The following is a 56525-nucleotide window of genomic DNA, read 5'->3' on the forward strand; positions in this document are numbered from 1 at the left end:
CTAACAAAAAGGAATCCATCAACCGACAAACGTCGATCAACGGGGTTGTGCATCATGCACTGGCTTTTAACACACTGTTGAGTTCTCAAGAAACGGACGCGTGCTTCCTCGCCTTGATTCTCTCGAATCGAAACTCGGAGGCGTCTTTTTGCTTGCTTCACTTTATCAGGCGGCCTATTTCTCCGTCAAACCCGGAGGTTTGAAGAAAATCGGCCAACCTTCTTAGGATGGTGCACTCCGCTTCCGCGGAGACCCCCGCAACTTACCGTGCCATCCGAGGCGTGTCGAAACAACCGGTTTTTCGGCGATCGCGACGCACCCGCAGACGGCTCGGGCTTGAGCACGCCGAAGCGACTCCGCCGATTGGCTCGTCTCTATCAAGGGGCTTGCCCTGGGGCCCGTCCACCTGACCGGCGTCCGGCTCACACCCGGGGCGAACTGAAAGACTAGGTCGTGATCCGCAACACGTCAAATCGTCCCGCCCGACCGGCGTGGCGGCCGGTCACGATTCGGGCGTCACGCGGGCGATGGCCTCCACGCAGCGGGCCAGCAGGGCCCGCAACGCCGCGCGCTCCTCGGCGCTGAACTCGCCCGCGATCGCGCGTTCGATCAGCACCGCCCGCTCGTCCGCCGCCTCCAGCGCCGCGAGCCCGGCGGGCGTGAGCCGGGTCTCCAGGACGTTGCGGTGCCAGGGGTGCGGCGACCGTTCGACCAGTCCGCGTTCCTCCAGGTTCTTGAGCACCACGGTCATGGCCTGCGGAGTGACGAGACACGCTCTCGCCAGCGCCGCGCCCGAGATGCCGGGGTTGTCGGACAAGGCGAACAGCGCGGCGTACTGCGGGACGGTCAGCCCGGCCGGCCGAACGGCCGCCTGTTTCGCGGCGATCAGAGCCTGCTCGGCGCGCTTGATGTCCAGTCCGAGCCGTTCGTCAGCAGGCATGCCCATAGCGGGGAGCGTACAACCACATACGATCATTCCAGTCTTGATATACATCAAAGCTTTGATATTGTGCCCACGTCCGATGCCCTGAGAAGCGAGGAGAACGCGGATGATTCCCGCGAGCCACCTGGACCTGCTCAGCCGACCGCTGTTCGCCCACCTGGCGACACTCGGCCCCGACGGAGCCGTCAACGTCAACCCGGTATGGACGGTCTGGGACGGTGAGGTCCTGCGCTTCACCACCACGACGGACCGCAGGAAGTGCAGAAACGTCATGGAGAACCCGCAGGTGGCGGTCTCCGTCAACGACCCCGACGCGCCGTACCGTTATCTGGAGATCCGTGGGGTGGTCGAGCGGGTGGAGCCCGACCCGTCGGGCGACTTCTTCGACACTCTGGCCGAGCGCTACGGCCTGGAGTACGAGCGGCCGGTCGCCGATGCCGAGCGGCGGGTCGTGATCGTGATGAGGCCGACGCACACCACCCGGCAGTGAGGCGCTCAGGGGAGGATCGTGATCGTCTCGGCGAGGGCCCGCACCTGCCGCGGCGACTCGTACAGCTCCGCCGCCATGCCCGCCTCGCGCGCCGCGACGACGTTCACCAGGTTGTCGTCGAAGAACAGGATGTCCCGCGGCGTCGCCCCGATCCGCTCCGCACAGATCTCGTACGCCCGACGCTCCGGCTTGGCCGCCCCGATCCGGCACGAGAACGTCAGCGAGGCGAACCGTCCCAGCCAGTCACCATGACGCGATTCCCAGAAGGGCACCAGGTCCTCGATGATGTTCGACAGCAGGCCCAGCCGGTGCCCCTGGTCCGCGAGTTCGTGCACGACCTCCACCATCGACTCGTCCACGTCGCTCCAGCTGGCCAGGTCGGCTCCGATGAGCGCGGGCACGTCCGGGAAGCGGGTCCCCAGCCGGTCCGCCACCGCGTCCCAGTACGCGACACCGCTCTGGCCCTCGTCATAGAGCGGCCGGCAGGCCCAGTACGCCTCCCAGAACCGCTCCTCCGGTACACCCGCCAGCTCGACGAGCCGCCGCCGGCTCTCCGGACTCTGGGTCCGGGCAATCACGCCATAAAGGTCGAACACCATCACATTGGCCATACGCCCGACCCTACGGCGCGTATCCTGCCCCGGTGACCACTGCCGCCACGCTTGCTCCCCCTGCTCGTCCCGCCGCGCGTGTCCGCACGTCAGCGCCCTGGTGGATGGCGTCCCTCGCCGGAATCGCGGCGTTGTCCGGCACGGGCTCCGCCACCCTGAACGGCGACGAGCTGGCCACCGTCAGCGCCGCCTCCCGGTCGTTGTCCGGCCTGTGGGAGCTGGGCCAGCACATCGACGGCCATTTCCTGCCCTACTACCTGTTCATGCACTTCTGGGTGAAGGCGGGCACGGCGGAGCTGTGGCTGCGGTTCCCGTCGGCGGTGGCGATCGCCGTGGCGGCCTGGTTCCTGGCGGACCTGGGCCGGCGCCTGCACAGCGTCCGGGCCGGCGTGGCCGGTGCGGCCGTTTTCGCGATCCTGCCGACGGTCTCCTACTACGGGGCCTTCGCCAGGTCGTACGCCTTCGCCGCCGCCGCGGTGGTGCTCTCGTTCTGGGCGCTGCACCGGGCGCTCCGGCGGCCGGCCGCCCGGCGGTGGGTGCTCTACGGCGTGGCGGTCGCGCTCGTGTGCTCCACGCACCTGTTCGCGGTGCTGGTGCTGCCCGCTCAGCTGTGCCTGGCCCGCCGCGACGTGCTGGCGCGGATGGCCGCGGCGCTGGCCGCCGGGTGTGTTCCCGCCGTGGTGCTGGGGCTCATCGGGTACGGCGAGCGGCACGCCATCAGCTGGATCCCGCAGCGGGGGCCGGAGGTATGGCTGAAGTTCCCGAAGATGGCGGCGGGGACGACCGGGCTCGGCGTGATGTTGTTCGTGCTGGCCGTGGCCGGGGCGGTGCTGCTGTGGGCGGCGGCGCGCAGGCGGGTCCCGGGCGTGGCCGCAGGCCCGTGGGCGTTCGCGCTGGCGGGGTGGCTCGTGCTGCCGCCCGTGCTGCTGCTCGCGGTGTCCCACCTGGTGACGCCGGTCTACGTCGACCGCTACCTGTTCGTGACCGCTCCCGCACTGGCGCTGCTGGCCGGGATGGCCGTGGCCGCTCTCCCCCGGTTCCACGTGGTGGCCGCCGTGGCGGTCGTGCTCCTCGGGTGCGTGCTGTCGGTCCAGCAGCATGTGGACGTACGCGAAGAGAACGGGCGCTTCGAGAACATCCCGTGGGCGCTGCGCGTGATCAAGGCCGAGCCCGACGACGCCATCGTGTACGGGCAGAGCCAGTTGCGCGCGGGCTTCGACTACTACGCCGACTCCTTGATGCCGGTCGACGTGCTCAGGACGGGCGACGCCCCCGATCCCGGCGGGTTCGGCCATCCGGAGCGCTCCGATGTCTCGGCGGCCCTGGAGCGGCACGACCGGGTGTGGGTCGTCTGGCGCGGGACGAAGAAGTCAGGGCTGGAGGGCGACGGCATCGACCGGGTCGGGGAGGTGCGGGAGGCGGGCTTCGAGCTCGGCCTCGCCAAGCACTCCGGCGATCTGCCCGGGCTTACGGTGACGCTCTTCACCCGCCCGTGAACGCCGTACAAGGAGAAGGCGGGCCTGCCCGAACGGGAAGGGCCCGCCTCGCGCCCGGTCAGCCGACCTCGACGCCGCCGATCGACTTCTTGCCGCGACGCAGGACCAGGTAGCGCCCCGCCAGCAGGTCATCGGAGGTCGGCACGTAGGACTCGTCGGTGATCTTCACGTTGTTGAGGTACGCCCCGCCCTCCTTGACCGCCCGCCTGGCCGCCGACTTCGACTCCACCAGGCCGCTGTCGGACAGCAGGTCGACGAACGCCGCTCCGAGCGAGCCGACCTTGGCCTTCGGCACCTCGGCGAGCGCGGCCCCGAGCGTGGCGGCGGGCAGCTCCTCCAGCGTGCCCTGGCCGAACAGCGCCTTGGAGGCGGCCACGACCGCGTCGAGTTCGTGCTTGCCGTGGAGGAGCTCCGTGAGGTCCTCGGCCAGGGCGCGCTGGGCCTGGCGGGCGAAGGGGCGCTCGGCGACGGCCTTCTCCAGTTCCTCGATCTCCTCGCGGCTCTTGAAGGTGAACACCTTGAGGTAGTGGACGACGTCACGGTCGTCGGAGTTGAGGAAGTACTGGTAGAAGGCGTAGGGCGAGGTCATCTCGGGGTCGAGCCAGAGGGCGCCGCCCGCCGTCTTGCCGAACTTCGTGCCGTCGGCCTTGGTGATGAGCGGCAGGGTGAGCGCGTGCACGTGGGCGCCCTCGATGCGGCGGACCAGGTCGGCGCCGGCGGTGATGTTGCCCCACTGGTCGCTGCCGCCGATCTGCAGCGTGCAACCGTAGCGGCGGAACAGTTCCAGGTAGTCGTTGGACTGCAGGATCTGGTAGCTGAACTCGGTGTAGCTCAGGCCCTCACCCGACAGCCGCGCGGACACGGCCTCCCTGGCCAGCATGCGGTTGACCGGGAAGTGCTTGCCGATGTCGCGCAGGAAGTCGATCGCGGTCAGCTCGCCGGTCCAGTCGAGGTTGCTCACCATGAGCGCCGCGTTCGGCTGCGCGTCGAAGTCGAGGAACCGGCCGACCTGGCCGCGCAGACGTTCCACCCATTCGGCGACGATGTCGCTGGAATTGAGCGCGCGCTCGGTGTTGCGCCCGCTGGGGTCGCCGATGAGGCCGGTCGCGCCGCCGACCAGGCCGATCGGGCGGTGCCCCGCGAGCTGGAAGCGGCGCAACGTCAGCAGCGGCACGAAGTGGCCGACGTGCAGCGAAGGAGCGGTGGGGTCAAAACCGGAATAGACCGTGATCGGTCCCTTGGCCATGGACGCGCGCAGGGCGTCGAGGTCGGTGGACTGCGCGATCAGGCCTCGCCACGCGAGGTCATCGAGAATGTCGGTCACGGTGCCGGCTTTCCAGTAGACGGGTTGAGGTTGATTCGATACAAGCGTGCCTGATCGCTCGGGCAGGCCGCCACTTGGATACGCTTCGTGTCCATGTGGAGGGTCCGTCGCGAGCTGGCCGTTTTGAAGATCTTAGGGGCTCTGGCATGCGCCGGACTCGCCCTTTACTGGTGGGCGGGAGCCGACGTGGGCGGCGTGATCCTGGCCGTTCCCGCGGCCGTGCTGATCGGCGCGATGGGCCTGCGTGACCTGCTCGTTCCCGTACGGCTGGCGGCCGACGAGAGCGGGATCACCGTGGTGCACGGGTTCGCGGGCAGGCGGCACGTGCCGTGGGAGGCGATCAGCGACATCAAGGTCGACGTCCGCAGGCGGTGGGGTGTGCGCAGCGAGATGCTGGAGATCGACACCGGCGACTTCCTGCACATCTTCAGCCCTCACGAGCTGGGCGCCTCGCCCACGGAGGTGGCCGCGGCGTTGCGGCGCCGGGGCACGTGAGCGCGGTACGGCGAGACGGCCGGGTCGCCGTCGATCCAGAACCGCCACGGCGTCTCCTTGGCCGTCGAGACGCCCGTGCGAGGGCCCGACCTGATCGCGGACGGGTCCGCGGGGCGGCCCTCCAGCATGACCACCGCGCCGTGCGGGACACCGGTGAGCCGGTGATCCCGCGTTAACAGCGTCTCCGTCTCGCCGGGCGCGCCCGGCCAGATCGCGTCGATCCCGTTGTGCTCGCGGAGCAGGCCGAGGGCGACCGCCAGCCTGGCCGGCCCGCGGGCGAGATCACGATCGGCGACCCGCCGGCCGCCGCCACCGGAGGCCGCGCTGCCCGAACGGCGGGCGCGGGCGACGTCCGCGCCCGCCACCACCTCGCCCGCCCGCAGCAGCACGGCCGAGCCCGAGCCCTCCGGCAGGCACACGAGGTTCGCGCAGAAGTGCATGCCGTAGGTGAAGTACACGTAGACGTGGCCGGGCGGGCCGAACATCACGGCGTTGCGCGGTGTTCTGCCGCGATAGGTGTGGGCCGCCGGATCCTCTCCCGGGCCGCCGTACGCCTCGACCTCGGTCAGGCGCACGGCGACGGGACCGTGCACGAGGACGCGCCCGAGCAGATCGGGCGCCACCTCGGGCGACGGCCGGTCGAAGAAGCTCCGCGGCAGCGGGCCGGAGCTCAGCTGCCCGCCGCCCATGCCGCCTGCGCGTCGACGGACTCGCGCAGGGCGACGAGCTGGTCGCGTACGCGGTCGGGTGCGGTGCCGCCGTGTGCCTTGCGCGCGGCCAGCGCGCCGGGCACGCTGAGCACGTCGCGGACGTCCGGAGTCAGGTGCGGCGACACCTTGACCAGCTCGTCGTCGGTCAGCTCGCCGAGGTCCTTGTCGTTGACCTGGCACCACACCACGAGATGGCCGACCGCCTCGTGCGCCTCGCGGAAGGCCACCCCGCGGCGCACGAGCAGCTCGGCCAGGTCGGTGGCCAGCGCGAAACCGTCGGGGGCCGAAGCCTCCATGCGGGCGGTGTTGACGCGCATCGTCGCCACCAGGCCAGCCATCGCGGGCAGGACCAGCAGCAGCGTGTCGACCGCGTCGAACACCGGCTCCTTGTCCTCCTGCAGGTCACGGTTGTAGGTCAGCGGCAGGCCCTTGAGGGTGGTCAGCAGCGCCGTCAGGTCGCCGATGAGCCGCCCCGACTTGCCGCGGGCCAGCTCGGCCACGTCGGGGTTCTTCTTCTGCGGCATGATCGACGAGCCGGTGGAGTAGGCGTCGTCCATCTCGATCCAGCGGAACTCCTGCGAGGCCCACAGGACGATCTCCTCGCCGAGCCGCGACAGGTGAATGCCGATCATGGCCGCGTCGAACAGGAACTCCGCCGCGAAGTCGCGGTCGGCGACGGCGTCCATCGAGTTGGGCGCGGCGGAGGAGAAGCCCAGCTCCTCGGCCACGGCCTGCGGGTCGAGCGGCAACGACGAGCCCGCCAGCGCGCCGGCCCCGAGCGGGGAGACCGCGGCGCGTTTGTCCCAGTCGGCGATGCGGTCGATGTCGCGCGCGAAGGCGTGCACGTGGGCCAGGAGCTGGTGGCCGAACGAGACCGGCTGCGCGTGCTGCAGGTGCGTCATGCCGGGCGCGGCCGTGTCGGCGTGCTGCTCGGCCTGCGCCATCAGCGCCGTCTCCAGCTCGACCAGGCGGGAGACGATCGTGCGGGCGTGATCGCGAAGGTAGAGGCGCAGGTCGGTGGCGATCTGATCGTTGCGCGAGCGCCCGGCGCGCAGCTTGCCGCCGAGCGAGCCGAGCCGCTCGAGCAGGCCGCGCTCCAGCGCGGTGTGCACGTCCTCGTCGGCGACCGTCGGCCGGAACTCGCCCGCCTTGCAGGCGCGCTCCAGGTCGTCGAGCGCGCCGATCATGCGCTCGAGCTCCTCCTCGCTGAGCAGCCCCGCCCTGTGCAACACCCGGGCGTGCGCCCTGGAAGCCGCCAGGTCGTACGGGACGAGCCGCCAGTCGAAGTGCACGCTCACCGACAGCCGGGTCAGCGCGTCGGACGGACCTCCTTCGAAGCGTCCGCCCCACAGCCGCATCGGCTTGCCATCACTCACCGTCATCTCCTCCGTGCCGTGTTCAATGATCGCGCCCGCTTCGTGGTCGTCGGCATCGTGTCTCGCGCTCCCCCGAGCTCCTGCGCTCCGGCCGCGACCTTAGTGCAACTCAACGCCTTTTCGCGTCGCGCGCGGCCGCGATCTTAGCCGGGAGGGAGAAGAGCTGGACGAAGCCCTTGGCCAGCGACTGGTCGAACGAGTCGCCGGTGTCGTAGGTGGCGAGCGAGAAATCGTACAGGGAGTCGTCGGAGCGGCGGCCGGTCACGGTGGCGTTGCCGCCGTGCAGGGTCATCCTGATCTCCCCGTTGACGTGCTTCTGGACGTCGGCGATGAGGGCGTCGAGCGCGTTCTTGAGCGGCGAGAACCACAGGCCGTCGTAGACGAGCTCGCTCCACCTCTGGTCGACGCCCCGCTTGAAGCGGGCCAGGTCCCGCTCGACGGTGACGCTCTCCAGCTCCTTGTGGGCGGCGATGAGCGCGATCGCGCCGGGCGCTTCGTACACCTCGCGCGACTTGATGCCGACCAGCCGGTCCTCGACCATGTCGATGCGGCCGACGCCCTGCGCGCCGGCACGCTTGTTGAGCTCGTCGACCACCTGGAAGGGCGTGAGCGCCCGGCCGTCGACCTTGACCGGGACACCCTGCTCGAACGTGACGACGACCTCGTCGGCCGGGCGCGGCTGCCTGGGGTCGGCGGTGTAGGAGTAGACCTCCTCGGTCGGGCCGTTCCAGATGTCCTCGAGGAAGCCGGTCTCGACGGCGCGGCCCCAGAGGTTCTGGTCGATGGAGAACGGGTTCTTCTTCGACGTCTCGATGGGCAGGCCCTTGGCCTCGGCGTACTCGATGGCCTTGTCGCGGGTCCAGGCGAAGTCTCTCGCGGGTGCGATGATCTCGAGGTCGGGGGCCAGCGCGGCCAGGCCGGCCTCGAAGCGGACCTGGTCGTTGCCCTTGCCGGTGCAACCGTGGGAGACGATGGTGCCGCCGAAGCGCTTGGCCGCCGACACCAGGTGCTTGACGATGAGCGGTCGCGACAGCGACGACACCAGCGGGTAGCGGTCCATGTAGAGGGCGTTGGCCTGGAGCGCGGGCACGCAGAAGTCGGCGGCGAACTCCTCCTTCGCGTCGACGACGACCGACTCGACCGCGCCGCAGTCCATGGCCCGCTTCTGGATGAGCTCCATGTCCTCGCCGCCCTGGCCGAGGTCCACGGCGACGCAGACGACCTCGGCGTTCATCTTCTCGGCGAGGTAGGGGATGGCGACCGAGGTGTCGAGACCGCCGGAATATGCGAGAACCACTCTGTCGGGCATTGTGCTTCGTCTCCAGTGCTGAATGTCAGGATGTCCCGTACGGCGGAGCCCACTCACGCGGAGTGGGCTAACTACGTCGGTCGGCCACCTTCAGCAGCGCGTCGGCGACCGCCTCGCCGCCCATCGGGTCGCGGCTGATGACGAGGATCGTGTCGTCGCCCGCCACGGTCCCGAGAATGGACTCCCAGTCGGCGTGGTCGATGGCGGAGGCCAGGAACTGGGCCGCGCCCGGAGGAGTGCGCACGATGACCAGGTTGGCCGAGGCCTCGGCCGCGACCAGCAGCTCCTCCGCGATGCGGTGCAGCCGCGCCGCCGGGGTCTCGCCGGTGCCGAGCCTGGCCAGCGGGATGCGGCCGCCGCCCTCGCCGGGCAGCGCGTACACCAGCGAGCCGTCCTCGGCGCGCAGCTTGAGCGCGCCGAGCTCGTCGAGGTCGCGCGAGAGCGTGGCCTGGGTGACCTCGACGCCGCTCTCGGCGAGCAGCTTGGCCAGCTCGGGCTGGGAGCGCACGGCCTGCCGCTGCAGCAGGTCGGTGATCTTCGCCTGCCGCGCCGCCTTGGTCATCGGGATGATCACGCGCCCTCCGGCACCCTGGTCGGGTCGGCGTGCGTGGCCAGCCAGTGCAGCAGCGCCTTCTGGGCGTGCAGGCGGTTCTCCGCCTGGTCCCACACGACGCTCTGCGGGCCTTCGAGGACCTCCTCGGTGATCTCGTTGCCGCGGTAGGCGGGCAGGCAGTGCAGCACGATCGCGTCGGCCGCGGCGTGGCGGAGCAGCTCGGCGTTCACCTGGTACGGCATGAGCGCGGCGACCCGCTCCTCCTTCCCCTCCTGCCCCATGGACACCCACGTGTCGGTGGCGACCACGTGCGCGCCGTGGACGGCGGCCTCCGGGTCGGTCAGCGCGACGACGGAGCCGCCGGTCTTGGCCGCGATGGCGGCGGCCTGGCCGAGGATGACCGGGTCGGGCTGGTAGCCGGCCGGGGCGGCGATCCGTACGTGCAGTCCGGCCGTGGCGCCGCCGAGCAGGTAGGAGTGGGCCATGTTGTTGGCGCCGTCGCCCAGGTAGGTCAGCGTGCACCCGGCCGTGCGGCCCAGCCGCTCGTGGACGGTCTGCAGGTCGGCGAGGATCTGGCAGGGGTGGAACTCGTCGGTGAGCGCGTTGACCACCGGCACCCGGGAGTGGGCGGCCATCTCGTCGATGAGCTCCTGCCCGGAGGTGCGCCAGACGATGGCGGCGACCTGCCGGTCCAGCACCCTGGCCAGGTCGGCGGTGGGCTCGCCGCGGCCCATCAGCACCGAGACGTTGTCGACGACCAGCGGCAGGCCGCCGAGCTCGCCGATGCCGGTGTGGAAGGAGATGCGGGTCCTGGCGGACGGCTTGTCGAACAGCACCGCGACGGTGCGCGGCCCCTCGAACGGCCGGTAGCCGAACCGGTCCTTCTTCATCGCGGCGGCGAGCTCCAGCACCTCCGCCTGCTCGCCGGGCGACAGGTCGTCGTCTCTGAGGAAGTGACGGATGGTCATGCAGCCGCCTCCGTGAGGATCCGCGGGAACGACGCCACCAGGGCGCCCACCTCGTCCGCCGTCACGACGAGCGGCGGCGCCAGGCGCACCGCGTCCGGCTGGAGCGCGTTGACCAGGAAGCCGGCCGCCGCGGCGGCCTCCTGCACCTGGGCCGAGCGCGGCTCGCGCAGCACCGTGGCCAGCCACAGGCCGCGGCCGCGCACGCCCTCCAGCAGCGGATGGTCGATGGCCTCCAGCCCTTCGCGCAGCCGTGCGGCCACCGACCTGACGTGGCCGAGGTCGAGATTGTCGAGGACGGCCAGCGCCGCGGCGCAGGAGACCGGGTTGCCGCCGAACGTCGAGCCGTGGTCGCCCTTCTCGAACAACCTGCCCACGTCGCCGAAGCCTACGCAGGCGCCGATCGGCAGGCCGCCGCCCAGGCCCTTGGCCAGGGTCAGGATGTCGGGGGTGACACCGTCGGCCTGGTGGGCGAACCAGTGGCCGGTGCGGCCGATGGCGGACTGGATCTCGTCGGCGACCAGCAGCGCGCCGGTCGAGTCGCAGATCTCGCGGGCCGCCTCGAGGTAACCGCCGGGTGGCGGCACCACGCCCGCCTCGCCCTGGGTGGGCTCCAGGAAGAGCGCGATGCAGTCGCCGGTCATGGTCTCCTTGAGCGCGTCGGCGTCGCCGTACGGGACGAAACGCACCTCCACCGGGAACGGGCCGAACTGGTCGCGGATCGCCTTCTTGCCGGTCAGGGAGAGCGCGCCGATCGTGCGGCCGTGGAAACCGTTCTCGGCGGCGACGAAGTAGGAGCGGCCCTCGCGCCGGCCGTGTTTGAGCGCGAGCTTGTAGGCGGCCTCGTTCGCCTCGGTGCCGGAGTTGGCGAAGAAGACCCTGGCCGGGGCGTCGAGCATGCCGAGGAGTTTCTCGGCGAGCAGGACCTCGGGCTCGTGCAGGAACAGGTTGCTGGTGTGGGCGAGCGTGGCGACCTGCCGGGAGACGGCCTCGACCAGGGCGGGATGGGCGTGGCCGAGCGAGCTGACCGCGATGCCGCCGATAAAGTCGAGATATTCCCTGCCGTCGACGTCCCATACGCGGGTGCCCTCGCCTCGGGCCAATGCCACAGGGGGGACCCCGTAGTTGCCCATGAAGGCTTTCTCGAACCGTTGGAACAGGTTCATCAGGGCATCACCATCGTTCCGATCCCTTCGTTGGTGAAGATCTCCAGCAGCATCGAGTGGGGGACGCGGCCGTCGAGCACGTGGGCCCGGGGCACGCCCCCCTGCACGGCCGTCAGGCAGGCCTCCATCTTGGGTACCATGCCGCTGGACAGCGTGGGCATCATGGTCGCGAGCTCGTCGGCGCTCAGCTCGTCGATCACGTCGGTGTCGTCGGGCCAGTTGGCGTACAGGCCCTCCACGTCGGTGAGCACGATCAGTTTGCGGGCCTGCAGGGCCACGGCGAGCGCGGCGGCCGCGGTGTCGGCGTTGACGTTGTAGATCTCTCCGTCGTCTCCCCGCGCCACGCTGGAGACGATCGGGATGCGGCCGTCGTCGAGCAGGGCGGCGACCGCGCCGGGCTCGACCTTGATGATCTCGCCGACCTGGCCGATGTCGACCGGCTGGCCGTCGACGACCGCGTGTTTGCGCACCGCGGTGAACAGGTGGGCGTCCTCGCCGGACATGCCGACGGCGAACGGGCCGTGCCGGTTGACCAGGCCCACGATGTCGCGGTTGACCTGGCCGACCAGCACCATCCTGACGACCTGCATGGCCTCGGGCGTGGTGACCCGCAGCCCGGCGGTGAACGTGGACTCGATGCCCAGCCGGTCGAGCGCGCTGCTGATCTGCGGGCCGCCGCCGTGCACGACGACCGGGCGCAGGCCGGCGTGGCGCAGGAAGACGACGTCCTCGGCGAAGCCGGACTTGAGCGCCTCGTCGGTCATCGCGTTGCCGCCGTACTTGATGACGACGGTCGCGCCGTGGAAGCGGGTCAGCCACGGCAGGGCCTCGATCAGCGCCCCGGCCTTGGTGTGCGCGGTGGTCAGCCTCATGAGGAGTACGCCGAGTTCTCGTGGACGTAGGCGGCCGTCAGGTCGGTGGTGTGGACGGTCGCGGTGTGCGGGCCGGCCGACAGGTCGATGGTGATCGTCACGTCCCTGGCACTCATGTCCACCTTGTCGCGGTCGTCGCCCACCGCGCCGCCCCGGCAGATCCAGATGCCGTTGATGGCGACGTTGAGGCGGTCGGGCTCGAACTCGGCGTCGGTGGTGCCGACGGCGGCCAGCACGCGGCCCCAGTTGGGGTCCTCGCCGTGGATGGCGCACTTGAGCAGGCTGGACCGGGCGACCGCGCGGCCCACTTTCACGGCGTCGTCCTCGTCCGCCGCGCCGACCACCTCGATGGCGATGGCCTTGGAGGCTCCCTCGGCGTCGACGAGCAGCTGCCTGGCCAGGTCGGCGCAGACCTCGGTGACCTTCTGCTCGAACTCGTCGAGGTCGGGCCTGACCCCGGACGCGCCGCTGGACAGCAGGAGCACGGTGTCGTTGGTCGACATGCAGCCGTCGGTGTCGAGCCGGTCGAACGTGACGGCCGTGGCCCTGCGCAGCACGGTGTCGAGCTCGTCGCCGGTCAGGTCGGCGTCGGTGGTGATCACGCAGAGCATGGTGGCCAGGGCGGGGGCGAGCATGCCGGCTCCTTTGGCCATCCCGCCGACCATGTATCCCCGGGCCCCCGAGGACCCCCCGGACTGCAGGGAAGAGGCTTCCTCCCCCGCAGCGGCTTCGCCGCCGCGCTTGAACGAGATCTTGGAGACGGTGTCGGTGGTGCGGATGGCGTCGGCCGCGGCCAGGCCGCCGTCGCGGGCGAGCTGGGCGGCGGCGGTCTCGACGCCCGCCAGCAACTCGTCCATCGGCAGCCGCTCGCCGATGAGGCCGGTCGAGCAGACCGCGACCTCACCCGCGGAGTCCTCCAGGAGCGCGGCCACCTTCTCGGCGGTGGCGTGCGTGTCCTGGAAGCCCTCTGGGCCGGTGCAGGCGTTGGCCCCGCCGGAGTTGAGGACGACCGCGCGCAGCCGCCCGCCCGCCAGGACCTGCTGCGACCAGAGCACGGGGGCGGCCTTGACGCGGTTGGCGGTGAAGACGCCCGCGGCGGCGCGGCTGGGGCCGTCGTTGACGACGAGAGCGAGATCGCGGGCGCCGCCGGGCTTGATCCCTGCGGCGACTCCCGCGGCCCTGAAACCCAGGGGTGCCGTGACGCTCATGACACCGCCTTCCACGGGGACGGGAGCGATGAGCTCCCGTGCTCGTCGGTTGATGCGCTGCGCTTGCTCAAGGTGCAACTCCTGTCAGGGGAAGGCCGAGCTCTTCCGGCAGGCCGAGGGCGATGTTGACGCTCTGGACGGCGCCCCCGGCCGTGCCCTTGGTGAGGTTGTCGATGGCGATGACGGCGACCACGCGGCCCGCGCGCTCGTCGAGCGTCACCTGCAGGGCCGCGGTGTTGGCGCCGTAGGTCATGGCGGTGGCCGGCCAGACGCCCTCCGGCAGCAGCCTGACGAACGGCTCGCTCTTGAGCGCGACCTCGTACGCCGTGCGCAGCGACTCTTTGGTGACGCCTGGCGCGGCCGGGGCGGAGCAGGTGGCGAGGATGCCGCGGCTCATGGGGGCCAGCGTCGGGGTGAACGAGACACGCACGGGAGCGCCGGCGACCGCCGACAGCCCCTGCTCCATCTCGGGCGTGTGCCGGTGGACGCCGCCCACGGCGTAAGCGCCGGCCGAGCCCATGACCTCGCTGCCGAGCAGGTGGGGCTTGGGCGACCTGCCCGCCCCGCTGGTGCCGGAGGCGGCGACGACGACCACGTCGGGCCCGGCCAGCCCGGCGGCGAGCGCGGGCGACAGGGCGAGCAGGACGGAGGTCGGGTAGCACCCGGGGACGGCGATCCTGGTCGCCTGCCTGAGCACCTCGCGCTGTCCCGGCAGCTCGGGCAGGCCGTAGGGCCAGGTGCCGGCGTGCTCGCCGCCGTAGAACTCCTGCCAGGCGGCGGGGTCGGCGAGCCGGTGGTCGGCGCCGCAGTCGACGACCAGCGTCTCCTCGCCGAGCGCGGCGGCGACGGCGGCGGAGTGGCCGTGCGGCAGCGCGAGGAAGACCACGTCGTGCCCGGCGAGCGTGCCGGCGGTGGTGTCGTCGAGGACGCGGTCGGCCAGCTGGGGCAGGTGTGGCTGGTGGGCGCCGAGACGGCTGCCCGCGCTCGAGGCCGCGGTGAGCGCCCCGATTTCGAACTCCGGATGGCCCAGCAGGAGGCGGAGCAGCTCACCGCCCGCGTAACCGCTGGCTCCCGCGATCGCCGCTCTCATCCTGCCGCCTCCTGCATATTCATGCATCCTAGCTCATGACCTTGCTGGTGAAAATGATGCACTGGTGAGGATGAATATGCAAGCCGCGATGAGCCCGGGCGACCACATCGTGAGACCCGGCGGTCTCCGGGCACGGCGTCCAGCGCTACCGCCCCGCAGCGGTCATGACGTGGCCGGACGCGTGGACGCCGGGGAGGACGGCCGGAGCGCGCCGCCCGGCTTTCCCGCGGGCGGGCCCGGCGGCGGGGGCATGGGACGGCCCGGGCGGGGCGGACCCGGCACGTGGCTGCCGGCATGAGGGGCGCCGGGCGGCTCGTTGCATGCCTTCACCTATGACCCGGCGACCGCGATGTTAATCCTGGGTGTCGCAGATTCCCAGCAGGGGACGTACCGGGCGGGCCCGTTCCGGGGCCCGCCGGGTCCGTGTCAGCGGAGGAAGGCGGCCGCCACGCCCGCGTCCACCGGGACGTGCAGTCCCGTGGTGTGGGTCAGGTCGCCGCCGGTGAGCGCGAAGACCGCGGCGGCCACGTGCTCGGGCAGGACCTCCCGCTTGAGCAGGGTGCGCTGGGCGTAGAACTCGCCCAGCTTCTCCTCCTCCACCCCGTAGACGGCCGCGCGGTTGGCGCCCCAGCCGGAGGCGAAGATGCCGGAGCCGCGCACCACGCCGTCGGGGTTGACGCCGTTGACGCGGATGCCGTGCCCGCCCAGCTCGGCGGCCAGCAGCCGCACCTGGTGCGCCTGGTCGGCCTTGGCGGCGCCGTAGGCGACGTTGTTCGGGCCGGCGAAGACGGCGTTCTTGGAGGAGATGTAGACGATGTCGCCGCCCATGGCCTGGTCGATCATGACCCTGGCGGTCTCGCGGGAGACCAGGAACGAGCCGCGCGCCATGACGTCGTGCTGCAGGTCCCAGTCGGCCAGGGTGGTCTCCAGCAGCGCGCGCGACAACGACAGGCCGGCGTTGTTGACCACCAGGTCCACGCCGCCGAAGGCGAGCACGCCCGCGCGGACGGCCGCCACGACCTGCTCCTCCGAGGTGACGTCGACCGCGACCGCCACCGCCACGTCCGCCTCGCGGTACGCGCCCGCGCCCAGCTCGGCGGCCACCTTCTCGGCGGCGGCCACGTCGCGGTCGGCGACGATCACGCACGCGCCCTCGGCGGCGAGCCTGCGCGCGGTGGCCGCGCCGATGCCCGAGCCGCCGCCGGTGACCAGCGCGACGCGCGTGGCCAGCGGCTTGGGCCTGGGCATGCGGCGGAGTTTGGCCTCCTCCAGCTCCCAGTACTCGATGCGGAACTTCTCCGACTCGGGGATGGGCGCGTACGTGGAGACGGACTCCGCGCCGCGCATGACGTTGACGGCGTTGACGTAGAACTCGCCGGCCACGCGGGCGGTCTGCTTGTCCTTGCCGAACGAGAACATGCCGACGCCCGGCACGAGCACGATCGCCGGGTCGGCGCCGCGCATGGAGGGCGAGGCGGGGGTGGCGTGCCGCTCGTAGTAGGCGGTGTAGTCGGCGCGGTAGGCGGCGTGCACCTCGCGCAGCCGCTCGGCCGCCTGCTCCAGCGGCGCGTCCGGGGGCAGGTCGAGCACGAGCGGCGCGACCTTCGTACGCAGGAAGTGGTCGGGGCAGGACGTGCCCAGCGCGGCCAGCCTCGGATGCTCGGCCCGGGAGACGAAGTCGAGCACCTCGGGCGTGTCGGTGTAGTGGCCGACGACGCGCATGTCGGTCGAGGCCAGGCCGCGGATCAGCGGGAACAGCGCGGCGGCGCGGGCGTGCCTCTCCTCCTCCGGCAGCGTCCGGTGGATCACCGCGCCGAACGGGTCCGCGCGGCCGTGCTCGGCGAGGTACGCCTCGGCGGTCCTGATGATCTCCAGCGAGCGGGCCTCGCACTCCTCGGACGTCGAGCCCCACGCGGTGATGCCGTGTCCGCCGAGGACGCACCCGATGGCCCGCGGGTTCGCCTCCTTGACGGCGGCGATGTCCAGGCCCAGCTGGAAGCCCGGCCGCCGCCACGGCACCCACACGACCCGGTCGCCGAACACGCGCCGGGTCAGCTCCTCGCCGTCGGCGGCGGTGGCCAGCGCGATGCCCGCGTCGGGGTGGAGGTGGTCGACGTGCGCGGCCTCCACGAGCCCGTGCATGGCGGTGTCGATCGACGGCGCGGCCCCGCCCTTGCCGTGCAGGCAGTAGCCGAAGGCCGCCACCATCTCGTCCTCGCGCTCCACGCCCGGGTAGACGTCCTTGAGGGCGCGCAGCCGGTCGAGGCGGAGCACGGCCAGGCCGGGCTCCTTGAGCGTGCCCAGATCGCCGCCGGAGCCCTTGACCCAGAGCAGATCGACGTCCTCGCCGGTGACCGGGTCGGGCGCGGCGCCCTTGGCCGAGGTGTTGCCGCCCGCGAAGTTGGTGTTGCGGGGGTCGGCGCCCAGGCGGTGGGAGCGTCCGAGCAGTTCGTTCACGACGTCCATGGTGGTTCAGGCCCCCCAGCCGGCCTGCTCGCCGCCGACGCGCTCGGCGGCGATCTTCTCGAAGTATCCGGACTTGGCGTACGCGCTCATCGGGTCGGGCGCGAGTCCCATCTCCTCGCGCAGCTCGGCCAGCAGCGGGCGCACGTCGGTGTTGTAGGCGTCCATGAAGACGGCGTTGGCGCCCAGCACGTCGCCCTCGGCCTGGGCGGCCGACAGCGCCTCGCGGTCGACCAGCAGCGCCTTGGCGGTGGCCTCCTGGACGTTCATGACCGAGCGGATCTGGCCGGGGATCTTGGGCTCGATGTTGTGGCACTGGTCCAGCATGAACGCCACCCTGCGGAGGGCTGCGCCCTCCGCATCCTCCCCTGCAGGCCCGGTGCTTCGCTCGTCCCTTCCGTCGTCCAGGGCTCCGCCCCGGACGACCTCGTACATGATCCGGAAGAGCTGGAACGGGTCCGCCGCGCCCACCATGAGGTCGTCGTCGGCGTAGAAGCGGGAGTTGAAGTCGAAGCCGCCGAGCTTCCCCTCGCGCAGCAGGAACGCCACGATGAACTCGATGTTGGTGCCCGGCGCGTGGTGCCCGGTGTCGACCACCACCTGCGCCTTGGGGCCGAGCTTGGCGCAGTGCGCGTACGCGGTGCCCCAGTCGGGCACGTCGGTGGCGTAGAAGGCGGGCTCGAACAGTTTGTACTCCAGCAGGAAACGCTGGCCCTCGCCGAGCCGCTCGTAGACCTCGGCCAGCGCCGCGGCCAGGCGGTCCTGGCGGGCCCTGATGTCGTCCTGGCCCGGGTAGTTGATGCCGTCGGAGAACCACAGCTTGAGGGTGTCGGAGCCGGTGGCGTCCATGATGTCGACGCACTCGAGCAGGTGGTCGGTCGCCTTGCGGCGCACCCTGGCGGAGGGGTGGGTGACGCTGCCGAGCATGTAGTCGTCGTCCTGGAAGACGTTGGAGTTGATCGCCCCGATGCCGACGCCCGCCTCGCGGGCGTGCCGGGCCAGGTCGGCGTAGTCGTCCACCTTGTCCCACGGGATGTGCAGCGCGACCGTGGGGGCGATGCCGGTGTGCGCGTGCACCTGGGCGGCGTCGGCGAGCTTCTCGTACGGGTCGCGCGGCACCCCCTTCTGGGCGAACACCTTGAACCGGGTGCCGCTGTTGCCGTAGGCCCAGGAGGGCGTCTCGATGTGCTGCGCCCGCAGCACGGCCTTGATGTCAGTCATGACTCCCCGATCAATCCAGGTGGAAGACTTCGGTCAGCGGTCTCATGCCCTCGTCGGGCCGGCCGTCGAGATTCTCGAAGAACGGCGCCATCTCCGCCTGCCAGCGGGCGTTGACCTCGGTCTCGGCCATGGCCTTCTGGGCGGCCTCGAAGTCCTCGGTCTCCAGGTAGCCCACGAGCAGGCCGTCGTCCCTGAGGAAGAGCGAGTAGTTGTGCCAGCCGGTGCGCGACAGCGCCTCTCGCATCTCCGGCCAGACCTCGCGGTGGCGTTCGCGGTATTCCGCCAGCCGCTCCGGGCGGACTTTCAGCAGGAAGCAGACGCGTTGCACCGGCACTCTCCTCAAAACGTTTTAATGCTTCGCCAGGAAACTATGATTCCAGCTGCCCGCTGTCAATGCGCATCAGGGTCCTCCGCGGCCCCGGCGCAGGTTGGGGGCGCCGGGACCGTCAGGTCAGCCGCTGATCACGCGGACGTCGCCCGCGGCCACGGTGACGGATTCGCCCGAGGCCGTGGTCACGACGGCGTCCCCGGCCGTGTGATTGATCGCGAACAGGTGGGAGCGGCCGTCGGGGTGGGACCGCCGCACGACCTCGACCCCCGGCGGGCTCGTCGCGGGCGGCCTCGCCTCGGCCTCGGCGCAAACCGTGGCGATCACCTCGGCCAGCGCGTCGTCGTCGAGCCTGGTGGTCAGGTAGTGGGCCGCGCCGTCGCCCCACACGTTGCGGGTCCAGGCGGGCTCTCCGGTGGCGTAGGTGTCGAGGACCTTCGCGCTGGTCGCGTGCGCGACCTCGCTCCACACGCTCCCCGACCCGCCTGAGGCCAGCCGGATCGGGCCGTCCAGCGGGAAGAACTCCTCCACGGTGACGCCCAGCAGGTCGCGCCACGCCCCGGGATAGCCGCCGAGACGCACCCGGTCGTGCTCGTCGACGATCCCGCTGTACGGGCCGACGAGCGTCACGCCGCCCGCCCGTACGAACCTTTCCAGGTTGGCCGCCCCCGAGTCGCTCACCAGGTAGAGCGCCGGCACCAGGACCAGGCGGTAGCCGGTCAGGTCGCCTTCGGGGTGCGCCAGGTCGCAGGTGATGCCGGCCCGCCACAGCGCGGCGTGCCAGCGCTTGGCCTCCTCCACCGGGTCGAGCTCGGAGGAGGGCTGGGCGGGGTGGTCCTGCGCCCACACGCTGGAGTGGTCGACGAGGATGGCGACGTCGGCGTTGACCCTGCTGCCCGCCACCTCGGCGAGCCCGGCCAGCTCGGCCCCGAGCGCGCTCACCTCGCGCCAGACCTTGGTGCCGACGCCGGCGTGCGGGAGCATCGCCGAGTGCCACTTCTCTGCGCCGGCCCGCGCGGCCCGCCACTGGAAGAACATGATCGCGTCGGCGCCCCTGGCCAGATGGGCCAGCGAGTTGCGGCGCAGCTCGCCGGGCGCCTTGGCGCGGTTGCGCGGCTGCCAGTTGACCGCGCTGGTCGAGTGCTCCATCAGCAGCCACGGGCGGCCGCCGTTGAGCGAGCGCGCGTAGTCGGCGGCGAAGGCCAGGTCGATGTGCGGCTCCGCGCGGGCGCCGATCAGGTAGTGGTCGGTGGAGACCACGTCGAGCTCGGCGGCGAAGGCCCAGCAGTCCATGTCCCAGTGGGCGCCCGCCATGAGGTTGGTGGTCGCGGGCACCCCGGGGGTGAGCTCGCGCAGCAGGTCCCGCTCGGCGATGTAGAGCTCGACGAGCGCGTCGGAGCTGAACCTGCGGAAGTCGAGCTGCTGGCCGGGGTTGGTGAAGCTGGGGGTGTCACGCGGCGGCAGGATCTGCGCCCACTCGCCGTAGTGCTGTGACCAGAACGCGGTGCCCCAGGCGTCGTTGAGCGCCTCCAGGGAGGCGTAGTGGGAGCGCAGCCAGGCCCGGAACGCGGCGGCCGAGGTGTCGCAGTAGCAGCGGGCGTTGTGGCAGCCGTACTCGTTGTGCACGTGCCACAGGGCCAGGGCCGGGTGGTCGCGGTAGCGGGTGGCCACCTGCTCCGTGACGCGCAGCGCCTTCTCGCGGTAGATCGGCGAGCTGGGGCAGAAGCCCTGCCTGCTGCCGTGGTGCAGCCGCCGGCCGGCGGAGTCGAGCGGCAGCGCCTCGGGGTAGGCGTCGCCGAACCAGGGTGGCGGGGAGGCGGTCGGCGTGGCCAGGTTGGCCGCGATCCCGTTGGCGGCCAGCAGGTCCATGACGCGGTCGAACCAGCCGAAGTCGAACACGCCCTCGGCGGGCTCCAGCAGCGACCACGAGAAGACGCCCACGCTGACCCGGTTGACGCCGGCCTCGCGCATCAGCGCGACGTCCTGCTCCCACGTCTCCTCGGGCCACTGCTCGGGATTCCAGTCGCCGCCGTAGGCGATGACGTCCGGCATGAAGCCTGCCTTTCGAGATACTGTTAGCGCTCACAGCTGATGACGCCAGGGTTCACGGAGGGATTAAAACGTTCTGCGCCGTATGGCACAAGCCCCGGTCCCCCGTCCCGCCTCCTTGGGACCCATCCGTCCGTGCCGTGCCGCGCCCGCAGCGCGGCACGGACGGTGCGCGACGACGCCGCCGGCCCCGGCGAGGGCTCCCGGAGCACGGAGCTCAACCGCAGTAGAACGTTTTACTTCCCGCGCGGGAGGCTAGAGTCCGTCGCACGGCGGTGTCAACGCGGACCGGCGTCACGACCGGTGCCGCGACTGGCGCGCGCATCTTTAGTACGTTTTAATGAGGGCTCATGGCCATGGTCAGCATCAAGGACGTCGCCGCGCACGCCGGCGTCTCGCCCGGCACGGTCTCCAACGTACTGAACCGGCCAGGGAAAGTCGCGCCCGCCACCAGGGAGCGGGTGGAGGCGGCCATCAACGAGCTGGGGTTCGTGCGCCACGGCTCGGCGTCGACGCTGCGCGCCGGGCACAGCAGGACGATCGGCCTGAGCGTGATCGACATCGGCAACCCCTTCTTCACCGAGGTCGCCGCCGGCGTCGAGGACGTCGCCAGCGAGCTGGGCTACGCCGTGATCCTCGGCAACTCGGCCGGCTCGCAGGACAAGGAGGACCGCAACCTGCGGGTGCTGGCCGAGCATCGCGTACGCGGGGTGCTGATCACCCCGTCGGGTGAGGACCCCGCGCGGCTCGAACGGCTGCGCGAGCACGGCATCAGCGTCGTGCTCGTCGACCATCCCGCGCACCGGCCCGACCAGTGCGCGGTGGCCGTGGACGACGTCGGCGGCGGCCGGGCCGCGGTCGCCCACCTGCTGGCCAAGGGGGCCCGCAGCGTCGCCTACGTGACCGGCCCGCTGACCATCCGGCAGTGCGTGGAGCGGCGGGAGGGCGCGCGAGCCGCGATGCGGGCAGCCGGCCTCGACCCCGCGGACCTGCGGGTGACCGAGGCGATGACGATGACCGCCCGCGCGGGCGAGAAGGCCGCCGCCGACCTGGTCGCGAGCGGCCTGCCCGAGGCCGTCTTCTGCGCCAACGACCTGCTGGCCCTCGGCGTGCTGCGGGCGCTGCTGCGGGCGGGGGTGCGGGTGCCCGAGGACGTCGCGCTCATGGGTTACGACGACATCGACTTCGCCGCCGCCTCCACCGTGTCGCTCAGCTCGATGCGCCAGCCCACCTACCAGCTCGGCCGCATCGCCACCGAGCTGCTGCTCGACGAGTGCGACAACCCCGAGACGCACGCGCACCAGCACATCATGTTCCAGCCCGAGCTCGTCGCCAGGGAGTCCACGCAGTGAGTCACCGTTTCGCCGCCGTAGACCTGGGCGCCTCCAGCGGCCGGGTGATGCTGGCCGACCTGTCCGGCGGGCTGCGGCTCACCGAGGCGCACCGGTTTCCCAACGGCCCGGTGCGCGTGGCGGACCGCCTCCACTGGGACATCCTCGGCCTCTACCGGGAGATCCTGGCAGGGCTGCGCGCCGCCGGGCCCGTCTCCTCCGTCGGCGTCGACTCGTGGGCGGTCGACTACGGGCTGCTCGACGAGTCGGGCGGGCTGATCGGCAACCCGGTGCACTATCGCGACGACCGTACCCGAGGCGTGCCCGAGCGGGTGGCCGCCCTGGTCGGGGCCGACGCGCTGTACGACGTGTCGGGCCTGCAGGTGCTGCCGTTCAACACCGTCTACCAGCTGCTGGCCGACCGGCTCGACGGCGCCGCCACGATGGTGCTGATCCCCGACCTGATCGGCTACTGGCTCACCGGCGAGCTGGGCGCGGAGGTCACCAACGCCTCGACGACGGGGCTGCTCGACGTGCGCACCAGGTCGTGGGCGCGGCCCCTGATCGAGCGGCTCGGGCTGCCGGCCGGCCTCTTCCCGCCGCTGCGCCTGCCCGGCGAGCCGATCGGCGGGTTGCGCCGCGACGTGGCCGCCGAGATCGGCTGGTCCGCACCCGTCATGGCGGTGGGCTCGCACGACACCGCCTCGGCGGTGGCCGCGGTGCCCGCGTCGGGCCCGGCCTTCGCCTACATCTCGTGCGGCACGTGGTCCCTGGCCGGCGTCGAGCTGCCCGGCCCCGTGCTGACCCCGGAGAGCCGGGCCGCGAACTTCACCAACGAGGCCGGCATCGACGGCACCGTCCGCTATCTGCGCAACGTCATGGGCCTGTGGCTGCTCCAGGAGTGCATGCGCGCCTGGCCCGGCTCCGACCTGGGCGACCTGCTGACCGCCGCGGCGGCCGAGCGGCCGTTCGCCGCCGTGGTCAACCCCGACGAGCCGGTGTTCCTGCCGCCGGGCGACATGCCGGCCAGGATCGCGGCCGAGTGCCGACGCACGGGCCAGCGTCCGCCCGGCTCACCCGCCGCCTACACGCGCTGCGTGCTGGAGAGCCTGGCGCTCGGGCACCGGCGGGCCGTGCGCCAGGCGATGGAGCTGTCCGGGCGCGACGTCGAGGTCGTCCACCTGGTGGGCGGCGGGTCGTACAACGAGCTGCTGTGCCGGCTCACCGCCGACGCCTGCGGGCTGCCGGTGGTGGCGGGCCCGGCGGAGGCGACCACGCTCGGCAACGTGCTGGTGCAGGCGCGCGCGGCCGGGCTCGTCTCCGATCTGGAGGAGATGCGCTCGCTGGTCGCCGCCTCCCAGCCGCTGCGCCGCTACGAGCCGTCCGGCGACGACCGGCTCTGGGACGAGGCCGCCGCCCGCGTGTTCTGATCCCCTCTGACCTGCGCTTTCCGGTTTTCTCCCTCGTCGAGTAGGGCACAAGTCGGACCGGGGAGCATCGGGGGGCTTCATGGATCTCACGTGGCCGCTGCTGCGGCAGCTGACCGGCAAGGACCGCACGGGCCGCGGGCAGGCGGTGAAGTCGGCCGCGACGGAGGCGTTGCGGGCCCGCACGGACGGGGCTGACCGCGTCGTCAAGTCGATCTGCCCGTACTGCGCGGTGGGCTGCGGCCAGAACGTGTACGTACGCGACGAGCGGGTCGTCCAGATCGAGGGCGACCCCGACTCCCCCGTCAGCCGCGGCCGGCTGTGCCCGAAGGGCGCGGCCACCCTGCAGCTCACCACCGATTCCGGCCGGCAGCGCCAGGCGCTCTACCGGCCGCCGGGCGCGGCCGACTGGCAGGCGATCGACCTGGCCACCGCCATGGACATGGTGGCCGACCGGATCATCGCCACCAGGCATGAGACCTGGGAGCAGGAGCGCGACGGCAGGCGCACCGCCCGCACCATGGGCATCGCCAGCCTGGGCGGCGCCACGCTGGACAACGAGGAGAACTACCTCATCAAGAAGCTGCTGACCTCGCTCGGCGTGGTGCAGATCGAGAACCAGGCCCGCGTCTGCCACAGCTCCAGCGTGGTCGGGCTCGGCACGTCGTTCGGCCGGGGCGGCGCCACCACGTTCATGCAGGACCTGCAGCACTCCGACTGCGTGGTCATCCAGGGCTCGAACTTCGCCGAGGCGCACCCGGTGGGCTCCAGTGGGTGATGGAGGCCAAGGCGCGCGGCGCGGTGGTCATCCACGTCGATCCGCGCTTCACCCGCACCAGCGCGCTGGCCGACCTGCACGTGCCCATCCGCGCCGGCTCGGACGTGGCCTTCCTCGGCGCGATCATCAACCACGTGCTGGAGAACGACCTGTACTTCCACGAGTACGTGGTCAACTACACCAACGCGGCCACCATCCTCAACGAGGACTACCGCGACGCCGAGGACGGAGACGGCGTCTTCTCCGGTTTCGACGCCGCCGGCCACGCCTACGACGACGAGAGCTGGCAGTACGACGGCATGCAGGCCGCGCCCGCGTCGGGTGACCGCGACAGCGACTACCGGCGGCGCTCCGGCCGGGTGCCGCCGGGCCGTACGGAGATCACCGGCAGCGCCGGCATTCCCATGGACGGCACGCCCCGGCGCGACGAGACGCTGCGCGACCCCCGCTGCGTCATGCAGGTCCTGCGCCGCCACTTCGCCCGCTACACGCCGGAGATGGTCGAGCAGGTGTGCGGGGTGCCGCGGCGCCTGTTCGAGGAGGTGTGCCGCCACCTGACGGAGAACTCCGGGCCCGACAGGACCTCCGAGTTCGTCTACGCGGTGGGCTGGACGCAGCACAGCGACGGCTCGCAGTTCGTCAGGGCGGCGAGCATCCTGCAGCTGCTGCTCGGCAACATCGGCAGGCCCGGCGGCGGCATCCAGGCGCTGCGCGGGCACGCCAGCATCCAGGGCTCCAGTGACATCCCCACGCTGTTCAACCTGCTGCCGGGCTACATCCCGATGCCGCACGCGCACGAGCACGAGCGGCTGCGCGACTTCCTGCAGGCCGACGCGCCGCACGGTGGGTTCTGGGCGAACATGCCCGCCTACCTGGTGAGCCTGCTCAAGGCCTGGTGGGGTGACTCGGCGCAGCCGGGCAACGACTTCCGCTTCGATCATCTGCCCAGGCTGACCGGCTCGCACAGCACGTACGACACCGTGATGTCACAGCTGGCCGGCGAGTGCAAGGGCTACATCCTGCTCGGCGAGAACCCGGCGGTCGGCTCGGCGAACGCCAGGATGCAGCGGCTGGGCATGGCCAGGCTCGACTGGCTGGTGGTGCGCGACCTCAACCTGATCGAGAGCGCCACCTGGTGGAAGGACGGCCCGGAGATCGAGACGGGCGAGCTGGCCACGGCGGACATCGGCACGGAGGTGTTCTTCCTGCCGGCGGCGGCGCACACCGAGAAGAGCGGCAGCTTCACCAACACCAACCGGTGGCTGCAGTGGCACCACCAGGCGGTCGAGCCGGCCGGCGACGCGCGCAGCGACCTGTGGTTCATGTACCACCTGGGGCGGATCATCAGGGAGAAGCTGGCCGGCTCGGGGGATCAGAAGGACGCGCCGGTGCTGGAGCTCACCTGGGACTATCCGGTCGAGGGCGCGACGGCCGAGCCCTCGGCGGAGGCGGTGCTGGCCGAGATCAACGGCTGGGACGCGCGGGGACGGCCCCTTTCCGGGTACGCCGAGCTCGCCGACGACGGCTCCACCGCGTGCGGCTGCTGGATCTACTGCGGCGTGTACGCGGGCGGCGTCAACCAGGCGGCCCGCCGCAAGCCCTGGACCGAGCAGAGCTGGATCGCCGCGGAGTGGGCGTGGGCGTGGCCGGCCAACCGGCGCATCCTGTACAACCGGGCCTCGGCCAGGCCCGACGGCAGCCCGTGGAGCGAGCGCAAGCAGCTGGTCTGGTGGGACGAGCCGGCGCAGCGCTGGACCGGCCACGACGTGCCCGACATCGAGGTGGGCAAGAGCCCGGCGTACCGGCCGCCGCCGGACGCCCGCGGGGTGGCGGCGCTGTCGGGGATCGACCCGTTCATCATGCAGGCCGACGGCAAGGGCTGGTTGTTCGCGCCCGCGGGGGTGGTGGACGGGCCGCTGCCCACGCACTACGAGCCGCAGGACTCCCCGGTGGCCAACCCGCTCTACGGGCGGCAGCGCAACCCGGCACGCAAGCTCTACCCGCACGAGGACAACCGTTACCACCCGAGCGGGGACGATCCGGGCGCGTCGGTCTTCCCGTACGTGGTGACGACGTACCGGCTGACCGAGCACTTCACCGCGGGCGGCATGAGCCGCTTCACGCCCTACCTGTCGGAGCTGCAGCCGGAGATGTTCTGCGAGGTCTCGCCCGGCCTGGCCGCCGAGCGCGGGCTCGTGCACGGCGACTGGGCCACGATCATCACCGCGCGCAACGCGATCGAGGCGCGCGTGCTGGTCACCGACCGCATGCCGTCGCTCCATCTCGACGGGCGGGTGCTGCACCAGATCGGGCTGCCGTTCCACTTCGGGCCCAACGGGCTGGCCAAGGGCGACGCGGCCAACGAGCTGGCGTCGATCTCGCTGGATCCGAACTCCCACATCCAGGAGGTCAAGGCCCTGTCGGCGGACATCCTCCCGGGACGGCGGCCGCGCGGCCCGGCGCTGCGCGAGCTGGTCCGCTCCTACCAGCGGCGGGCCGGCATCGGCGAGCACACCGGAACGGAGGCGTGAGCCATGGCCTTCGACCTGGACGAGAAGCTCGCGGACGGCCGTGTCGGCTTCTTCACCGACACCAGCATCTGCATCGGCTGCAAGGCGTGCGAGGTGGCGTGCAAGGAGTGGAACGCCGTCCCCGACGACGGCATGACCTTCACCGGCATGTCGTACGACAACACCGTGGGGCTGGGCGCCGACACGTGGCGGCACGTGGCCTTCGTCGAGCAGCGGCGGCCGCTCGGCCACCAGGAGCCGGGCGTCGGCGACATGGACTTCCGCTGGCTGATGGCCTCCGACGTGTGCAAGCACTGCACTCACGCGGCCTGCCTGGACGTGTGCCCGACGGGGTCGCTGTTCCGCACCGAGTACGGCACCGTCGTGGTGCAGGAGGACGTCTGCAACGGCTGCGGCTACTGCGTGCCCGCCTGCCCGTTCGGGGTGATCGGCAAGCGGGAGACCACGGGTGTGGCGGCCAAGTGCACGATGTGCTACGACCGGCTGGGCGCGGGCGAGGAGCCCGCCTGCGCCAAGACGTGCCCGACCGACTCCATCCAGTTCGGCGACCTGGATGAGCTGCGCGCACGGGCCGAGCGCCGCCTGGAGCAACTGCACGCGGCCGGGACCGGCTCGGCCCGCCTGTACGGCCACGACCCCGGGGACGGCGTGGGCGGCACGGGCGCGTTCTTCCTGCTGCTGGACGAGCCCGAGGTGTACGGCCTGCCGCCCGACCCGGTGGTGACCACCCGTGACCTGCCGTCGATGTGGCGGCACGTGGGGGTCGCCGCCCTGGCCCTGCTCGCCGGCGTGGCCGCGAGCGCGTGGAGGAGACAGTCATGAGCCAGACCGACGTGCGCCTGGACGGCGCGGCCGGGCTGCGCGGCGAGCGCGAGGCCACGCCGGGCTCGGCGGGCCGCAGGCGTGAGCGCCTGCCGGTGCCGAGGGCGGACTTCGAGTCCTACTACGGCCGGCCTGTGTTGAACGAGCCGACCTGGCAGGCGCCCGACATCGCCGGCTACCTGTTCCTCGGCGGTCTGGCCGGCGCCTCGTCGACGCTGGCGGCCGCCGCCGAGCTCACCGGCAGGCCTCACCTGGCCAGGGCGTGCAAGGCCGGCGCCGTGTGCGCGCTGGGCGGGTCGCTCTACGCGCTGATCCACGACCTGGGCCGTCCCGAGCGGTTCGTGAACATGTTGCGGGTGTTCAAGGTGACCTCGCCCATGAGCGTCGGCACCTGGATCCTCACCGGCTACGGCCCGCAGGCCGGGGTGGCGGCGGCCACCGGGCTGACGGGGATGTTCCCCGGGCTGGGCCGGGCCGCCACCATCGGGGCGGGGCTGGCCGGGCCGGCACTGGCGACCTACACCGCCGCGCTGATCTGCGACACCGCGGTGCCCGTCTGGCACGAGGGCCATCGCGAGATGCCGTTCCTGTTCGCCGGTTCGGCGGCGGCAGCGGCCGGCGGGCTGGGCATGCTGGCCGCGCCGGTGTCGGAGGCGGGCCCGGCCCGCCGGGCGGCGCTGCTGGGCGCGGCCGTCGAGTGCGTGGCCGCCGTGCGGATGGAGCGCCGGCTCGGGCCGCTGGCCGAGCCGCTCAAGCGCAGCAGGCTGCTGCGCGCGGGCGAGGCGCTGTCGCTGGCGGGCGCGGTGGCCGGGCTGGTCGCCGGGCGCCTGGGCGGACGGGGCCGGCTCATGGCGATGGCGGCGGGCGCGGCCCTGCTGGCGGGGTCGGCGTGCACCCGGTTCGGGATCTTCCGGGCCGGGATGGAATCGGCGAACGATCCCAAGTACACGGTGCAGCCGCAGCGGAGGCGGCTGGCGAAGGCGAAAGCGGAGGGTGATCTGCGATGAAGCGGAAGGTCGTCGAATATCTGCCGTTCATGGGCATCGTGCTGATGGTCTGCACGGCGTCCTGGCTGGCGGGCAGGTCGTATCCGACCCGCCCGGCCGCGCTCGGGAGGGTCAGGGGCAGGCACGCGTCGCCCTGAAGCCGCGCGGGGGCCGCCCGCTCCGCCGCTCCACGTCTTGGGCGGGGTCAGGCCGCCTGAGGCCGGCCGGCGACGTACGATCAGCAGATGACCGAAAAGACCGAAACCACGCCTGGATGGCTCGCTCCCGACGAACTGGAGTCGGTGCGCGGCCAGCTGCCCGTCCTCTACGTCGACGCCGTGCCGGTGCGCGTCGACGACACCGGCGTGGTCACCCGCGTCGGCCTGCTGCTGCGCATCGCCGCGGACGGGACCGTCAGCAGGGCGCTGGTTTCGGGGCGGGTGCTGCTCCACGAGCGCATCCGTGACGCGCTCATGCGCCACCTGGAGAAGGACCTCGGCCCCGTGGCGCTGCCGCGCATCCCTGCCTCGCCGCAGCCGTTCACGGTCGCGGAGTATTTCCCCACGCCCGGCATCACCCCCTACCACGATCCGCGCCAGCACGCGGTGTCGCTGGCCTACATCGTGCCCGTCGCCGGCGACTGCCGGCCCCGGCAGGACGCCCTCGACCTGGTGTGGTTCACCCCGGAGGAGGCGGCCTCGCCGATGGTGCAGCAGGAGATGGCGGGCGGGCAGGGCGTGCTGCTGAAGCAGGCGCTGGCCCACGTCGGCTGCCTGCCCTGAGCGGAGGTCAGGGCCGCTCGGCGCCCCGGCGCACCCAGTCGTAGAGCGGGTCGCCGGGGCACGAGGTGGCGTAGCCGTCCCGGTGTCCCTTGACCTCGTCCCCCGCGTCGCCGTGCTCGCGCAGGTATTCGACGGCGTCGACGAGGGCGTGCAGCAGGTCGTCGTTGGGCTTGGTGAGCCCCGAGCTGCCGACCAGGGCGAGCACCGCGTAGTGGCCGGCGTTGAGGCCGGCGCCGTTGGCCGCGGGCAGCGCGTGGGGGCCGCGGCCCATGAACGTGTGGCGGTGGGGGCAGCACACCATGGTGTAGCCGAGGTCGATGTAGGTCTCGCCGCGGCCGCCCGACATGTGCATGCTCTGGATGTCTCGCACCAGCTCGCCGCACTTGTCGTGGTTGGCGGGCTCGGCGAGGTCGGCCGGCACCTTGCCGCCGGTGTAGTGGATCTTCACGCCCTTGGTCGATTCCAGGCGGGTGTAGTCACTGGTCGGCTTCTTCGCGTGCCACTCGGCACGGGTGATCAGATTCATGAGATCCTCTCCTGAACGGCACACTCTAGCCATCACCCTGCCAACTTTGCGTAGCGAGCAAATCACGCATCGTCACCACAGTGGCCTGCCGCGGGGGTGAGGGTTACCTGCCGTTTCGCTGGTAACACGAGGGAAACACCCCGATCGTCAGACTCGGATCATGTGCCCCCGGTTGCTGCGATTTATCGTGATTCTTTCCGGCGTGGCGCTGCTCATCGCCGCGCTCGTCCTGGCTCTGGACCGCCCCCAGGAGGAGCACTCGCCCTCCACCCTGGCATCCCCCCGGCCGGACACCCTGGTCATCGAGATCACGCCGCCCGCCACGCCGTTCGTTCCCGGCAAGGAGAGGTGCCGCGAGGTGCGGGCCCTCCTATCGAAAGCCACGCTCCGCCCGGTCGTGCCGGAAGGCGTCCAGCCGGTCGAAGTCGAGATCGTACGCCGACACTTCGGCGGGCGGAGGGCCGGAGAAGAAACCCTCGTGCGTCCGCGGGCAGGGGTCGGCGAACCCGGTGACTCCGGCGCACGGATGCCCGAGGTAGGTGGCCTCGTGGTGCCAGTCGCTGACGGCCACGTACGTCATGAACTCGTACGCCCGGGCCACGCTCATGTGCCGCCACAACTCGCGCGCCGGGGCGGGGCCGTCCCAGCGGGTGAGGGAGAAGGCGGGCACCAGGACCGCGTCGAGCCCGTCGTGCCCGGCCAGGCTCCCCGAGTACCACAGGTCGGCGCAGAGCAGGACGCGCAGGCGCCGGCCGTGCAGGTCGAAGCCGGCGCCGGGTCGGCCGGGCAGCACTCCGGAGCGCAGTTCGACCCCGTAGGGGTGGACCTTGTCGTACTCGGCCAGCAGCGTGCCGTCCGCGCCGAACACGGCGCCCCTGTTGATCGGGCCACCGTTGACGGCGTCGTAGTGCGAGCCGCCGACGACGGCCATCCCGGACCGCAGGGCCAGCGTGCGGACCCGGTCGAGGTAGCCGGCGCGGGGCAGGCTCGACCCGGCCAGTTCGGGCAGCAGCATCACGTCACCGGCGTGGGAGGCGACGAGCTCCTCGATCGCGTCGAAGTTGGCGTGGCCGTCGGGGGACCAGCGGGGAGGTTGAACCAGGAGGATCTTCACGTTCCTACTGTGGCTCAGGCGAGGTTGCCCGGGATGGCGGCGAGCAACTCGCGGGTGTAGTCGTCCGACGGATGGTCGAAGATCTCCTCGGCGGTGCCGCTCTCCACGATCCGCCCCTCGCGCATGACGTGCACGGCGTGCGAGATCATCCGTACCACGGCCAGGTCGTGGCTGATGAACAGGTAGCTCAGCCCCAGCTCCCGCTGCAGATCGGCGAGCAGCTCCAGGATCTGCGCCTGCACCAGCACGTCGAGCGCCGAGACCGCCTCGTCGAGCACGACCAGCTCCGGCGAGAGGGCGAGGGCCCTGGCGATGGCCACCCGCTGGCGCTGGCCCCCGGACAGCTCGTGGGGCAGCCGCTCGGCCGCCGACGCCGGCAGCGACACCTTCTCCAGCAGCTCGGCCGCCGCCCTTCTGCGGTCGGCCGCCGTACCGACGCGGTGCACGCGCAGCGGCTCGGCGATCGACTTGCCGACCGTGTAGCGGGGATCGAGCGAGGCGTACGGGTTCTGGAAGACCGGCTGGACGCGCCTGCGGAACGCGAACAGGTCACGCCGGCCCAGCGCCGTCATGTCCGTGCCGTCGAAGCGGATGCGCCCCGAGGTGAGGTCTTCGAGGCCGAGCAGCAGGTTGGCGGTGGTCGACTTGCCCGAGCCCGACTCGCCCACGATGGAGACGGTGCTGCCGCGCGGAATGGTGAAGGAGACCGCGTCCACCGCGGTGATCTCCTCACCGGTGCCCCTGAGCGGGTAGACCTTGCGCAGGTCCTCGACGACGGCCAGGTCGCCGGCCGGGCGCGGCGGTTCGAGCAGGCGCACCGACGACAGGCTCGGCACGGCCTTCAGCAGCCGCCTGGTGTACTCGTGCCCGGGCTCGGCCAGGATGGCGGCGGCGGGCCCCGTCTCGACGATCTCGCCCTGGTACATGACGGCCACCACGTCGGCCCGCTCGGCGGCCAGCGCCAGGTCGTGCGTGATGAGGAAGACCGCCGTGCCCATCTCGGCGGTCAGCTGCCCGAGTTGGTCGAGGATGCGCCGCTGCACGGTGACGTCGAGCGCGGAGGTCGGCTCGTCGGCGATGAGCAGCCTGGGCCTGCAGGCCAGCCCCATGGCGATCAGGGCCCGCTGCCGCATGCCGCCGGAGAACTCGTGCGGGTACTGCCCGATCCGCCGCTCGGGGTCGGGGATGCCCGCCATGTCCAGCAGCTCGACCACGCGGCCGCGGGCGGCCTTTCCCGCGGCGACGCCGTGCACCTCCAGGGCCTCGGCGATCTGGTCGCCGATGCGCATGAGCGGGTTGAGGTTCGACATCGGGTCCTGCGGCACCAGGCCGATGCCCGCCCCGCGGATCGCCGTCATCTCGCGCTGGCTCGCCGTGGCCAGGTCGCGGCCGTCGAAGAGCACCTGGCCGCCGGTGATGCGGCCGTTTCCGGGCAGCAACCGGTTGACCGCGGCCGCCGTGGTGGACTTGCCCGACCCCGACTCGCCGACGACCGCCACGGTCTGGCCGGGCAGGATCTCCATCGAGACGTTCCTGACGACGGTGACGTCCTGCCGCCGGGTGCGGAAGGCGACCGAGAGGTCGCGGATCTCCAGGAGCGGGCTCATACGGTCCTCGATCGTTCGGTGGTGGCCTGCAGCAGGTCGGCCCAGAGCTCCTCGGTCGGCACCGGGACGCCCTCGACGAGCAGGCGGTTGCTCGCGAGCACGAGGGCGATGTCGCGGCCGGGCACGAAGCCGACGGCGCAGCCCACGTAGCCGGGGTGGCCGAGCACGGTGACCGTCTCGCCGGCGAGCGCCAGGTCGTACCTGCGGAAGCCGAGCGCCTGCGCGGGGTCGGGGCCGGGGGCGAAGAACTCCCGTGCCACCTCGGGCCGCCACAGCCGGTCGTGCTCCTCGTAGCGGGACATCGCGGTGCAGTACTTGAGGAGGTCGGGCACGGTCGAGAAGAGCCCCGCGTGCCCGGAGACCCCGCCGAAGGCGTGGTGGGCGTTGCCGTCGGCGACCTGCCCGAGCACGGGCGCGCGGCGCCAGCCGGCGAAGTCGCCGCTGCGGTAGGGCACGGGGTACGGCTCCCCCGTGTCCAGCATGCGCATCTCGACCCGGTCGTCCAGGGCGCTCATGGCCACCTCGGAGCCGGCCGGGCGGGCGTAGGTGGTCGAGGTGAGCCCGAGCGGCCGGGTGACCAGCTCGGCCACGGCCCGCTCCAGGCGCATCCCGGTGACGGCCGAGACGATCCGGCCCAGCAGGACGAAGCCGAGGTCGGAGTAGTGCCGTGCGCGGCCGGGACGGTAGCGCGGCGGCGGCAGCCGCGGCTGGATGTAGAGCGGCCACCACTCCCACAGGCCGCCCCGGTGCAGCAGCAGGTCCCGCACGGTGATCGCCTCGTACGACCGCGGCAGGTACGCGCTGAGCGGCGCGTCGAGGTCCACGAGCCGGTCGGACACCAGGCGGATGAGCGCCGTCGTGGTGGCCAGGATCTTGGTGACCGAGGCGAGGTCGTGGTGGGTGCCGAGGGTCATCGCGGCGACGCCCTCGCGCTCGCCGTCGACCCAGCGCACGGTGCGGTGGCCGGTGCACTCGGTGAGGTCGAACCAGGGCGTGCGCGCGGCCATGACGACGCCGGGTGGCGCCTTCACCGCGCCAGCACCAGGGCGCGGGGCGAGCCGGCGAGCGGCGCGGGCAGCACGAGCGGGCCCGCGCCCGGGGTCAGGGTGCCGAGCACGCGGGCGGCCCGCGCGCCCGTACCGCCGGGCACGGTGCCCGGCAGGCCGTGCGCGCTCAGCCAGCCGATGAGGGCGAACGCGATGGCCTCCTTGTCGTCGGCGGGCGCGCCCAGGTCGTCGGACGGCCGCACGTTCACGGCGGGCAGCGCCGAGCGCAGTCCGTCCATGATCACCGGGTTGCGGCAGCCGCCGCCGGAGACGACCAGCGTGCTCACCTCCGCGGCCCGCACGTCGTGGGCGACCGTGCGCACGGTCAGCTCCGTGAGCGTGGCCACCAGGTCGGCGTCGCCCACCTCGCCGCCCGCCGCACCTCCCGCCCGGACCAGCGCCTCCTCGACGTAGCCGGGGTGGAACAGCTCCTTGCCGGTGCTCTTGGGCGGGGCCAGCCGGTAGTAGGGCTCGTCGAGCAGCACCTCCAGCAGCCGCGGCCGTACCCGCCCCGACGCCGCGATCCGACCGTCCTCGTCGAAGCCGCTGGCGTTCAGCCCTCTGCCCGTCACCACGGCGTCGATGAGCGCGTTGGCCGGGCCGATGTCGTAGGCGTACAGCTCGGCGCCGCGCACCACGGTCATGTTGGCGATGCCGCCCAGGTTGAGCGCGCCCGCGCCGCCGTCGTACGCGCCGAGCAGCAGCCCGTCCAGCACCGACACCAGCGGGGCGCCGTGCCCGCCCGCCGTGATGTCCCTGATGCGCACGTCGGACAGCACGGGCGTCCCCGTGCGCTCGGCGATCCAGGCCGGCTGGCCGATCTGCAGCGTGCCGCGCGCGTGCGCCCCCTCGACCCAGTGGAAGACGGTCTGCCCGTGGGAGACGATCAGGTCGGCGGGGCCGCCCTCGGCGATCGCCGCGGCGGCGGCCTCGGCGAAACACCGGCCGATGAGCGTGTCGAGCACGCACACCTCGGCCAGCGTCGCGGGCGCGGGCGGCAGCGCCGCGATCAGCCGGGCGCGCAGGTCCTCCGGGTACGGTGTGCTCGCCGTGTGGCCGACCCGCCCGTGGAGCACGCCGCCCGTCAGCTCGAAGTCCACCATCGCCACGTCGATCCCGTCGTGCGACGTGCCGGAGATCATCCCGAGAACCCTCATGCCCGCTCCTCCAGTGCAGCGCGCAGCCTGCCGCCGGCCGCGGCCAGCCGCGCCGCCGCGTCCCGCGGGGCCAGGCCGAAGCGGGCGGCGACGACCGCCTGTCTCACGTTGTAACCGTTGGCGTCCAGCACGGCCAGCGCCTCCTCGCGCCCCGCGCCCGTGATCGTGCGCACGATGCGCACGGCCCGCTCGCGCAACTTGCCGTTGGTCGCCTTCACGTCCACCATCAGGTTCCCGTACGTCTTGCCGAGCTGCACCATGACGATCGTCGAGAACATGTTGAGCACGAGCTTCTGCGCCGTGCCCGCCTTGAGCCTGGTCGAGCCGCTGACCACCTCGGGCCCGACGAGCACCTCGACGGCGTGCGCGGCGGCCGCGCTCAGCGGCGTGCCCGCGTTGCAGGACAGCCCCACGGTCAGCGCGCCCAGCTCCCCGGCCCGCCGCACCGCGGCCACCACGTACGGGGTGCGCCCGCTGGACGCGATGCCCACGACGGTGTCGAGCGGTCCCACACCGGCCGCGTCCACGGCCGCCGCCCCGGCCTCCTCGTCGTCCTCGGCGCCTTCGCAGGGCGACACGATCGCGCTCTCACCGCCGGCGATGATGGCGAAGACCTGCTCGGGCGGCGTGCCGAACGTGGGCGGGCATTCGGAGGCGTCCAGCACGCCGAGCCGGCCGGGGGTGCCCGCGCCGACGTAGACGAGCCGGCCGCCGGCCCGCACGCGTTCGGCGGTGGCCTCGATCGCCTCGGTGATCCGCGGCAGCGCCTGGGCGACCGCGGCGGGCACCGTGGCGTCGGTCGCGTTCATGGTCGCGGCCAGCTCGCCCACGCTCATCGTGTCGATCCCGGCGAACCGGGGGTCGGCCGTTTCCGTCGTCAGGTGTGAGAGGTTCACCGCTTGCCTCGGTTTCGCGGGTCGAGAGTGTCACGCAGGCCGTCACCGAGCAGGTTCAGGCCCACCACGAGCAGGACGACGACGGCGCCAGGCGCGATCAGCGTCCAGGGGGCGACGAAGACCAGGCTGCGCGCCTCGAAGATCATCGATCCGAGCGAGGGCGCCGGCGGCGGCGTGCCCAGGCCGAGGAAGCTCAGCGACGCCTCGGTGAGCACCGCCCACGACAGCGAGAGCGCGACCTGGACGACGATGATCGAGGTGATGTTGGGCAGCACGTGGCGCAGCATGATCTGCCAGCGGCTCAGGCCGGTCGAGACGGCCGCCTTGACGTACTCGATCTCCCTGAGCGACAGCACGGGCCCGCGGGTGACGCGGATGAAGATGGGCACGTACACGATCGCGATGGCCACGGCGATGGTGAACCGGTTGCGGTCCAGCACCGAGGCCAGCGACAGCGCCAGCAGCAGCGGCGGGAACGCGAACAACACGTTCGTGACGCCGCCGATCGCGCCGTCGGCGACGCCGCGGTAGAAGCCGGACACGAGCCCGCCCAGCGTGCCCACCACGGTCGCGAACGCCACCGCCACGACGGCGACGAACGCGGAGTTGCCCACGCCGGCCGCCACGCGGGAGAACACGTCCCTGCCGAACTGGTCGGTGCCGAACAGGTGCTCGCCCGACGGCGCGCGGAACCTCGACGGCGGATGCTGGGCGATCGGGTCGTACGGCAGCAGCCCCGCGTACGACAGCGCCGCCACGGCGGCCAGCAGCACGAGGATGACGACGCCCGCGACCCCGGCGGGGCTGCGCCGCGGCAGCGCGGTCACGACGCCCTCACCCGCGGGTCGATGATCCGGTAGAGCGCGTCGGTCAGGAGGTTGACGACGACGAACGCCAGCGCGATCACCAGCACGGTGCTCTGCACGACCGCGTACTCCTTCTGCTGGATGCCCAGCAGCACCTGCCGGCCGATGCCCGGCACGGAGAAGATCTGCTCGACCACCACCGCGCCGCCGAGCAGGTAGCCGAACTGCAGGCCCGTCATGGTGACGATGGGCACGAGCGCGTTGCCGAGCACGTGCCTGACCTGCAGCCGCCGCTCCGGAACGCCCTTGGCCCGGGCGGTGCGCACGAAGTCGTGCGAGCGCACCTCGAGCACCGCCGTGCGGGTGGTGCGCAGGATCGGCGCCGCGATGCCGAAGCCGAGGACGAGCGCGGGCAGGAACATCTGCTGCAGGTTGAGCAGCGGGTCCTCGATGAGCGTGGCGAAGCCCTGCCCGTTGGGGTTGAACCCGAACGAGGCCGCGAAGATCGACAGCAGCGTGGTGGCCAGCAGGAAGGCCGGGATCGACAGCCCGGCCAGGCTCACGACCTGGCCGAAGGCGTCCCTGGGTGCGTTGGCCTTCGACGCCGAGAGCATGCCGAGCGGCACCCCGATCAGCAGGGCCAGCACGATGGAGAAGACCGCCAGCTCGAACGTCACCGGCAGCGCGTGCAGGGTCAGGTCGAGCACGCTCTGCTGGGAGCGCGCCGAGTAGCCGAAGTTCCCGGTGAACATGTTGCCGAGCCAGGCGAAGAACTGCGTGACCAGCGGCTGGTCGAGGCCGTAGTACTGCTCGAGCGCCTGCTTCTGCGCCGGGGTGAGCGCCGCGGCCTCGGTGCCGAGCCCCGCCGTGATCTGGTTGCCGGGGATCGCCCGGAGCATGACGAACACGAACACGGCCACCCCGAACAGGGTGCCCACCGTGCTCGCCACGCGCCGTACGGCGCGGTTGCCTGCGATCCGGCGCATCAGCTGACGGACGTGGTGCGCAGGTACTGCAGCGAGCCGCTGGCCATGGGGACGAAGCCCTGCACGTTCGAGGTGGTCGCGGTGTAGGTGTAGCCGGCGAACAACCAGATCCAGGCGGCGTTGTCCTCCAGGTGGGCGGCGACCTGGTCGTAGATCGGCTTGCGGGCGGCCTGGTCGGTGGTCGCCTTGCCCTCGGCGAACAGCTTGTCCAGTTCGGGCGAGCTGTAGCCGGCGACCTTGTTGAGGTTGCCGTCGCTGGTGAAGTAGCGGCCGTAGGAGCCGTCGGGGTCGGGCCGGCCGCCGTTGAGCGCGACGGCGGCGTCGAAGTCGGCCGCCACCCAGCGGTCCACGAACGCGCCCGACTCCAGCACCTCCAGCTCCAGGTTGATCTTGGCCTCGGCGAGCTGCGCCTTGAGGTTCTGGGCCTCGTTGACGGAGGTGGCGTACTCGCCCTGCGAGACGATGGTCTTGACGGTCACCCCGCCGGACTTGCCGGCCTTGGCGAGATAGCCGGCCGCCTTGGACAGGTCGCGGGTGGGGCAGGGGCGCTTGGCCGGGTCCGACTTGTAGGCCGGGGCGGTGATCGGGCCGGTCACCTCGCCCTCGCCGAGCGCGGCCGTGTCGAGCACCTGCTTGCGATCGATGGCGCACTGGATCGCCAGCCGCACGTTGACGTCCTTGAGGTCGCCGTGGCTCGCGTTGAGCTGGAGGACGTGGTAGCTGAGCTGCGGCGTCTTGGCGACGGTGATGGTGCCGCCGCCCTCGGCGGTCTGGGCGACGAGCGGGTCGTCGAAGACCGCGAGCTGCACGTTGCCCGACTGCATCGCCGACACGATGGACGACTCGTCGGGGATCACCCGGAACTCGACCGTCGGGACCTTCGGCTTCTCGGGGCCCCAGTACTTGTCGTTCCTGGCCAGCGTGATCGACTGGCTGGCCACGCGCTTGCTCAGCGTGAACGGCCCCGTGCCGTTGGGGGTGGTGGCGAGCTCCTGCTCGGTGTCGTCGGAGGAGAGGATGGCCATGTTGACGGTGGCGAGGTTGGCGGGCAGCGCCGCGTCGGGGCCGGTCAGCTCCAGCACCACCGTGCTCGCGTCGGGCGCCTCGACGGACTTCACCGACGACAGCGACGCCCTGGCCACCGCCGCCGTCTTCTCGTCCATGATCTTCTCGAGGGACGCCTTGACGTCCTCGGAGTCGAGCGCGCTGCCGTCGGCGAAGGTCACGCCCTGGCGGAGCTTGAGGGTGAGCTTCTCGCCGTCCTTCGAGGTCTCCCACGACTCGGCCAGCCCCGGCACCACGTTGAGGTCCTTGTCGAACTCCGTGAGCGTGCCGTAGAGGTTCTGCAGCACGTTGACGGCCTGGAACTGGGTGGCCTTCCAGGGGAACAGCGTGTCGGGGTCGGAGGTCACGCCGACCACCAGGCCCTTGGCGGGGGTGTCGCCGCCGGCGGCGGGGCCGGAGGACGACGAGCAGCTGGTGAGGGCGATGGACAGCGCCGCGGCGATGCCGACCGCGGAGAGCGCGCCACGGGGCATGTGGTCTCCTCGGAGGAGTAGGTCATAAAATTACGCAGACCCTACCATCAAGGTACTTATTTTCCTTCTGCGGGGGATGACGATGGGCGAGGAAGCCGAGACGGTACTGATCCGCATCCGTGCGGCCATGCCCGCGCTGCGGCCGTCGGAGCGGCGCATCGCGGAGGAGTTCACCGGCGACCCGGCCGCCACCGCCAACCTGTCCATCGCCGAGCTGGCCGCCCGCTGCGCGACCTCCACGACCTCGGTGGTGCGCTTCTACCAGCGCATGGGGTACGCGCACTACAAGGACTTCAGGATCGACCTGACCAGGGCGGTGGCCAGGGAGGAGCTGGCCACCTCGAGCCTGCCGGAGGTGTCCGGCGACATCGACCGCCACGACAGCCTGGAGGGCATCGTCTCCAAGGTGGCGATGAACGAGACGCTGTCCATCGCCGACACGGCCCGCGCGCTGGACATGGAGGCGCTCGGCGAGGCGGTGGCGCTGCTGCTGGGGGCCCGCAGGATCGACACGTTCGGCGTCGGCGCGAGCGCCCTGGTGGGGCTCGACCTGCAGACCAAGCTGTCGCGCATCGGCCGTACCGCGATCAACTGGCACGACGCCCACTCGGCCTGGACCTCGGCGGCCACGCTCGACGGCGCCTGCGTGGCGGTGGCCGTCTCGCACACCGGCGCCACCACCGACACGGTCGAGTTCCTCGCGATCGCCCGCGCGTCGGGCGCCTCGACGGTGGCCATCACGAACTTCCGCGAGTCGCCGCTGGCCCGCGCGGCCGACGTGACGCTCACGACGGCCGCGCGGGAGACCAGGTTCCGCTCGGGGGCGCTGGGCAGCCGCATCGCCCAGCTCATGGTCGTCGACTGCCTGTTCACCGGCGTCGCCCAGGCCTCTTACGACGCGTCGATGGAGGCGCTGCGCAACACGTACGCGGTGGTGCACGACCGAGCCGCGCACAAACGCGGCTAGGTCACGTACGGCTCGAAGAAGCGGGTCAGCAGGCCGGTCAGGCGGTCGAGATACTCCTCGCCCGCCCGTGCGGTCGCCGGCCGGGGGTCGCCCAGCACGCCGATCTCCGACAGTGCCCTGGTGCCGTGCTCGAACAACCTGCGCGCGGTCGGCTCGTCGAACCGGCCGCCGAAGCCGGCCTCGGCCCGGTCCATGTCGACCAGGTCGGGCCGGAGCGCGAGCACGATCGACGTCTCGGCCTCCCCCGCGTGCGAGCCGCTGACCTCGGGCGGGAACCCGCGCTCCCACCCGGCCTCCGCCAGCGCCCCCACGAACTCCTGCAGGTCGGTGTACGGGACGAACCGGGCGCCGCCCACCCGGCCTTCCGTCTCCGCGAACAGCTCGGCCAAGGGGGCGAAGTTGCCGCCGTGGCTCGGCAGCACCAGCACGGTCTCGAACCCGTGGGCGGCCAGGCTCTCGCAGCAGCGCAGGATCACCGCCTTGAACGTCGCCTCGTCGAGGGTGACGGTGCCGGGGAAGGCCATGTGGTGGGTGGAGACCCCGAACGGGACGGTGGGGGCGAGGAGGACGCCGGGCAGCCGTGCGGCCACCCTGTCCGCGAGGGCGTCCCCGAGCATGGTGTCGGTGACCAGCGGCAGGTGGGGGCCGTGCTGCTCGGTGGAGCCCGCCGCGAACAGGACGGTCCGCGCGCCCGCGGCCATCCGCTCCTCGACCTGCGGCCAGCTCATCTCGGCCAGGCGCGGGGCCGGTGTGAGGCTCATCGGGTGCTCCTCAGGTGGTCGACGAGCAGCCGCGCGACCGCTCCGACAGCGGCGTCGGCCCGGCCGTCGCGCAGGTCGAAGTCGTGCTGGCGCAGGAAGATCGCGACCGCGTACTCCTCGCCGTCGCCGAAGTCCACGACGCCCACCTCGTTCCTGACGCCGCCGTAGAAGGTGCCGGTCTTGCCGGCGATCGCCGGGCCGTCGCGGTAGGCGGTGGAGAGCCGGTGCGGGGCGTACTGCTGGAGCATGACGCGCCGCACCTCCTCGCAGGCCGCCGGCGGCCCGGCCTCGTCGCGCCAGACGAGGCTCAGCAGGGTGGTCATGTCGCGCGCGGTGGTGGTGTTGCCGGTGGTCCCGGCCAGGGCGGGGCTGGCGGCGACCGCGGCCCTGAGCGCGTCGCGGTCCTCGTTCAGCGGATCGCCGTCGAGATCGTCGAAGATCTCCGCGATCAGCCCGGCGCAGTCGAGGCGCACGGTGGTGTCGCGGATGCCGAGGGCGTCGAGCCGGGCGGCGATGCGGGCGGTGCCGACGATCCTCTGCAGCACGTCGGTCGCGGTGTTGTCGCTGACCTGCATCATCAGCAGGGCCAGGTCACGGACCGACAGCTCGACCTCGTCGAGCATCGAGGAGATGCCGCTCGGGCCAGGGCTGCGGACGTCGCCGGGCACCCGGATCCGCCGGGTGAGCGGCAGCTCGCCGGCCGCGGCCTGGCAGGCGACCTCCAGCAGGACCGCGACCTTGTACGTGGACGCGGCGACCTGGACCGCGTCGGCGTCGAGGGCGAGCTCGGCGCCGCCGCCGACGTGGCGGGCGTGGAAGGCTCCGGTCGTGCCCGCCGCGGCCAGGGTCTCGCGCGCTCGCTCGATGGTGGCCGGCGCGCCGGCGGTGACGGTCATGTCGTGCTCCCTGTCTCGTGCCATACCCGGTCGAAGACGCGCAGCCAGTTGCCGCCGAGCACGGCACGGGTCTCGTCCTCGGTGTAGCCGCGCTCGAGCAGCCGCTGGGTCAGGTTGGGCAGGCCCGACGCGTCGTCGAGGCCGGCCGGGAAGTGCCACGGCGGTGGCGGGTAGGTGGCCGCCGACCAGATGCCGTCGCGTACGTACTGCTCGTAGAGCTCCATCGGCGGGTTGCGGATCGTGTAGTCGATCCCGATGCCCACGTGCTCGACTCCGACGAGGTCGGCGACGTAGGTGATGGCGTCGACGAAGCGGTCGAGCGTCGGCGGCGACTGCCCGGACAGGAACCCGGGAAAGCCGTTGATCCCGACCAGCCCGCCGGTCGCGGCCAGGTCCCTGATCAGGGCGTCGGAGATGTTGCGGGAGCTGGGATGCAACCCGGCGGGGTTGGAGTGGGAGGCGACGACCGGCGCGGTGGACAGGGCGATCGCCTCGTGGCTGGTGCGCGCGCCGGTGTGCGAGACGTCGATGACGATGCCCAGCCGGTTGAGCTCGGCGACGACCGTGCGGCCGAGCGAGCTGAGGCCGGCGTCCGACGCCTCCTCGCAACCGTCGCCGACAGGGCTGCGCTGGTTGTAGGCGAGCTGCACGACCCGCACGCCGAGCCGCCAGAACAGCTCGACGAGGTCGGCTTCGTACTCGAGCGCGTGGGTGCCCTGGAAGTGCAGGACCACGGCCAGCTTCCCGTCGGCCTTCGCCCGGCGGATCTGCTCGGCCGAGGTCGCGAGCACCAGCTGGTCCGGCCGTTCGCGCAGGTAGCGGAAGGCCTCGGCGAGCAGGGAGACCGCCCGGCGGCAGTCCTCGAACGCCACGAAGCTGACCACGCAGCAAGTGGCGCCGCCGTCGATCCAGGTCTGCAGCCGTTCCCTCCAGTGGAAGCCCGGACAGGTGCCGTCCACGACGATCGCCGCGTCGTGGAGGGCGCGCGCGGACCGGGTGACGGGCGTGGTCGTCGACACGGAGATCTCCCCTTACCTGACGTCGGGCGCGACCGGCCCGTCGTCCTCTGGCCGCCCCGCCCACAGGCCGCGGGCGTGGTTGACGTGCGTGGTCATCAGTGCCTCGGCGCCCGGCCTGTCGCCCGCCGCGAGGAGGTCGAGCAGGCGTACGTGCTCGCGTGCGGACTCCACGAGCGGCGCGGCTCCGCGCAGCTTCGGCAGCGCCGACAGCCGGGTCTGGTAGCGCAGCACCCGGACGAGCTCGACGTAGCGCGGGTTGCCGAGGAGCGCGGTCAGCGACAGGTGGAACTCGCTGTCCAGCACGACGAACGCCACCATGTCGCCGTTGGCGGCGTGCTCGACGAGCTCTTCGGCCATCGGGCGCAGCTTCTCCAGCTCGGGCTCCGGCCTCAGGTCCGCCAGCCTGCCCATCGCGGGCACCTCGAGGGTCAGCCGGATCTCGACGATGTCGTCGAGCTCCTTGCCGGTCGCCACGCGTACGCGGAAGCCGCGGTTCTGCACCATCTCGACGAGCTCTTCCTTGGCGAGTTCGAGCACGGCCTCGCGGACGGGCGTCGCGGAGACGCCCAGCTGCGCCGCGATGGCGGACATCGAGTAGATCACGCCGGGGGTGAGGGATCCGGCGATGATCTGGCCCCGCAGCTGCGCCGCGGCCTCGTCGCGCAGGTTGCGGCGGGGCAGCGACTCGAACAGGGGCTCTGACCTCGTCATGTGGCGCTCCTTGTGCATCCAGCCCATTGACATGTCGTATGTAAGGTATTACCCATTAAGCCTTACAGGCAACGGGGGGTTAAGGAGAACTCAATGGTCGACCAAGCACCCCCCGGAACCCGGGTCTCCGTGACGAGACGCCAGCTGCTCGCCGGGGCCGCGACGCTCGCGGTCGGCGCGTGCGGCGGCGGCCGCCCCGCGACGCCCCGGAGCACCGGCGGACCTGCCGGCCCGCCGCGCAGGGGCGGAACGCTGCGGCTGCCGCTGACGGCGGAGCCGATCGCGCCGGCGTTCGACATGGGCACGAGGGCGGCGGGCTCGGTCGGCACCGCGGCCATCGCCACCCTCGCCTACAACGGGCTGGTCGAGGTGACCGACGGCGAGGTCGTCCCGCAACTCGCCGAGGCATGGGAACGGGCCTCCCCCACGCGGTACGTCTTCGACCTGCGGCGCGACGTCGTCTTCCACGACGGCACACCGTTCGACGCCGCGGCCGTGAAGGCCAACCTCGACCGGCTGCTCGACCCGGAGGGCGGCGGGGTCAACCTGCCGCCGTTCCTCGAATCGGTGAAGGTCCTCGGCAGGCACCAGGTGGAGATGCGGCTGTCCCGCCCGGCCGCGTCGTTCCTGCCCTCGCTGCGCAGGGGGCGGGTGATGATGATGTCACCCGCCGCCGTGGCGAAGTTCGCGAAGTCCGATCCGTTCCGCGCCTCGATCGGCACCGGGCCCTACGTCTTCAAGGAATATCGCGCGGGCAACGTGATCCGCCTGGAGCGCAACGACGACTACTGGGGCGACGACAACTACCTCGACGCCATCACCTTCTCCATCATCCCGGACACCAACACCCAGATCATGGCGTTCCTGAACGACGAGTTCGACATGATCGGCGTGCTGCCCGGGCAGGCGAGCCAGGTGAAGCGGCGCAGGGACGCCGTGCTGCGCGAGGACATCGGCAACACGTTCAACTACCTCACCTTCAACCAGGCGGTGAAGCCGTTCGACGACGTCGACGTGCGCCGCGGCTTCTCGGCCGCGCTCGACAGGGAGGGGATCGCCGCGGGGGTCCACGCCGGGCACGCCAAGGCCGCCCACGGGCCGTTCTCCCCCGCCATCGGCGCCGCCTTCGAGGACCTGTCGGGCGGCGCCGCCCAGGCGTACTCCGTCGACGAGGCGAAGAAGTTCCTCGCCAGGGCCGGGTACGACTTCGGCGCCGAGATCGCCTTCAACGCCTTCACCCAGTCGCCGTGGGCGCAGGAGGCCGACGCGATGGCGGCGCAACTGGAGCAGATCGGCGTCAAGGTGAAGCTGAACAAGGAGGACTTCGGCTCGTGGGCCGACCGCATCTACACCAGCCGCGACTTCGCGCTGACCAACAGCGGCCAGACGACCCGCACCGTCGATCCCGATGAGGTCATCTACCCGCTGGCGCACAGCAAGGGCGACCTCAACGTCTCCGGGGTCGACGACCCCGAGCTCGACGCCCTGCTGGAGAAAGCGCGCGCCGAGGGCGACTCCGGCCTGCGGGCGGAGATGTACCACGACGTCGCCCGCCTGGTGGCGGACAACGCCTACGCCGCCTTCACCGTGTGGCCCTCGACGCTGACCGCGATGAGCTCCAAGGTGGGCGGCTACACGTTCTCGCCCGGCGGCACCCACGGAGCGGCGCAGTGCTGGCTGTCCGGATGAGCCGCGGCCGCCGGCTCGCGTCCGGCACGGTGGTGTCGCTGGCGGGCAGCGTTCTGCAGGCCACGGTGGTGGCCGCCGCCGCCACGTTCGTGGTGTTCCTGCTGATGCGGATGATTCCCGGCGATCCGGCCAGGATCCTCGCGGGGCCGGGCGGATCGGTCACTCCAGAACAGGTCGAGCGGACCCGCCGCGAGCTCGGGCTCGACGACCCGATCCCGCTCCAGTACTGGAACTGGATCACGGACGCCGTGCGGGGCGACTTCGGCAACTCCCTGGTCCTCAACGACACCGTCGCCGGCCTGCTCGCCGACCGGCTGATGATCACGGTGCAACTGTCGCTGTACGCGTTCGCGCTGGCGGTCGTGCTGGCGATCCCGCTGAGCCTGGTCGCCGCCCGCTGGCAGGGCGCCATCGCCGACAAGCTCTCCCGCCTGGCCGGCGCCACCGGCGTCGCGGTGCCGAGCTTCTGGCTCGCGCTGCTGCTGATCATCGTCGCCCAGGGCGTGTTGCCGACGTTCGGCTACGCGCCGCTGTCCGAAGGGCTCGGCACGCACCTCGCCCACATGCTGCTGCCGGCGCTGGCCCTCGGCGCCGGGTTCGCGACCCTGGTCTTCGAGACGACCAGGGCGGGCCTGATCGACACCCTGACCTCCGACTACGTCCGCACCGCCCGCGCGTTCCAGATCCCGGAGCGCCGGATCTACGGCCGGTACGCCCTGCGCAACGCCTTCCTGCCCACGCTCACGATCTTCGGCCTGGAGGCCGGCGCCCTGATGGCCGGCGCGCTGCTGGTGGAGAACGCGTTCGCGCTCCCCGGCATGGGCCGGCTGATCGTGCAGGGCGTGTTGTCGCGGGGCTATCCCGTGGTGCAGGCGTGCATCCTCGTGATCGTAATGATCTTCGTGGCCGTCAACCTGCTGATGGACCTGCTCTACGCCGTGGTCGACCCGAGAGTGAGGCGATCGCGTGGCTGAACGGACGATCGCGGCGCCCGCGCTGCTGCGGCCGCTGACCCAGAAGATCACCTGGTTCCTGCTGGCGGTGTTCGTGCTCGTGGCCGCCGCCGCTCCCCTGCTCGCGCCGTACGACCCGCACGCCCAGGATTTGCGCAACACGCTCATGCCGCCGGGCCCCGGGCACCTGCTGGGCACCGACGACTTCGGCCGCGACCAGCTCAGCCGGCTGTGCTACGCGCTGCGTTCGTCGCTGCTCATCAGCCTGGCGACGACCGCGGCGGTGGCGGCGGCGGGGATCCCGCTCGGCCTGCTCGCCGGATACGCCCGGGGGCTCGCGAACGTGGTCATCGCCCGCGCCATCGACGTGGGGCTGGCGCTGCCGTCGCTGGTGCTCGCCCTCGGCCTGATCGCCGCGCTCGGCGCCGGGGTGCGCAGCACCGTCATCGCCCTCGCGGTCGGCTACACCCCCTACCTCGCGCGGGTCGTGCGCGGCGTCGTGCTGCGGGTCCGGCAGGAGGAGTACGTCGAGAGCGCCCGGGTCAGCAACGTGCCGCCGTGGCGGATCGCCGTGCGGCACGTCGTCCCGAACACGCTCGGCGTGACATCCGTCCAGCTCACGCTGATCTTCGCGTTCGCCGTCATCGGGGAGGCGGGCCTGAGCTTCGTCGGGCTGGGCGTGCAACCGCCGACGGCCTCGCTGGGCAACCTGCTGGCCGACGGCTCCGCCCACAGCCTCGACCTGCCGATCCTCACCGTGGCGCCCGGCCTGGTGATCGCCGTCCTCGTCATCGCCCTGCTCTTCGCCGGGGACGGCATCCGCGACGCGCTCGACCCCCGGAGACGCCGATGACCGAGACCCTGCTGGCCCTCGACGGCGTCGCGATCGGCCTGGCCGCCGATCCGCGGGTCCGTGCCGTCGACGGGATCGACCTGCACGTCGCCCCGGGCGAGGCCGTCGCCCTGGTCGGGGAGAGCGGTTCGGGCAAGTCCGTCACCGCCTACGCCGCCCTAGGCCTGCTGGCGCCCGCCCTGCGCGCGTCCGGCACGCTCCGGCTCGGCGCCGGCTCCTACGACCTCGGCGACCCGGGCGGGCTCAGGCCGCTGCGCGGCGGCGAGATCAGCATGGTCTTCCAGGACCCCGGCACCTCGCTGAACCCGGTGATGACCGTAGGGCGCCAGCTGGAGGACGTGCTGCGGCGGCACGGCCGCACGCCCCGCCGCGAGCGGTGGCGGCGCGTGGTCGAGCTGCTCGCCGAGGTCGGCGTCGCCGCGCCCGACCGGGTGGCGCGGGCCTTTCCCTTCGAGCTCTCCGGCGGCATGCGCCAGCGGGTCCTCATCGCCATGGCCCTGTCCTGCGAGCCCCGGCTGCTCATCGCCGACGAGCCCACCACCGCCCTGGACACGACCGTCCAGGCCCAGATCATGGACCTGCTCATGACCCTGGTGCGCGACAGGGGGATGGCCATGCTGTTCATCTCCCACGACCTGGGCCTCGTCGCCGAGTCCTGCCGGCGGATGTACGTGATGTACGCCGGCCGCGTCGTGGAGAGCGGGCCGGTGGCCGACGTCCTGCGCCGCCCCCGGCATCCCTACACCCGGGCGCTGATCGGCTGCCGCCCCGCCGCGGGCCGGCGGCTCGCGCGGCTGCCCAGCATCCCCGGCACCGTGCCGCCGATCGGGTCCATGCCGGACGGCTGCCGGTTCGCGCCGCGGTGCCCGATCGCCGTCGAGGAGTGCCGTACCACCGATCCGGAGTTGCGCGCCGTCGGCGGGGGCGTCAGCGTGGCGTGCCCGCGGGCCAGTGAGGAGGAGTCGTGAGCGCCACGTCACCGGTCCTGCGTGCCGCGAACCTGTCCCGGTCGTTCCGGGTGCGGGGCACCGGGCACGAGGTACGGGCCCTGCGCGGGGTGGATCTGAGCGTCCCTGCGGGATCGGCCGTCGGGCTGGTCGGGGAGAGCGGCAGCGGCAAGTCGACGTTCGCCCGGATCGTCGCCGGCCTGTTGCGGCCGAGCTCCGGAGAGCTGGAGCTGATGGGCACCGGTGTCGCCGGCCTGTCGGAAAGGCGCAGGCGCAGGCTCGCCGTCCCGATCCAGATGATCTTCCAGAACCCGCGGGCCTCGCTGAACCCGCGGCTGCCCGTGCGCCGGTGCGTCGCGGAGCCGCTCCTGGCGCAGGGCCTGCGCCCGGGCAGGCAGGAGATCCTCGGCCTGCTCGACCGGGTGGGGCTGCCCGCCAGGGTCGCGGACCTGCACGCGCACGAGCTGTCCGGCGGGCAGTGCCAGCGGGTGGCCATCGCGCGGGCCGTCGCGGCCAGGCCCGCGCTCATCGTCGCCGACGAACCCGTCTCGGCGCTCGACGTCTCCGTCCAGGCCCAGGTGCTCAACCTGCTCAAGGACATCCAGGAGGAGTCCGGCACGTCGTTCCTGTTCATCAGCCACGACCTCGGCGTCGTCCGCTTCTTCTGCGACCAGGTCAACGTGCTGTACCTGGGCCAGATCGTCGAGCGCGGCGACGCGGAGAGCGTCTTCGCGGGCCCCCGGCACCCGTACACCGAGGCCCTGGCCTCGGCGGTCCCCGCCGTCTCGCCGTCGGACCGGCCGCGGCGCATCGTCCTGGACGGGGAGCCACCGCGGCCCGAGCAGCCTCCGCGCGGCTGCGCCTTCCACACCCGCTGCCATCGCAGGATCGGCCCGATCTGCGACGAGAGCGCGCCGCGGCCCGTGCCCACCGCCACCGGCGTCACCCGCTGCCACCTGGAGGCCTGACTCCGCGCCGTGCTTCCCGGTACCGGTTCACAGCCCTGATTCACCTGGGGTTCACTGCGCCGGCCTAGCTTGTAGCCCCATGAGCTGGAGGTACCGTGCCAACGCCACACTCGAAGGACTGACGGGATACACGTTGACGCGCCGCCTGCGCAGGGAGGCGCCGAGACCGGCCGCCAAGCCGCCGCCTGAGCTGCGGCGGCTGCCGGGCGACGCGGTACGGCCGCCCGTCGACGGCGCGCACGACCGGTTGTTGCGCGAACCGGTGTTCCTGCTGTCGTCCGTGCGGTCGGGCTCGACGCTGCTGCGCGTCATGCTCGACAGCCACTCGCGGATCCACTCGCCGATCGAGACGCACTTTCGCCGGGTGACCGTCGGCCTCGGCACCGATCCCGTACGGCAGGCCATGGACCTGCTCGGCCACACCCACAGCGACATCGAGCACATCGTCTGGGACCGGCTGCTGCACCGGGAGCTGAGCCGCAGCGGCAAGCCGATCCTGGCGGAGAAGACGCCGAGCAACGTGTTCGCCTGGCGGCGGATCTCGACCTGCTGGCCGGACGCGCGTTTCGTGTTCCTGCTGCGCCACCCCATGTCGATCGTGCAGTCCTGGCACGAGGCCGACCCGCCCAAGCGGCCCATGGAGGAGGCCGTGCCGCGCACGCTGAGTTACATGACCTACCTCCAGGAGGCCCGCACGCACCTGGAGGGCCTGACGCTGCGCTACGAGGACCTGGTCGCCGACCCCGAGGCGGAGCTGCGCCGGCTCTGCGCGTTCCTGGATCTCGCGTACGAGCCCGCCATGCTCGCCTACGGCGACCAGGACCACGGCGCCTTCGTCAAGGGCATCGGCGACTGGCGTGACAAGATCCGCGCCGGCACCGTCGTCGCGGCCCGCCCGCTGCCCGCGGCCGAGGAGATCCCGGAGGCGCTCCACCAGATCTGCCGCCAGTGGGGCTATCTCCGGTGAGTGACTTTTCTCACCGCCGTGGATGCCATGCTGTGACAGAGTTCGCCGGTGATTTGCCCGCTGTTCCCCGCAACCTCCGATATGTTGCCCTTCGTGATCAACGGGCTCTCCCGCCGCACCTTGTTCGCCGGAACTCTCGCCGGCCTCGCGGCGCCCTCAGCGGCCTCCCTGGCCCCCTCGGCGGCAGACGCGGCAGCCGTCCGCGGCCGCCTTCCCTCACGGCCGAACATCCTGCTCGTCCTGGCCGACGACCTCGGATGGGGTGAGATCGGCAGCCAGGGACAACGCAAGATCCACACGCCCAACCTGGACCGGATGGCCGCCGAGGGCGTGCGGTTCGCGACGGCGTACTCGGGTGCGCCGCTGTGCGCGCCGGCACGCTGCGCGTTGCTCACCGGGCTGCACGCCGGCCACGGCACCGTGCGTGACAACCCCGAAGGCGGGCCGCAACGCTCGTTGACCGACGCCGACCTCACCTTCGCCGAGCTGCTGCGGCTGTCCGGCTACCGGACGGCCTGCATCGGCAAGTGGGGCTTCGGCCCCGAGCAGCCCCACCAGGCCTCCCACCCGAACGTGCGCGGCTTCGACGAGTTCTTCGGCTACATCACCCACCGGCACGCCCACCACTACTTCCCGTCGTACCTGTGGCACAACGACAGGAGGGTGTCCGTCCCCGGCCGGTCGTACGCGCCGCACCTGTTCCGCGAGAAGGCGGCCGAGTTCATCGCCAAGGGCGACGACGACCCGTTCCTGCTCTACTACGCCAGCAACCTGCCGCACGCGCCCAGCGCCGTCCCCGGCGACGCGGGCGTCTACGAGAAGGAGCCGTGGAGCGAGGCGAACCGCCGCCACGCCGCACAGGTGACACGGCTCGACACCGACGTCGCCGCCCTGCTGCGGGCGCTGCGGGACGCCGGCGTCGCCGAGCGCACGCTCGTACTGTTCACCAGCGACAACGGCCCCCACCGTGAGAAGGGCGTGACGCCCCGGCTGTTCAACTCCAACGGCCCGTACCGCGCCGACAAGCGCGACGTGTACGAAGGCGGCATCCGCGTGCCGCTGATCGCCTGGTCGCCAGGGTTACGCCATCGCGTCGAGCGGCAGCCGGTCGCGTTCTGGGACGTGCTGCCGACGCTGGCGGACCTGGCGGAGGTGCCGGTGCCCGCCCACCTCGACGGGCGGTCGTTCCGCGGCCTGCTCACCGGCGGGAACGCGCCCAGGCACGATCACCTGGTGTGGAACCGGCCGCGCAAGGCCCAGGCCATCCGGCGCGGCCGGTGGAAGGTCGTCCGGTTCTCCCCGAACATCGCCGGCGCCGGGCCCGAGGGCCGGGTCGAGCTCTACGACCTGTCCGCCGACCCCGGCGAGAAGCTCGACCTGGCGGCGGACCGCCCCGAGCTGACCGCCGAACTGCTGGCCACCCTCGACGCGTCCATCGGGTCCGATCCGCGCCTCCCGTACGGGCTGCGCACGAGGCTCACGGACGACCAGGTCATCGTGACCCTGCACAACGGGTCGTCCCGTCCGTGGCGCGGGGTCGAGCTGGGACTCGACGGGCCGCGCAAGCGGCGGGCGCACCGGGTGGCGCGGCTGGAGCCGGGCACGGCGGTCACGGTCGGCTTCCCGCTCCCCGCCAAGCGCCGCGGGCGCATCGTCGCGCGCGCCGCCTTCACCGCGGGCGGCCGGAGGCAGGTCTTCCGCGCACGGCACGTCAAGCGTACGGACGCGCCCCCCACGCTCCAGCCCGTCACGTGAGCGCGTCGCCGGCCGCCCGGCGAACGGGCTCCGGGCGGCAGGCGACGTGAGCCCCGGCGACGCGTGAGGGGGGAGGCCCGAGCACGGCCCTCCCCCCTCATTCCGGCGCGCGAGCACCCTCGCGCGGGCGCTCAGCGCGTGGCGTAGGCGCGGATCACCTCCTGCGCCAGGGTGTTGCCGTTGACGTCGGAGGCGTTGAGCCGCAGCGAGACGAACCCGGACGGCGACCGGCCGATGGTCGTCTCGTACCTACGGTCGCCCTTGTCCCGCAGGCGGACCGGCTTCCACGTGGCGCCGTCGTCGTACGACACCTCCAGCGCGACGTCCCTGATCGCGCTCTGCTCCGCGCCCTCCTGGTGGTAGAGGGACAGGCCCAGCTTCCGCGACCTGGCCCGGTTCTTCAGGTCGACCGGCGCGTCGAACGTGGCCAGCAGCAGCGGGATCACCGCCGTTTCCGCGGCGCGCTCGGAGGCGAAGGTCCACACCCCCTTGGTACGCGTGGACAACTTCGCCCAACCGGCCTCGTTGGCCAGGTCGTACTCGATCCGGTAGTCCGCCTTCTCCGGGGAGAGCGTGCCCGACCCCGACGGCAGGTAGTTCGTCTGCCACAGGAGCGTGTCGCCCTGGTAGAGCCGGAAGTCGGTCTTCATGCCGTGCTCGAACTTGCTGGTGTGGGTGTCGCCGTAGTTGCGGGCGGCGTCCACGAAGCCCTGCATGGACACGCGCAGCTTGTCGCCCTCCCTGCGCATGGGGTTGCGCGGGTTGATGCCCGGCAGCAGCGGCTGCTTGAACACCGAGCGCCCGACCCGCTCGCCCGCCTCGTACGGGCGGAAGTCCGGCGAGGACAGCGCGATGCGCGGCGTGTCCGGGTGCGGCCACATGGTGTTGTAGTGCCGCTCGGGAACGCCGGCCGACGTGGCCCAGCGCAGGTCGGGCCCGGGGGTGACGTAATCGGTCCGGGTGCGCGGCGCCTTGGCCATCGGATGGTTCGTGGAAACCGACGTGGTGTCCCAGGGCTGGAAGACGAACCTGGCCTCGTTCACCGTCACGTCGCCGGCGAGCTGGGTGTGGAAGTCCGTCTCGATCCTCGCCAGCGACCTCGACCTGACCACGTAGCGCGGCCTGTCGCGCACCTGGCCCTTCTCCTGGAGGAACAGGTCGTAGACGTACGGGCTGGCGACGACGCCCTTGGCCACGATCGGCACCGGCAGCCGGCGCAGCCGCTGGACGAGCTTCAGCCCTTCCTCATGCGTCAGCCGCACGGTCGGGACGGCGAGCTTGACACCGTTGCCGCCGGTGGTGACGTCGTGGCCCGGCTGGTCGCTGTAGACGGCAACCATCCTCGCCCCGGCCGCCGCGGCCGCGTTGGACTGCGTGGAGACCGGAACTCCGGGGGTGCGGCGGATGACGGCGAGCTTGCCGCGCAGGTCGCGCGCCTTGATCTCGCCAGGGCCACCTCGTCCCGCGTCGGCCGCCATGAGCAGCCGGGTGCCGTCCAGGCGCGGGTACTCGGTGGCGAAGTCGCTGAACTGGACCGGGTCCACGTACTGGGGTTCCAGTTCGAGCCCGGGGGTGGTGAGGGTGATCTCGGGAGCCGTCAGCCGCCACCGGGTGGAGACGGTGAACGTGCCCTTGGTGACCTTCTCGGTGGGCTGGACGAACAGCCGCTCCTCCACCTGGCCGCCGGGCGCGATGTGGGTCCCGCCGCGCAGCGCGGTGCCCTGCTCCCCCGCCCGGTACCACCGCAGCGCTGCGGCCGAGCCGGTGTTCCGCTTGGTCCTGTGGTCGGGCGTCTCGACCTCGACCTCGACGGCCTTGCGGGCGTCCAGCACCACCTCGGTGTCCTCGGTGATCGTCATCTCGGGGTCGCCGAGCAGGCTCTCGTTGAGCGGCTTGCCCTTCGCGGTGCTGTCCTGGGTGGCCGGCATGGTGAAGATGTGGCCGAGCACCGAGTACGTGCCGGGCTTGACGAGCAGGCACGTGCCCTTGCCGTACTTCTGCTCGGTGCACGGCTGCGCGGGCTCGCCGGGAAGCACGCGGCCGACCAGGGTGCCCTCGTCCAGGTCGAGCACGGTGAAGCCGCCGCGGCCCGGTCGGCCGTCCCTGGCGATGCCGCGGACGCGCAGCTCGACGCGCTTCTCCTCGACGTCGGCGGTCAGCAGCGTGCGCACGGGTACGCCGCCCGCGACGGCGGCCGTCAGCTCCTGGCGCACGAGGCCGGTCTTGTCCGCCTTGAGCGTGACCGTGGCCTCGGCCGTCCCCGACGCGGGCACGGTGAGCCCGGCCGGCTCGACGGCGAACGCGCCGCCGCTCGACAGGTCCAGCTCCGCGGGCCGCTGCCCGAGGTTGTGGTAGGTGACGGTGAGGCTCTTCTCCTCGCCGGGGGCGAGCCTGCCGAAGTTGACCGAGCCCGCCGAGGCCGCGACCGGGTTCTTCAGCGCGGCGGCCACGTCGATCCTGCCCGCGCCCTGCGCGTCGACGGGGATGTCCTTGCCGGGCCTGGCGGTGGCCATGAGCAGCGACTTCAGCTCGCCGCCGGTGACACCGGGGCGGGCCTGCCGCAGCAGGGCCGCCGCGCCCGCGACGTGCGGGGTGGCCATGGAGGTGCCGGACATCGCGGCGTGGCCGCCGCCGGGCCTGGCGGCGGAGATGTCCACGCCCGGCGCGGTCACGTCGGGCTTGACGGCCTGGTCGGCGACGATCGGGCCCTTGCTGGAGAAGTCGGCCAGCCGGTCCTCGCGGTCGACCGCCCCGACGGTCAGCGCCTCGGGGGCGTCGCCGGGGGTGCCCACGCACGAGTCGCAGCCGTCGTTGCCCGCGGCCACCACGAACAGCGTCCCGTACTGCTCGCTCAGCCGGGAGACCGCGGCGGTCAGCGGGCCGCCCGGCTCCTGGCTGCCCAGGCTCATGTTGACGATCTCGGCGCGCTGCTCGCCGGCCGCCCACTCCATGCCGTCGATGATCCACGACAGCTGGCCGAAGCCGTCGCCGGCGAGGACCCGGCCGTTGAGCAGCCTGGCGCCGGGCGCCACGCCCTTGCCGCCGCCGTCCGTGCCGGCTCCCGCGATCGTGCTCGCGACGTGGGTGCCGTGGCCGTGCGGGTCGCCCGTGACGTTCTCCCCGGTGAAGTCGCGCTGACCGGCGACCTTGCCCGCGAGGTCCGGGTGCGCGGCGTCGACGCCGGTGTCGAGCACGGCGACGGTGGTGCCGGCGCCGTCGTACCCGGCGGCCCAGGCCTCGGGCGCGCCGATCTGCGGCACGCTGTGCTCCAGGACCGGCTCCACCTTGCGGTCGAGCCAGATCTTCGACACGCCCGCCAACGGCCCGGCGGCGCGGGCGTCCGGGCCGTCCAGCTTGGCCAGCTCCGCCCCGAACGCAGCCGCGTCCCGCTCGGCCACCGACACGCCCATCCCGCCGATGCTCTCCAGCGTGCGGACCTGCTTCACGGACGGCGGCGCGGCCTTGGGGGCGTTCCCCTCGTGGGTGAAGATCAGCGGGATGGCGTCGTCGTACCCCTGCTCGGCCAGCGCCGTCACGTTGAACAGCGCGCTGTCGAGCCGCTCGGGCACCAGGGCGGCGACGTCGTCGGGGATGACGCTCAGCTCCCCGCCCGACTCCAGCACCTGGAACGTCGGCACGGAGCCATCCGCCCTGGGCGCGGGGGTGACGGCCACGGTCCTGTGCTCACCGTCCACGGCGCGCACGCGTACGCGATCACCGGTGACCAGCGTGATCTCGTCGCCCGCCGCGTCGCTCGTGAACTCCACGGGCGGCGCGGCGAGCGCGTGCGCGCCAGGAGCCGGCAGCAGCGCGGCGGTCATGACGGCCGTGACGGCCATGACCGTTCCGCGCCGCCACCCCTGCCGCCACCCCTGCCGCCACCCCCGCCGCCGTTGTCCCGCGCGCCCTAACCCATGCAGCATGAACGACCTCCAGAAATCGGTAAGCACGAATATCCGACTTCCTAGCGGCCCTGAGCTGGCGCTGTCTATGAAGTTGGCGTGGCCAGATCCCGACTTGTCGTGGATCCGCCACTCGTCACGGCCGTCCCGGAGCCCCGGTCCAGGAGACGGTGGCCTGCGCCGCGGGCGAGCGACCGTACTCCGTGGAGACCGCCTCCACCTCGATCGTCGTGCTTTTCTCGCCGCCGGCGCGGTCGAGGCGGGGCACGAAGTAGGCGTCGTTGGGAGTGGCGCCCAGGTACGTACGCCCGCTGCCGGGGTCGCGGCGGTAGACGTCGTAGTGGTGCACCTTCCCGCGCGAGCCCGTCCAGGCCAGGCGGAGCGACTTACGGGTGTCCGACACGTCGGTGACGCCGAGCACGGTGAGCCCGGCAGGCGGGGACGGCCTGTCCACGGCGCCGTCGTACACCGCCAGCTGCCCGACGCGGATGTCGTAGGCCTTCTTCACGCCCGTCGTCCGCAGCCCGATCTGCGCGATGGTCCTGCCGGCGTGGGCGGACAGGTCGAGCGTCCTGCGCTCCCAGCCGGTGCCCCTGGTGGCCCCCAGGTCGAAGGTGGTGAACCTGGTGGGCGCGTCGGTGAACGCGACGGCCACCCGCAGATGGGTGGCGCCCGCCGCGGGCGTCCTGACCACGGCCGACAGTTTCGTGTCCGCCGCCACCGGCAGGCGCGTCTGGTAGAGCCGTACGGTGTTGACGGCGTCGAGGCGACCGGTGAGCCGCAGCGACGAGCCGCCCTCGTAGGCGTCGCCGAAGTCGATCGACGGGGTCAGCTCGGTGCCGCGGGAGCTGACGATCCACTGGTAGGTCGGCGGCACGTCCTGCACGGACAGGTTGTTCCAGCCGCCGTCGCGCACGCGGACCCCGCCGACGTTGTAGAAGCCGCCGTGCCCGAGGTTGAACCCGGTCACGAACGGTTTGCCGGTGACGGGCGTCGACTCGGCGACGTGGTGCGCCAGGCCCTTCCACGCCGACGAGGTCGACGTGTCGGACGGGTCCGCGTTGGCGCCGGCCCAGAAGCGGGAGTCCCTGGCCCGGAAGTCGGCGGGGCCCGACGAGGACCGCCACGTCCATTC

General features: G+C 72.1%; 49 protein-coding genes and 1 pseudogene (1 of these 50 running past the window's edge). 19 read left to right on the forward strand and 31 right to left on the reverse strand.

From position 1 onward, the window contains the following. Positions 1 to 203, forward strand: a 203-nt coding sequence (locus ACZ6SA_RS25370) for a hypothetical protein (RefSeq protein WP_465830841.1), incomplete at its 5' end; no start/stop codon positions are given. 299 nt (positions 204 to 502) lie between these two features. On the opposite strand, the gene ACZ6SA_RS25375 is transcribed toward ACZ6SA_RS25370, so the two are convergent. Further along, a complete protein-coding gene (locus ACZ6SA_RS25375) occupies positions 503 to 946 on the reverse strand; it encodes a MarR family winged helix-turn-helix transcriptional regulator (RefSeq protein ID WP_347648832.1) in 444 nt (147 codons plus the stop codon). Positions 947 to 1049: 103 nt separating this feature from the next. Here ACZ6SA_RS25375 and ACZ6SA_RS25380 point away from each other — a divergent pair, with 103 nt between their 5' ends. Continuing rightward, positions 1050 to 1433: a PPOX class F420-dependent oxidoreductase gene (locus ACZ6SA_RS25380; RefSeq protein WP_347648833.1), complete on the forward strand. Its 384-nt coding sequence runs from the start codon at positions 1050 to 1052 to the stop codon at positions 1431 to 1433. 5 nt (positions 1434 to 1438) lie between these two features. Here the strand turns inward: ACZ6SA_RS25380 and ACZ6SA_RS25385 are convergent, their stop codons facing one another. After that, positions 1439 to 2044: an HAD family hydrolase gene (locus ACZ6SA_RS25385; protein ID WP_347648834.1), complete on the reverse strand. Its 606-nt coding sequence runs from the start codon at positions 2042 to 2044 to the stop codon at positions 1439 to 1441. Positions 2045 to 2076: 32 nt separating this feature from the next. Between ACZ6SA_RS25385 and ACZ6SA_RS25390 the strand changes: the two genes are divergently transcribed. Further along, entirely contained in the window at positions 2077 to 3540 is a 1464-nt protein-coding gene (locus ACZ6SA_RS25390; protein WP_465830844.1) for a glycosyltransferase family 39 protein, read from the forward strand. Positions 3541 to 3598: 58 nt separating this feature from the next. Here the strand turns inward: ACZ6SA_RS25390 and tyrS are convergent, their stop codons facing one another. Beyond that, a complete protein-coding gene (gene tyrS / locus ACZ6SA_RS25395; protein WP_347648836.1) occupies positions 3599 to 4864 on the reverse strand; it encodes a tyrosine--tRNA ligase in 1266 nt (421 codons plus the stop codon). A gap of 93 nt (positions 4865 to 4957) precedes the next feature. Here tyrS and ACZ6SA_RS25400 point away from each other — a divergent pair, with 93 nt between their 5' ends. After that, positions 4958 to 5359, forward strand: coding sequence for a PH domain-containing protein (locus ACZ6SA_RS25400; protein ID WP_347648837.1), 402 nt, complete (start codon positions 4958 to 4960; stop codon positions 5357 to 5359). Here ACZ6SA_RS25400 and ACZ6SA_RS25405 read toward each other — a convergent pair. The 13 genes from ACZ6SA_RS25405 to ACZ6SA_RS25465 form a co-directional block, all read right to left on the reverse strand. Next, positions 5299 to 6048 (reverse strand): DNA-3-methyladenine glycosylase, encoded by a 750-nt coding sequence (locus tag ACZ6SA_RS25405; protein ID WP_465830847.1) that lies wholly within the window; start codon positions 6046 to 6048, stop codon positions 5299 to 5301. The two genes, ACZ6SA_RS25400 and ACZ6SA_RS25405, sit on opposite strands and share 61 nt — an antisense overlap. Then, the gene (argH, locus tag ACZ6SA_RS25410; protein ID WP_347648839.1) at positions 6030 to 7451 is read right to left on the reverse strand and encodes an argininosuccinate lyase; all 1422 of its coding nucleotides are present in this window, start codon (positions 7449 to 7451) and stop codon (positions 6030 to 6032) included. Before argH ends, ACZ6SA_RS25405 begins: the two co-directional genes overlap by 19 nt. A 103-nt stretch (positions 7452 to 7554) precedes the next feature. Further along, positions 7555 to 8754 carry an argininosuccinate synthase gene (locus tag ACZ6SA_RS25415; protein ID WP_443154200.1) on the reverse strand — a complete coding sequence of 400 codons (1200 nt, stop codon included), beginning with the start codon at positions 8752 to 8754 and terminating at the stop codon, positions 7555 to 7557. 67 nt (positions 8755 to 8821) lie between these two features. After that, positions 8822 to 9316, reverse strand: coding sequence for an arginine repressor (locus tag ACZ6SA_RS25420; protein WP_347648980.1), 495 nt, complete (start codon positions 9314 to 9316; stop codon positions 8822 to 8824). Between the two features lie 8 nt (positions 9317 to 9324). Then, on the reverse strand, positions 9325 to 10275 hold the full coding sequence (gene argF / locus ACZ6SA_RS25425; RefSeq protein WP_465830850.1) for an ornithine carbamoyltransferase: 951 nt from the start codon (positions 10273 to 10275) through the stop codon (positions 9325 to 9327). Continuing rightward, entirely contained in the window at positions 10272 to 11438 is a 1167-nt protein-coding gene (locus ACZ6SA_RS25430; RefSeq protein WP_465830852.1) for an acetylornithine transaminase, read from the reverse strand. The genes argF and ACZ6SA_RS25430 overlap by 4 nt, the downstream gene beginning before the upstream one ends. Beyond that, positions 11438 to 12310: an acetylglutamate kinase gene (gene argB, locus ACZ6SA_RS25435; protein WP_347648843.1), complete on the reverse strand. Its 873-nt coding sequence runs from the start codon at positions 12308 to 12310 to the stop codon at positions 11438 to 11440. The genes ACZ6SA_RS25430 and argB overlap by 1 nt, the downstream gene beginning before the upstream one ends. Beyond that, positions 12307 to 13518: a bifunctional glutamate N-acetyltransferase/amino-acid acetyltransferase ArgJ gene (gene argJ / locus ACZ6SA_RS25440; protein WP_347648844.1), complete on the reverse strand. Its 1212-nt coding sequence runs from the start codon at positions 13516 to 13518 to the stop codon at positions 12307 to 12309. The genes argB and argJ overlap by 4 nt, the downstream gene beginning before the upstream one ends. Before the next feature lie 67 nt (positions 13519 to 13585). Further along, entirely contained in the window at positions 13586 to 14608 is a 1023-nt protein-coding gene (argC, locus tag ACZ6SA_RS25445) for an N-acetyl-gamma-glutamyl-phosphate reductase (protein ID WP_465830854.1), read from the reverse strand. A gap of 426 nt (positions 14609 to 15034) precedes the next feature. Beyond that, positions 15035 to 17074 (reverse strand): bifunctional aldolase/short-chain dehydrogenase, encoded by a 2040-nt coding sequence (locus tag ACZ6SA_RS25450; protein WP_465830856.1) that lies wholly within the window; start codon positions 17072 to 17074, stop codon positions 15035 to 15037. Positions 17075 to 17080: 6 nt separating this feature from the next. Beyond that, a complete protein-coding gene (gene rhaI, locus ACZ6SA_RS25455) occupies positions 17081 to 18292 on the reverse strand; it encodes an L-rhamnose isomerase (protein ID WP_465830858.1) in 1212 nt (403 codons plus the stop codon). A gap of 10 nt (positions 18293 to 18302) precedes the next feature. Then, positions 18303 to 18620 carry an L-rhamnose mutarotase gene (locus ACZ6SA_RS25460; protein WP_347648848.1) on the reverse strand — a complete coding sequence of 106 codons (318 nt, stop codon included), beginning with the start codon at positions 18618 to 18620 and terminating at the stop codon, positions 18303 to 18305. Between the two features lie 123 nt (positions 18621 to 18743). Beyond that, complete coding sequence (locus ACZ6SA_RS25465; RefSeq protein WP_443154192.1) at positions 18744 to 20672, reverse strand: beta-galactosidase; 1929 nt, start codon at positions 20670 to 20672, stop codon at positions 18744 to 18746. 347 nt (positions 20673 to 21019) lie between these two features. On the opposite strand from ACZ6SA_RS25465, the gene ACZ6SA_RS25470 reads away from it, so the two are divergent. The 7 genes and pseudogenes from ACZ6SA_RS25470 (at position 21020) to ACZ6SA_RS25500 (ending at position 29326) form a co-directional block, all read left to right on the forward strand. Further along, positions 21020 to 22021, forward strand: a complete 1002-nt coding sequence (locus tag ACZ6SA_RS25470) for a LacI family DNA-binding transcriptional regulator (protein ID WP_347648850.1) — start codon at positions 21020 to 21022, stop codon at positions 22019 to 22021. Next, positions 22018 to 23430, forward strand: coding sequence for a rhamnulokinase (locus ACZ6SA_RS25475; RefSeq protein WP_443154190.1), 1413 nt, complete (start codon positions 22018 to 22020; stop codon positions 23428 to 23430). The genes ACZ6SA_RS25470 and ACZ6SA_RS25475 overlap by 4 nt, the downstream gene beginning before the upstream one ends. Before the next feature lie 79 nt (positions 23431 to 23509). Continuing rightward, positions 23510 to 26736: pseudogene (fdh, locus tag ACZ6SA_RS25480) on the forward strand (formate dehydrogenase). 3 nt (positions 26737 to 26739) lie between these two features. Then, positions 26740 to 27558, forward strand: coding sequence for a 4Fe-4S dicluster domain-containing protein (locus ACZ6SA_RS25485; RefSeq protein WP_347648852.1), 819 nt, complete (start codon positions 26740 to 26742; stop codon positions 27556 to 27558). Next, a complete protein-coding gene (nrfD, locus tag ACZ6SA_RS25490) occupies positions 27555 to 28565 on the forward strand; it encodes an NrfD/PsrC family molybdoenzyme membrane anchor subunit (protein WP_347648853.1) in 1011 nt (336 codons plus the stop codon). Before ACZ6SA_RS25485 ends, nrfD begins: the two co-directional genes overlap by 4 nt. After that, entirely contained in the window at positions 28562 to 28702 is a 141-nt protein-coding gene (locus ACZ6SA_RS25495) for a hypothetical protein (protein ID WP_465830862.1), read from the forward strand. Before nrfD ends, ACZ6SA_RS25495 begins: the two co-directional genes overlap by 4 nt. A gap of 87 nt (positions 28703 to 28789) precedes the next feature. Further along, entirely contained in the window at positions 28790 to 29326 is a 537-nt protein-coding gene (locus tag ACZ6SA_RS25500) for an NUDIX hydrolase family protein (protein WP_347648855.1), read from the forward strand. A gap of 7 nt (positions 29327 to 29333) precedes the next feature. Here the strand turns inward: ACZ6SA_RS25500 and ACZ6SA_RS25505 are convergent, their stop codons facing one another. The 9 genes from ACZ6SA_RS25505 to ACZ6SA_RS25545 form a co-directional block, all read right to left on the reverse strand. Beyond that, positions 29334 to 29852 (reverse strand): peptidoglycan recognition protein family protein, encoded by a 519-nt coding sequence (locus ACZ6SA_RS25505; protein WP_347648856.1) that lies wholly within the window; start codon positions 29850 to 29852, stop codon positions 29334 to 29336. A 370-nt stretch (positions 29853 to 30222) separates the two neighbouring features. Then, on the reverse strand, positions 30223 to 30966 hold the full coding sequence (locus ACZ6SA_RS25510) for a carbon-nitrogen hydrolase family protein (protein ID WP_347648857.1): 744 nt from the start codon (positions 30964 to 30966) through the stop codon (positions 30223 to 30225). A 14-nt stretch (positions 30967 to 30980) separates the two neighbouring features. Beyond that, on the reverse strand, positions 30981 to 32573 hold the full coding sequence (locus tag ACZ6SA_RS25515; RefSeq protein WP_465830865.1) for an ABC transporter ATP-binding protein: 1593 nt from the start codon (positions 32571 to 32573) through the stop codon (positions 30981 to 30983). Further along, on the reverse strand, positions 32570 to 33604 hold the full coding sequence (locus ACZ6SA_RS25520) for a serine hydrolase domain-containing protein (RefSeq protein ID WP_347648859.1): 1035 nt from the start codon (positions 33602 to 33604) through the stop codon (positions 32570 to 32572). Before ACZ6SA_RS25520 ends, ACZ6SA_RS25515 begins: the two co-directional genes overlap by 4 nt. Further along, a complete protein-coding gene (locus ACZ6SA_RS25525) occupies positions 33601 to 34776 on the reverse strand; it encodes an anhydro-N-acetylmuramic acid kinase (protein WP_465830868.1) in 1176 nt (391 codons plus the stop codon). The genes ACZ6SA_RS25520 and ACZ6SA_RS25525 overlap by 4 nt, the downstream gene beginning before the upstream one ends. After that, on the reverse strand, positions 34773 to 35672 hold the full coding sequence (gene murQ / locus ACZ6SA_RS25530) for an N-acetylmuramic acid 6-phosphate etherase (RefSeq protein WP_465830870.1): 900 nt from the start codon (positions 35670 to 35672) through the stop codon (positions 34773 to 34775). Before murQ ends, ACZ6SA_RS25525 begins: the two co-directional genes overlap by 4 nt. Then, entirely contained in the window at positions 35669 to 36499 is an 831-nt protein-coding gene (locus ACZ6SA_RS25535; protein WP_347648862.1) for an ABC transporter permease, read from the reverse strand. The genes murQ and ACZ6SA_RS25535 overlap by 4 nt, the downstream gene beginning before the upstream one ends. Then, a complete protein-coding gene (locus ACZ6SA_RS25540; protein WP_347648863.1) occupies positions 36496 to 37464 on the reverse strand; it encodes an ABC transporter permease in 969 nt (322 codons plus the stop codon). The genes ACZ6SA_RS25535 and ACZ6SA_RS25540 overlap by 4 nt, the downstream gene beginning before the upstream one ends. Beyond that, positions 37464 to 39002, reverse strand: a complete 1539-nt coding sequence (locus ACZ6SA_RS25545) for an ABC transporter substrate-binding protein (RefSeq protein WP_465830872.1) — start codon at positions 39000 to 39002, stop codon at positions 37464 to 37466. Before ACZ6SA_RS25545 ends, ACZ6SA_RS25540 begins: the two co-directional genes overlap by 1 nt. Positions 39003 to 39084: 82 nt before the next feature. On the opposite strand from ACZ6SA_RS25545, the gene ACZ6SA_RS25550 reads away from it, so the two are divergent. Continuing rightward, the gene (locus ACZ6SA_RS25550) at positions 39085 to 39969 is read left to right on the forward strand and encodes a MurR/RpiR family transcriptional regulator (RefSeq protein ID WP_465830874.1); all 885 of its coding nucleotides are present in this window, start codon (positions 39085 to 39087) and stop codon (positions 39967 to 39969) included. Here ACZ6SA_RS25550 and ACZ6SA_RS25555 read toward each other — a convergent pair. From ACZ6SA_RS25555 to ACZ6SA_RS25570, 4 genes are read right to left on the reverse strand one after another with little or no spacing between them, the layout of a single operon-like run. Then, complete coding sequence (locus tag ACZ6SA_RS25555; protein WP_465830876.1) at positions 39966 to 40730, reverse strand: creatininase family protein; 765 nt, start codon at positions 40728 to 40730, stop codon at positions 39966 to 39968. The genes ACZ6SA_RS25550 and ACZ6SA_RS25555 overlap by 4 nt on opposite strands. After that, entirely contained in the window at positions 40727 to 41626 is a 900-nt protein-coding gene (locus tag ACZ6SA_RS25560) for a serine hydrolase (protein WP_443154179.1), read from the reverse strand. Before ACZ6SA_RS25560 ends, ACZ6SA_RS25555 begins: the two co-directional genes overlap by 4 nt. Beyond that, positions 41623 to 42645 (reverse strand): dipeptidase, encoded by a 1023-nt coding sequence (locus ACZ6SA_RS25565; RefSeq protein WP_347648868.1) that lies wholly within the window; start codon positions 42643 to 42645, stop codon positions 41623 to 41625. The genes ACZ6SA_RS25560 and ACZ6SA_RS25565 overlap by 4 nt, the downstream gene beginning before the upstream one ends. 12 nt (positions 42646 to 42657) lie before the next feature. Further along, the gene (locus ACZ6SA_RS25570; protein ID WP_347648869.1) at positions 42658 to 43356 is read right to left on the reverse strand and encodes a GntR family transcriptional regulator; all 699 of its coding nucleotides are present in this window, start codon (positions 43354 to 43356) and stop codon (positions 42658 to 42660) included. Positions 43357 to 43485: 129 nt separating this feature from the next. Between ACZ6SA_RS25570 and ACZ6SA_RS25575 the strand changes: the two genes are divergently transcribed. From ACZ6SA_RS25575 to ACZ6SA_RS25605, 7 genes are all read left to right on the forward strand, one after another. Further along, complete coding sequence (locus ACZ6SA_RS25575) at positions 43486 to 45045, forward strand: ABC transporter substrate-binding protein (protein WP_465830879.1); 1560 nt, start codon at positions 43486 to 43488, stop codon at positions 45043 to 45045. Further along, entirely contained in the window at positions 45027 to 46019 is a 993-nt protein-coding gene (locus ACZ6SA_RS25580; RefSeq protein ID WP_465830881.1) for an ABC transporter permease, read from the forward strand. Before ACZ6SA_RS25575 ends, ACZ6SA_RS25580 begins: the two co-directional genes overlap by 19 nt. After that, positions 46012 to 46851, forward strand: coding sequence for an ABC transporter permease (locus ACZ6SA_RS25585; RefSeq protein ID WP_465830883.1), 840 nt, complete (start codon positions 46012 to 46014; stop codon positions 46849 to 46851). Before ACZ6SA_RS25580 ends, ACZ6SA_RS25585 begins: the two co-directional genes overlap by 8 nt. After that, on the forward strand, positions 46848 to 47819 hold the full coding sequence (locus ACZ6SA_RS25590; protein ID WP_347648873.1) for an ABC transporter ATP-binding protein: 972 nt from the start codon (positions 46848 to 46850) through the stop codon (positions 47817 to 47819). Before ACZ6SA_RS25585 ends, ACZ6SA_RS25590 begins: the two co-directional genes overlap by 4 nt. Continuing rightward, positions 47816 to 48766, forward strand: a complete 951-nt coding sequence (locus ACZ6SA_RS25595; protein ID WP_347648874.1) for an oligopeptide/dipeptide ABC transporter ATP-binding protein — start codon at positions 47816 to 47818, stop codon at positions 48764 to 48766. The genes ACZ6SA_RS25590 and ACZ6SA_RS25595 overlap by 4 nt, the downstream gene beginning before the upstream one ends. 79 nt (positions 48767 to 48845) lie before the next feature. Beyond that, positions 48846 to 49733, forward strand: coding sequence for a sulfotransferase family protein (locus tag ACZ6SA_RS25600; protein ID WP_347648875.1), 888 nt, complete (start codon positions 48846 to 48848; stop codon positions 49731 to 49733). 93 nt (positions 49734 to 49826) lie between these two features. Then, a complete protein-coding gene (locus ACZ6SA_RS25605) occupies positions 49827 to 51488 on the forward strand; it encodes an arylsulfatase (protein WP_347648876.1) in 1662 nt (553 codons plus the stop codon). A 131-nt stretch (positions 51489 to 51619) separates the two neighbouring features. Here the strand turns inward: ACZ6SA_RS25605 and ACZ6SA_RS25610 are convergent, their stop codons facing one another. Then, entirely contained in the window at positions 51620 to 55327 is a 3708-nt protein-coding gene (locus ACZ6SA_RS25610) for a S8 family peptidase (RefSeq protein ID WP_465830886.1), read from the reverse strand. A 199-nt stretch (positions 55328 to 55526) separates the two neighbouring features. Next, positions 55527 to 56525 carry the 3' portion of an endo-beta-N-acetylglucosaminidase gene (locus ACZ6SA_RS25615; RefSeq protein WP_465830888.1) on the reverse strand. Its footprint extends 987 nt past the window's final position, so the window shows 999 of its 1986 coding nt (coding positions 988–1986); the start codon falls outside the window, past its right edge; the stop codon is at positions 55527 to 55529.

The organism is Nonomuraea sp. NPDC049378 (genome assembly GCF_055586745.1).

Excerpts from the sequence above, each read along its gene's own strand:
- argJ (WP_347648844.1), bottom strand. The coding sequence starts at position 13,518 with ATGAGCGTCACGGCACCCCTGGGTTTCAGGGCCGCGGGAGTCGCCGCA.
- ACZ6SA_RS25450 (WP_465830856.1), bottom strand. The coding sequence starts at position 17,074 with ATGGACGTCGTGAACGAACTGCTCGGACGCTCCCACCGCCTGGGCGCC.
- ACZ6SA_RS25590 (WP_347648873.1), top strand. The coding sequence starts at position 46,848 with ATGACCGAGACCCTGCTGGCCCTCGACGGCGTCGCGATCGGCCTGGCC.
- ACZ6SA_RS25430 (WP_465830852.1), bottom strand. The coding sequence starts at position 11,438 with ATGAACCTGTTCCAACGGTTCGAGAAAGCCTTCATGGGCAACTACGGG.
- ACZ6SA_RS25485 (WP_347648852.1), top strand. The coding sequence starts at position 26,740 with ATGGCCTTCGACCTGGACGAGAAGCTCGCGGACGGCCGTGTCGGCTTC.
- ACZ6SA_RS25375 (WP_347648832.1), bottom strand. The coding sequence starts at position 946 with ATGGGCATGCCTGCTGACGAACGGCTCGGACTGGACATCAAGCGCGCC.
- ACZ6SA_RS25405 (WP_465830847.1), bottom strand. The coding sequence starts at position 6,048 with ATGGGCGGCGGGCAGCTGAGCTCCGGCCCGCTGCCGCGGAGCTTCTTC.
- ACZ6SA_RS25500 (WP_347648855.1), top strand. The coding sequence starts at position 28,790 with ATGACCGAAAAGACCGAAACCACGCCTGGATGGCTCGCTCCCGACGAA.
- ACZ6SA_RS25525 (WP_465830868.1), bottom strand. The coding sequence starts at position 34,776 with ATGAGGGTTCTCGGGATGATCTCCGGCACGTCGCACGACGGGATCGAC.
- ACZ6SA_RS25415 (WP_443154200.1), bottom strand. The coding sequence starts at position 8,754 with ATGCCCGACAGAGTGGTTCTCGCATATTCCGGCGGTCTCGACACCTCG.
- nrfD (WP_347648853.1), top strand. The coding sequence starts at position 27,555 with ATGAGCCAGACCGACGTGCGCCTGGACGGCGCGGCCGGGCTGCGCGGC.
- argB (WP_347648843.1), bottom strand. The coding sequence starts at position 12,310 with ATGAGGCTGACCACCGCGCACACCAAGGCCGGGGCGCTGATCGAGGCC.
- ACZ6SA_RS25385 (WP_347648834.1), bottom strand. The coding sequence starts at position 2,044 with ATGGCCAATGTGATGGTGTTCGACCTTTATGGCGTGATTGCCCGGACC.
- rhaI (WP_465830858.1), bottom strand. The coding sequence starts at position 18,292 with ATGACTGACATCAAGGCCGTGCTGCGGGCGCAGCACATCGAGACGCCC.
- ACZ6SA_RS25505 (WP_347648856.1), bottom strand. The coding sequence starts at position 29,852 with ATGAATCTGATCACCCGTGCCGAGTGGCACGCGAAGAAGCCGACCAGT.
- ACZ6SA_RS25495 (WP_465830862.1), top strand. The coding sequence starts at position 28,562 with ATGAAGCGGAAGGTCGTCGAATATCTGCCGTTCATGGGCATCGTGCTG.
- argF (WP_465830850.1), bottom strand. The coding sequence starts at position 10,275 with ATGACCATCCGTCACTTCCTCAGAGACGACGACCTGTCGCCCGGCGAG.
- ACZ6SA_RS25380 (WP_347648833.1), top strand. The coding sequence starts at position 1,050 with ATGATTCCCGCGAGCCACCTGGACCTGCTCAGCCGACCGCTGTTCGCC.
- ACZ6SA_RS25400 (WP_347648837.1), top strand. The coding sequence starts at position 4,958 with ATGTGGAGGGTCCGTCGCGAGCTGGCCGTTTTGAAGATCTTAGGGGCT.
- ACZ6SA_RS25600 (WP_347648875.1), top strand. The coding sequence starts at position 48,846 with ATGAGCTGGAGGTACCGTGCCAACGCCACACTCGAAGGACTGACGGGA.
- ACZ6SA_RS25550 (WP_465830874.1), top strand. The coding sequence starts at position 39,085 with ATGGGCGAGGAAGCCGAGACGGTACTGATCCGCATCCGTGCGGCCATG.
- ACZ6SA_RS25420 (WP_347648980.1), bottom strand. The coding sequence starts at position 9,316 with ATGACCAAGGCGGCGCGGCAGGCGAAGATCACCGACCTGCTGCAGCGG.
- ACZ6SA_RS25545 (WP_465830872.1), bottom strand. The coding sequence starts at position 39,002 with ATGCCCCGTGGCGCGCTCTCCGCGGTCGGCATCGCCGCGGCGCTGTCC.
- argH (WP_347648839.1), bottom strand. The coding sequence starts at position 7,451 with ATGACGGTGAGTGATGGCAAGCCGATGCGGCTGTGGGGCGGACGCTTC.
- argC (WP_465830854.1), bottom strand. The coding sequence starts at position 14,608 with ATGAGAGCGGCGATCGCGGGAGCCAGCGGTTACGCGGGCGGTGAGCTG.
- ACZ6SA_RS25610 (WP_465830886.1), bottom strand. The coding sequence starts at position 55,327 with ATGGCCGTCACGGCCGTCATGACCGCCGCGCTGCTGCCGGCTCCTGGC.
- ACZ6SA_RS25555 (WP_465830876.1), bottom strand. The coding sequence starts at position 40,730 with ATGAGCCTCACACCGGCCCCGCGCCTGGCCGAGATGAGCTGGCCGCAG.
- ACZ6SA_RS25560 (WP_443154179.1), bottom strand. The coding sequence starts at position 41,626 with ATGACCGTCACCGCCGGCGCGCCGGCCACCATCGAGCGAGCGCGCGAG.
- ACZ6SA_RS25540 (WP_347648863.1), bottom strand. The coding sequence starts at position 37,464 with ATGCGCCGGATCGCAGGCAACCGCGCCGTACGGCGCGTGGCGAGCACG.
- ACZ6SA_RS25515 (WP_465830865.1), bottom strand. The coding sequence starts at position 32,573 with ATGAGCCCGCTCCTGGAGATCCGCGACCTCTCGGTCGCCTTCCGCACC.
- ACZ6SA_RS25570 (WP_347648869.1), bottom strand. The coding sequence starts at position 43,356 with ATGACGAGGTCAGAGCCCCTGTTCGAGTCGCTGCCCCGCCGCAACCTG.
- ACZ6SA_RS25470 (WP_347648850.1), top strand. The coding sequence starts at position 21,020 with ATGGCCATGGTCAGCATCAAGGACGTCGCCGCGCACGCCGGCGTCTCG.
- ACZ6SA_RS25465 (WP_443154192.1), bottom strand. The coding sequence starts at position 20,672 with ATGCCGGACGTCATCGCCTACGGCGGCGACTGGAATCCCGAGCAGTGG.